General features: G+C 72.3%; 54 protein-coding genes (2 of these 54 running past the window's edge). 26 read left to right on the forward strand and 28 right to left on the reverse strand.

The window, feature by feature from the left end; all coding sequences use genetic code 11:
* Both HD595_RS20130 and HD595_RS20135 read left to right on the forward strand, forming a co-directional pair.
* On the forward strand, positions 1-459 hold the final stretch of the coding sequence (locus HD595_RS20130) for a sensor histidine kinase (RefSeq protein WP_253771232.1). 681 nt of this gene lie to the left of the window's left edge; the window shows 459 of its 1,140 coding nt (coding positions 682-1,140); the start codon falls outside the window, past its left edge; the stop codon is at positions 457-459.
* Positions 456-1,142 carry a response regulator gene (locus HD595_RS20135; RefSeq protein WP_253771234.1) on the forward strand — a complete coding sequence of 229 codons (687 nt, stop codon included), beginning with the start codon at positions 456-458 and terminating at the stop codon, positions 1,140-1,142. The genes HD595_RS20130 and HD595_RS20135 overlap by 4 nt, the downstream gene beginning before the upstream one ends.
* Positions 1,143-1,351: 209 nt before the next feature.
* Here HD595_RS20135 and HD595_RS20140 read toward each other — a convergent pair whose 3' ends face one another.
* The gene (locus HD595_RS20140) at positions 1,352-1,957 is read right to left on the reverse strand and encodes a GNAT family N-acetyltransferase (protein ID WP_253771236.1); all 606 of its coding nucleotides are present in this window, start codon (positions 1,955-1,957) and stop codon (positions 1,352-1,354) included.
* Positions 1,958-1,977: 20 nt separating this feature from the next.
* On the opposite strand from HD595_RS20140, the gene HD595_RS20145 reads away from it, so the two are divergent.
* Entirely contained in the window at positions 1,978-3,888 is a 1,911-nt protein-coding gene (locus HD595_RS20145; protein ID WP_253771238.1) for a serine/threonine-protein kinase, read from the forward strand.
* Positions 3,889-3,935: 47 nt separating this feature from the next.
* The gene (locus HD595_RS20150) at positions 3,936-4,388 is read left to right on the forward strand and encodes an anthrone oxygenase family protein (protein ID WP_253771240.1); all 453 of its coding nucleotides are present in this window, start codon (positions 3,936-3,938) and stop codon (positions 4,386-4,388) included.
* Between the two features lie 56 nt (positions 4,389-4,444).
* Here HD595_RS20150 and lpdA read toward each other — a convergent pair whose 3' ends face one another.
* Positions 4,445-5,824 (reverse strand): dihydrolipoyl dehydrogenase, encoded by a 1,380-nt coding sequence (gene lpdA, locus HD595_RS20155; protein ID WP_253771243.1) that lies wholly within the window; start codon positions 5,822-5,824, stop codon positions 4,445-4,447.
* A gap of 90 nt (positions 5,825-5,914) precedes the next feature.
* Between lpdA and HD595_RS20160 the strand changes: the two genes are divergently transcribed.
* Positions 5,915-6,598 (forward strand): hypothetical protein, encoded by a 684-nt coding sequence (locus HD595_RS20160; protein ID WP_253771245.1) that lies wholly within the window; start codon positions 5,915-5,917, stop codon positions 6,596-6,598.
* 9 nt (positions 6,599-6,607) lie between these two features.
* On the opposite strand, the gene HD595_RS20165 is transcribed toward HD595_RS20160, so the two are convergent.
* Positions 6,608-6,982, reverse strand: coding sequence for a tautomerase family protein (locus HD595_RS20165; protein ID WP_175589785.1), 375 nt, complete (start codon positions 6,980-6,982; stop codon positions 6,608-6,610).
* 18 nt (positions 6,983-7,000) lie between these two features.
* Between HD595_RS20165 and HD595_RS20170 the strand changes: the two genes are divergently transcribed.
* The 3 genes from HD595_RS20170 to HD595_RS20180 are packed head-to-tail and all read left to right on the forward strand — an operon-like array spanning position 7,001 to position 9,342.
* The gene (locus HD595_RS20170) at positions 7,001-7,651 is read left to right on the forward strand and encodes a response regulator (RefSeq protein ID WP_253771247.1); all 651 of its coding nucleotides are present in this window, start codon (positions 7,001-7,003) and stop codon (positions 7,649-7,651) included.
* 6 nt (positions 7,652-7,657) lie between these two features.
* A complete protein-coding gene (locus HD595_RS20175; RefSeq protein ID WP_253771249.1) occupies positions 7,658-8,791 on the forward strand; it encodes a quinone-dependent dihydroorotate dehydrogenase in 1,134 nt (377 codons plus the stop codon).
* Positions 8,791-9,342, forward strand: coding sequence for a GNAT family N-acetyltransferase (locus tag HD595_RS20180; protein WP_253781242.1), 552 nt, complete (start codon positions 8,791-8,793; stop codon positions 9,340-9,342). Before HD595_RS20175 ends, HD595_RS20180 begins: the two co-directional genes overlap by 1 nt.
* 38 nt (positions 9,343-9,380) lie before the next feature.
* Here HD595_RS20180 and HD595_RS20185 read toward each other — a convergent pair whose 3' ends face one another.
* The 4 genes from HD595_RS20185 to HD595_RS20200 form a co-directional block, all read right to left on the reverse strand.
* Positions 9,381-10,991 (reverse strand): beta-N-acetylhexosaminidase, encoded by a 1,611-nt coding sequence (locus tag HD595_RS20185; RefSeq protein ID WP_253771251.1) that lies wholly within the window; start codon positions 10,989-10,991, stop codon positions 9,381-9,383.
* Positions 10,988-11,881 carry an N-acetylmuramoyl-L-alanine amidase gene (locus tag HD595_RS20190; protein ID WP_253771253.1) on the reverse strand — a complete coding sequence of 298 codons (894 nt, stop codon included), beginning with the start codon at positions 11,879-11,881 and terminating at the stop codon, positions 10,988-10,990. Before HD595_RS20190 ends, HD595_RS20185 begins: the two co-directional genes overlap by 4 nt.
* A 64-nt stretch (positions 11,882-11,945) precedes the next feature.
* Positions 11,946-12,194 carry a hypothetical protein gene (locus tag HD595_RS20195; protein ID WP_253771255.1) on the reverse strand — a complete coding sequence of 83 codons (249 nt, stop codon included), beginning with the start codon at positions 12,192-12,194 and terminating at the stop codon, positions 11,946-11,948.
* 120 nt (positions 12,195-12,314) lie between these two features.
* Positions 12,315-13,355: a LacI family DNA-binding transcriptional regulator gene (locus HD595_RS20200; RefSeq protein WP_253771257.1), complete on the reverse strand. Its 1,041-nt coding sequence runs from the start codon at positions 13,353-13,355 to the stop codon at positions 12,315-12,317.
* 161 nt (positions 13,356-13,516) lie between these two features.
* On the opposite strand from HD595_RS20200, the gene HD595_RS20205 reads away from it, so the two are divergent.
* Positions 13,517-14,158 (forward strand): TetR/AcrR family transcriptional regulator, encoded by a 642-nt coding sequence (locus HD595_RS20205; protein WP_253771259.1) that lies wholly within the window; start codon positions 13,517-13,519, stop codon positions 14,156-14,158.
* A 159-nt stretch (positions 14,159-14,317) separates the two neighbouring features.
* On the opposite strand, the gene bldC is transcribed toward HD595_RS20205, so the two are convergent.
* Together bldC and HD595_RS20215 are read right to left on the reverse strand one after the other, a co-directional pair.
* Positions 14,318-14,521 (reverse strand): developmental transcriptional regulator BldC, encoded by a 204-nt coding sequence (gene bldC, locus HD595_RS20210; RefSeq protein WP_013133571.1) that lies wholly within the window; start codon positions 14,519-14,521, stop codon positions 14,318-14,320.
* Between the two features lie 322 nt (positions 14,522-14,843).
* Positions 14,844-15,707, reverse strand: a complete 864-nt coding sequence (locus HD595_RS20215) for a DUF8083 family protein (RefSeq protein ID WP_253771261.1) — start codon at positions 15,705-15,707, stop codon at positions 14,844-14,846.
* Between the two features lie 107 nt (positions 15,708-15,814).
* Here HD595_RS20215 and HD595_RS46805 point away from each other — a divergent pair, with 107 nt between their 5' ends.
* Positions 15,815-16,894: a Leu/Phe/Val dehydrogenase gene (locus tag HD595_RS46805; RefSeq protein WP_253771263.1), complete on the forward strand. Its 1,080-nt coding sequence runs from the start codon at positions 15,815-15,817 to the stop codon at positions 16,892-16,894.
* A gap of 151 nt (positions 16,895-17,045) precedes the next feature.
* Positions 17,046-17,267 carry a DUF3073 domain-containing protein gene (locus tag HD595_RS20225; RefSeq protein WP_253771266.1) on the forward strand — a complete coding sequence of 74 codons (222 nt, stop codon included), beginning with the start codon at positions 17,046-17,048 and terminating at the stop codon, positions 17,265-17,267.
* A gap of 195 nt (positions 17,268-17,462) precedes the next feature.
* Here the strand turns inward: HD595_RS20225 and purM are convergent, their stop codons facing one another.
* Both purM and purF read right to left on the reverse strand, forming a co-directional pair.
* Positions 17,463-18,488, reverse strand: a complete 1,026-nt coding sequence (purM, locus tag HD595_RS20230) for a phosphoribosylformylglycinamidine cyclo-ligase (RefSeq protein WP_308211193.1) — start codon at positions 18,486-18,488, stop codon at positions 17,463-17,465.
* Complete coding sequence (gene purF, locus HD595_RS20235) at positions 18,485-19,921, reverse strand: amidophosphoribosyltransferase (protein WP_253771268.1); 1,437 nt, start codon at positions 19,919-19,921, stop codon at positions 18,485-18,487. The genes purM and purF overlap by 4 nt, the downstream gene beginning before the upstream one ends.
* A 197-nt stretch (positions 19,922-20,118) precedes the next feature.
* Between purF and HD595_RS20240 the strand changes: the two genes are divergently transcribed.
* On the forward strand, positions 20,119-21,180 hold the full coding sequence (locus HD595_RS20240) for a hypothetical protein (RefSeq protein ID WP_253771271.1): 1,062 nt from the start codon (positions 20,119-20,121) through the stop codon (positions 21,178-21,180).
* A 9-nt stretch (positions 21,181-21,189) separates the two neighbouring features.
* On the opposite strand, the gene HD595_RS20245 is transcribed toward HD595_RS20240, so the two are convergent.
* On the reverse strand, positions 21,190-21,630 hold the full coding sequence (locus HD595_RS20245; protein WP_253771273.1) for a sterol carrier family protein: 441 nt from the start codon (positions 21,628-21,630) through the stop codon (positions 21,190-21,192).
* A gap of 214 nt (positions 21,631-21,844) precedes the next feature.
* Here HD595_RS20245 and HD595_RS20250 point away from each other — a divergent pair, with 214 nt between their 5' ends.
* Together HD595_RS20250 and HD595_RS20255 are read left to right on the forward strand one after the other, a co-directional pair.
* Entirely contained in the window at positions 21,845-23,848 is a 2,004-nt protein-coding gene (locus tag HD595_RS20250) for a PhoX family protein (protein WP_253781246.1), read from the forward strand.
* 46 nt (positions 23,849-23,894) lie between these two features.
* Positions 23,895-25,772, forward strand: coding sequence for an ABC transporter ATP-binding protein (locus tag HD595_RS20255; RefSeq protein ID WP_253771275.1), 1,878 nt, complete (start codon positions 23,895-23,897; stop codon positions 25,770-25,772).
* Here the strand turns inward: HD595_RS20255 and HD595_RS20260 are convergent.
* Entirely contained in the window at positions 25,736-27,166 is a 1,431-nt protein-coding gene (locus tag HD595_RS20260; RefSeq protein ID WP_253771277.1) for an MFS transporter, read from the reverse strand. The genes HD595_RS20255 and HD595_RS20260 overlap by 37 nt on opposite strands.
* Positions 27,167-27,234: 68 nt before the next feature.
* Between HD595_RS20260 and HD595_RS20265 the strand changes: the two genes are divergently transcribed.
* Both HD595_RS20265 and HD595_RS20270 read left to right on the forward strand, forming a co-directional pair.
* A complete protein-coding gene (locus tag HD595_RS20265; RefSeq protein ID WP_253781248.1) occupies positions 27,235-27,888 on the forward strand; it encodes a TetR/AcrR family transcriptional regulator in 654 nt (217 codons plus the stop codon).
* 9 nt (positions 27,889-27,897) lie between these two features.
* Positions 27,898-28,647, forward strand: coding sequence for a methylenetetrahydrofolate reductase (locus HD595_RS20270; protein ID WP_253771279.1), 750 nt, complete (start codon positions 27,898-27,900; stop codon positions 28,645-28,647).
* Here the strand turns inward: HD595_RS20270 and HD595_RS20275 are convergent.
* Genes HD595_RS20275 through HD595_RS46810 form a run of 3 tightly spaced genes read right to left on the reverse strand, consistent with a single transcriptional unit; the run spans position 28,630 to position 32,819 of the window.
* The gene (locus tag HD595_RS20275) at positions 28,630-30,114 is read right to left on the reverse strand and encodes an MFS transporter (protein ID WP_253771281.1); all 1,485 of its coding nucleotides are present in this window, start codon (positions 30,112-30,114) and stop codon (positions 28,630-28,632) included. The genes HD595_RS20270 and HD595_RS20275 overlap by 18 nt on opposite strands.
* On the reverse strand, positions 30,104-30,766 hold the full coding sequence (locus HD595_RS20280; RefSeq protein ID WP_253771283.1) for a Crp/Fnr family transcriptional regulator: 663 nt from the start codon (positions 30,764-30,766) through the stop codon (positions 30,104-30,106). The genes HD595_RS20275 and HD595_RS20280 overlap by 11 nt, the downstream gene beginning before the upstream one ends.
* 34 nt (positions 30,767-30,800) lie before the next feature.
* Entirely contained in the window at positions 30,801-32,819 is a 2,019-nt protein-coding gene (locus tag HD595_RS46810; protein WP_253771285.1) for an adenylate/guanylate cyclase domain-containing protein, read from the reverse strand.
* A gap of 232 nt (positions 32,820-33,051) precedes the next feature.
* Between HD595_RS46810 and HD595_RS20290 the strand changes: the two genes are divergently transcribed.
* The gene (locus HD595_RS20290) at positions 33,052-33,963 is read left to right on the forward strand and encodes a collagen-like domain-containing protein (protein ID WP_253771287.1); all 912 of its coding nucleotides are present in this window, start codon (positions 33,052-33,054) and stop codon (positions 33,961-33,963) included.
* A 58-nt stretch (positions 33,964-34,021) separates the two neighbouring features.
* Here the strand turns inward: HD595_RS20290 and purL are convergent, their stop codons facing one another.
* From purL to purS, 4 genes are all read right to left on the reverse strand, one after another.
* Entirely contained in the window at positions 34,022-36,274 is a 2,253-nt protein-coding gene (gene purL, locus HD595_RS20295) for a phosphoribosylformylglycinamidine synthase subunit PurL (RefSeq protein WP_253771289.1), read from the reverse strand.
* 231 nt (positions 36,275-36,505) lie between these two features.
* A complete protein-coding gene (purQ, locus tag HD595_RS20300; protein ID WP_253771291.1) occupies positions 36,506-37,186 on the reverse strand; it encodes a phosphoribosylformylglycinamidine synthase subunit PurQ in 681 nt (226 codons plus the stop codon).
* A gap of 132 nt (positions 37,187-37,318) precedes the next feature.
* Complete coding sequence (locus HD595_RS20305) at positions 37,319-37,705, reverse strand: ATP-binding protein (RefSeq protein WP_175603513.1); 387 nt, start codon at positions 37,703-37,705, stop codon at positions 37,319-37,321.
* 221 nt (positions 37,706-37,926) lie between these two features.
* Positions 37,927-38,172: a phosphoribosylformylglycinamidine synthase subunit PurS gene (gene purS / locus HD595_RS20310; RefSeq protein WP_253771295.1), complete on the reverse strand. Its 246-nt coding sequence runs from the start codon at positions 38,170-38,172 to the stop codon at positions 37,927-37,929.
* Between the two features lie 224 nt (positions 38,173-38,396).
* Between purS and pdhA the strand changes: the two genes are divergently transcribed.
* The 4 genes from pdhA (at position 38,397) to HD595_RS20330 (ending at position 42,317) form a co-directional block, all read left to right on the forward strand.
* The gene (pdhA, locus tag HD595_RS20315; RefSeq protein ID WP_175603452.1) at positions 38,397-39,491 is read left to right on the forward strand and encodes a pyruvate dehydrogenase (acetyl-transferring) E1 component subunit alpha; all 1,095 of its coding nucleotides are present in this window, start codon (positions 38,397-38,399) and stop codon (positions 39,489-39,491) included.
* Positions 39,488-40,468: an alpha-ketoacid dehydrogenase subunit beta gene (locus tag HD595_RS20320; RefSeq protein ID WP_253771297.1), complete on the forward strand. Its 981-nt coding sequence runs from the start codon at positions 39,488-39,490 to the stop codon at positions 40,466-40,468. Before pdhA ends, HD595_RS20320 begins: the two co-directional genes overlap by 4 nt.
* A 16-nt stretch (positions 40,469-40,484) precedes the next feature.
* Positions 40,485-41,915 (forward strand): dihydrolipoamide acetyltransferase family protein, encoded by a 1,431-nt coding sequence (locus HD595_RS20325; protein ID WP_253771299.1) that lies wholly within the window; start codon positions 40,485-40,487, stop codon positions 41,913-41,915.
* A gap of 108 nt (positions 41,916-42,023) precedes the next feature.
* Entirely contained in the window at positions 42,024-42,317 is a 294-nt protein-coding gene (locus HD595_RS20330; RefSeq protein WP_253771301.1) for a Dabb family protein, read from the forward strand.
* On the opposite strand, the gene HD595_RS20335 is transcribed toward HD595_RS20330, so the two are convergent.
* The 5 genes from HD595_RS20335 to HD595_RS20355 form a co-directional block, all read right to left on the reverse strand.
* Complete coding sequence (locus HD595_RS20335; RefSeq protein WP_253771303.1) at positions 42,307-43,296, reverse strand: CU044_5270 family protein; 990 nt, start codon at positions 43,294-43,296, stop codon at positions 42,307-42,309. The two genes, HD595_RS20330 and HD595_RS20335, sit on opposite strands and share 11 nt — an antisense overlap.
* Complete coding sequence (locus HD595_RS20340; RefSeq protein ID WP_253771305.1) at positions 43,296-43,829, reverse strand: RNA polymerase sigma factor; 534 nt, start codon at positions 43,827-43,829, stop codon at positions 43,296-43,298. The genes HD595_RS20335 and HD595_RS20340 overlap by 1 nt, the downstream gene beginning before the upstream one ends.
* Before the next feature lie 73 nt (positions 43,830-43,902).
* Positions 43,903-44,127 (reverse strand): DUF6458 family protein, encoded by a 225-nt coding sequence (locus tag HD595_RS20345; RefSeq protein ID WP_253771307.1) that lies wholly within the window; start codon positions 44,125-44,127, stop codon positions 43,903-43,905.
* A gap of 65 nt (positions 44,128-44,192) precedes the next feature.
* Positions 44,193-45,131 (reverse strand): MBL fold metallo-hydrolase, encoded by a 939-nt coding sequence (locus tag HD595_RS20350; protein WP_253771309.1) that lies wholly within the window; start codon positions 45,129-45,131, stop codon positions 44,193-44,195.
* A 130-nt stretch (positions 45,132-45,261) separates the two neighbouring features.
* On the reverse strand, positions 45,262-47,067 hold the full coding sequence (locus tag HD595_RS20355; RefSeq protein ID WP_253771310.1) for an acyl-CoA dehydrogenase: 1,806 nt from the start codon (positions 47,065-47,067) through the stop codon (positions 45,262-45,264).
* Positions 47,068-47,170: 103 nt separating this feature from the next.
* Between HD595_RS20355 and HD595_RS20360 the strand changes: the two genes are divergently transcribed.
* Positions 47,171-47,968, forward strand: coding sequence for a class I SAM-dependent methyltransferase (locus HD595_RS20360; RefSeq protein WP_253771312.1), 798 nt, complete (start codon positions 47,171-47,173; stop codon positions 47,966-47,968).
* A gap of 82 nt (positions 47,969-48,050) precedes the next feature.
* The gene (locus HD595_RS20365; RefSeq protein ID WP_253771314.1) at positions 48,051-48,491 is read left to right on the forward strand and encodes a hypothetical protein; all 441 of its coding nucleotides are present in this window, start codon (positions 48,051-48,053) and stop codon (positions 48,489-48,491) included.
* Here HD595_RS20365 and HD595_RS20370 read toward each other — a convergent pair.
* The gene (locus HD595_RS20370; RefSeq protein WP_253771316.1) at positions 48,488-48,874 is read right to left on the reverse strand and encodes a VOC family protein; all 387 of its coding nucleotides are present in this window, start codon (positions 48,872-48,874) and stop codon (positions 48,488-48,490) included. The genes HD595_RS20365 and HD595_RS20370 overlap by 4 nt on opposite strands.
* A gap of 61 nt (positions 48,875-48,935) precedes the next feature.
* Here HD595_RS20370 and HD595_RS47250 point away from each other — a divergent pair, with 61 nt between their 5' ends.
* Positions 48,936-49,859 (forward strand): GNAT family N-acetyltransferase, encoded by a 924-nt coding sequence (locus tag HD595_RS47250; protein ID WP_420540713.1) that lies wholly within the window; start codon positions 48,936-48,938, stop codon positions 49,857-49,859.
* On the opposite strand, the gene HD595_RS20385 is transcribed toward HD595_RS47250, so the two are convergent.
* A complete protein-coding gene (locus tag HD595_RS20385; RefSeq protein ID WP_253771318.1) occupies positions 49,838-50,380 on the reverse strand; it encodes a PadR family transcriptional regulator in 543 nt (180 codons plus the stop codon). The two genes, HD595_RS47250 and HD595_RS20385, sit on opposite strands and share 22 nt — an antisense overlap.
* Before the next feature lie 68 nt (positions 50,381-50,448).
* On the opposite strand from HD595_RS20385, the gene HD595_RS20390 reads away from it, so the two are divergent.
* Entirely contained in the window at positions 50,449-51,219 is a 771-nt protein-coding gene (locus HD595_RS20390; protein WP_253771320.1) for an alpha/beta fold hydrolase, read from the forward strand.
* Here the strand turns inward: HD595_RS20390 and HD595_RS20395 are convergent.
* Positions 51,185-53,191, reverse strand: coding sequence for a molybdopterin-containing oxidoreductase family protein (locus HD595_RS20395; protein WP_308211194.1), 2,007 nt, complete (start codon positions 53,189-53,191; stop codon positions 51,185-51,187). The genes HD595_RS20390 and HD595_RS20395 overlap by 35 nt on opposite strands.
* Before the next feature lie 208 nt (positions 53,192-53,399).
* Here HD595_RS20395 and HD595_RS20400 point away from each other — a divergent pair, with 208 nt between their 5' ends.
* On the forward strand, positions 53,400-55,323 hold the 5' portion of the coding sequence (locus HD595_RS20400; protein WP_253771324.1) for a flippase-like domain-containing protein. 512 nt of this gene lie beyond the right edge of the window; the window shows 1,924 of its 2,436 coding nt (coding positions 1-1,924); its start codon is at positions 53,400-53,402; the stop codon falls past the right edge of the window.

Raw genomic sequence — 55,323 nt, forward strand, 5'->3', positions numbered from 1 at the left:
CGCGCGATGGCCGACCTCGCCTCGCTCATCGGCGTCCTGCGCGACGGCCCCGGCGACACCGCTCCCCAGCCGGACCTGGCCGCACTGCACATGCTCGCCGCCGACGCCCGGGCCGCCGGTCTCGACGTGGTCCTCGACGAGCGCGGCGACCCCTCGGCGGTCCCGGCCGCGCCGGCCGTGGCCGTCCATCGCGTCGTCCAGGAGGCGCTGACCAACACGCTGAAGCACGCCGGGGCGTCCAAGGTCGAGGTGATCGTCGAGTACGGGGCCCGGTCCGTCACCGTCGAGATCAAGGACGACGGACGGGCCGGCCATGACGGCTCCGGGATCATGGAGAGGCACGGCCTCATCGGCATGCGGGAGCGGGTGAGCGCGCTCGGGGGCTCGCTCACCGTGGGCCCCGTACCGGACGGTTTCGCGGTGCGGGCGGAGATCCCCGTGGCAGGCTCGAAGGCATGACGATCAAGGTGCTGCTCGCCGACGACCAGGCGCTCGTCCGGGCCGGGTTCCGCAGCCTGCTGTCCCGTTCCCGGGACATCACGGTCGTCGGCGAGGCCGCCACCGGGGAGGAGGTGGTGGCGCTGGCGGCGAGCACCCGGCCCGACGTCGTCCTCATGGACATCCGCATGCCGGGCGGCGACGGCATCACCGCCACCCGGCGCATCCTCACCGGCCCCGCCGGGTCCGCCTGCCGGGTGGTCATCCTCACCACGTTCGACACCGACGAGCACGTCTTCGCCGCGCTGCGCGCCGGAGCCAGCGGCTTCCTCACCAAGGAGGTCGAGCCCGCCGAGCTGCGCCGCGCGGTCGCCGCCGTCGCGGCGGGCGACGCCCTGCTGTCCCCGGGCGTCACCCGCCGCGTGATCGAGCAGTTCGCCCACCGGCAGGACCCGGCTCCCGGCGACGGGCGGCGGCTGGCCGCCCTCACCGCGCGGGAACTGGAGGCGGTCCGGCTCGTGTCTCTCGGGCTGTCCAACGTCCAGATCGCCGAGCGCCTGGTCATCAGCCCGCTCACCGCCAAGACCCACATCACCAGGGCCATCGCCAAGCTCGGCGTGCGCGACCGGGTCCAGCTCGTCATCCTCGCGTACGAGAGCGGCCTGGTCCGGCCCTCGGGACGGGCCGGGCCGCCGCCCGTCTAGTGGTACTTGTAGAGCCGGTACATGCTCATCGCCACGCCGCCGAGGTAGTACTCCGCGCGGGCCGCGTCGAGGTGCACACCTGTGAGAGGGCCCGGGCCGAGGCCGGGGTGAGGCGGGTCGCCCCGCGCACCGGGTACTTCGTGGCGTCGCGGACCGTCTTCCAGTGGCTCGTCCTGACGTGGTGGCCGCCCTGGTGGACCGAGGCCCTCTCAGGAGTCACCGGGCTGTGCCTCGGTGGGACGTTCCGGGCGTTCCGGTGGTTCCGGGGGTGTCGTCCAGCGGATCTCGCCGTCCTGCCACACGTCCGTGGGGGAGAGGCCGGCTGAGGCGGCCACGGCGGCCGACGCCGCGTGGCCGGGGTGGATGTGCGCGACGACCGTACGCACCCCGGCCGCCCGCAGCCAGGCGACCAGCCCGCGCGCGGCCTCGGTGGCGACGCCGCGCCCCTGCCACGGGGTGCCGACCACCCACGCGACCTCGGCCGCGGCCCGCCGGTGCTCGACGGTGGCCTGTACGGTGCCGGCCAGGCGGCCCTCGCCGCGTACCCGGATCACCCAGTTGAGCCACGACACGGCCGGATCGGGCGACCCGGCGGCCAGGCGGGCGTAGCGGGCCCGCAGGGCGTCCTCGTCCAGCGGCGCGCCGCCGATGAACGCGTGCAGGGCCGGATCGGCGAGGACCACGGCCATCTCGGCGGCGTGCCCGACGTTCAGCGGGAGCAGATCGAACCGATCGGTCGCGATGGACGTGATCGTGAGGGGCGGCTCGCCTCCATCTACCTGGAGGCGGATCTTCCTGACTATTGTGATCTCCATCTTCCGGAGGGGGAAAGCGGTTGAAGGCGGACGGGCCCGAGGTTTCGCTGGGCAGCGGGTACGTGCTCCTGGACGAGATCGGCGCCGGCGGCATGGGCACCGTCTGGCGGGCGCGGCACCGGGACTCCGGCGAGATCGTGGCGGTCAAGCTGCTGCGTGACGGCCTCGCCGCCGACCAGGATCTCGTGCTGCGCTTCATCCAGGAACGTCAGGTGATGCGCACCTTAAGCCATCCCCACATTGTCACGGTCCGCGACTTCGTCGTCGAGGGCGAGCGCCTGGCCCTGGTGATGGACCTCGTCGAGGGCGGCGACCTGCGCGCGCTGATCCAGCGGCGCGGCACCCTGCCCCCGGCGGAGGCGGCGGCGCTGCTGGCGCAGATCGCCGGGGCGCTGGCCGCCGCGCACGAGATCGGCGTCGTCCACCGCGACGTCAAGCCGGGCAACGTCCTGCTCGACCGGGCCACCGGCCAGGTGCGGCTCACCGACTTCGGCGTGGCCCGCATCCTGCACGGTCCCGGTATCACCCAGACCAGTGCCGTCATCGGCACGCCCGTGTACCTGGCGCCCGAGGTGGCCGACGGCGACGCCGCGACGCCGGCCGTGGACGTGTACGCCCTCGGGCTGATTCTGTACGAGCTGCTCGCCGGGCGTCCGCCGTTCGTGGGGGAGCACCCGATGGTGCTGATCCGGCAGCACGCGATGGCCACGCCGCGGCGGCTGCCCGGGATGCCGGACCCGCTGTGGGCGATCGTCTCGGCGTGCGCGGCCAAGGACCCGGCCGCGCGTCCCGCCGCGGCGGCGGTCGTGGCGGCGCTGCGCGCGGCCGCGCCCGCGCTGGCGGGACTCGCGGCGCTGCCACCGGTCGCGCGGGGCGAGGCCCCGTCGGTCACGTCCGAGCCGCTGGGCCCGCAGATCCCGCCCGCGCCCCCAGCGCCTCAAGCGCCCGCACCGCCCGCGACCGCACCGTCCGCGACCGCACCGCCCGCGACCGCACGGCCTGCGACCGCACCGCCCGCCCCCGGCCCGTCCGTCCCGCCATCGCTCACGCCCACTCCGACCGGCCCGGCTCCGACCGGCCCGGCTCCGACCGGCCCGGCTCCGACCGGCCCGGCTCCGACCGGCCCGGCTCCGACCGGCCCGGCTCCGACCGGCCCCACCGCACCTTCTCCGAGGCGTTCGCGCAAGCGGGTGGTCGTGCTCTCGGCCGCCGGGGCGGCCCTGGCGGTCAGCGCCGCGGCCGTCGCCTACGTGGCCCCCTGGCGCTCACCCGGCACCGCGGCGGCCCAGAACGTCGCGACCCAGCCGCCGCTCGCCGTCCAGTCCACCCCCACGACGCCCGTCACCACCCCGGGGAAGAGCGCCGAGCGCAAGGGCGGCACGGCCCGGCAGGTGCGCGACAGCACCACCGCCGAGCCCGCCGACCCCCCGTCCACCCAGCCGAGGAAGAAGACCGCCACCCACGAGCCGGCCCCCGGGCCCACCAAGCGCGTCACCTCGCCCGAGCCGCACCCCACCGACGAGACGGACGACGTCAAGCCCGACGACGGCACGAAGACCGACACCACGGGCACGACGCCGGACTGGCGGTGCCGCTCCTGGGTCTCCGCGGGACCCGGCACCAGCGCGCTGATGTCGCCGTGCATCGCCGTGGTGGGCGACACGATCCTGATCAAGGGCAAGCTCAAGAAGGCCGCACCGGGCGAGTGGAACATCCACGTGCAGCTCTACAACACCGAGGCCGAGCACGTCTCCGCTCAGCCGTCCATCTGCAAGGACGTCCGGCCCGCGGCCAACGGCGTCGCCATGTGCGGCCCGTTCAGGCTGCACGTGGCCAAGGTCGGGCAACTTCAGGACGTGCGTCAGCGGTGGAAGGCCGCCGGCACACTCATGTGGGGCGGCGGCAAGGAGAGTCCCACCGTCACCTGGTAGCCGATACCCGGTGGCCACGACAGGGCGCAGGCTGGGATCATCGGGACATGTCCACGGCCTTCGCGATCATCTCCCTGCTGTTCAACGGGCTCATGGCCGGGCTCTTCTACGTCTTCTCGACCACGATCATGCCCGCCTTCGCCGCCATCGAGCCGGCTCAGGCCACGGCGGCCATGCGGAGCATCAACAGGACGATCCTCAACCCGCTGTTCCTGCCGGTCTTCCTGCTGGCGCCCGTGGCGTCGCTGGTGGCCGGGGTGCTCCTGCTCGTCGGCGGCGCATCCGCGGCGGGCGTCCTGTTCCTGGCGGCGGCGGCCGTCTACCTGCTCGGCACGCTGGCGACGACGGCGCTGCTCAACGTGCCGATGAACAACGCGCTGGAGGCGGGCGGCCTGGACTGGCCCGCGTACGCGCCGCGCTGGACGACGTGGAACCACGTGCGCAGCCTGTCGTGCGCCGCCGCCCTCGTGCTGGGGGGCGTGGCTCTCACCCTCGTCTAGGGCACGATCGGTACGGCTTCGAGGCGGCCGTACCGATCTCGTCTGTCGTCCAGGACCTACATGTTGATCATGTGGCCGGCCAGGCCGTGGATCGCCTCCTTGACCGCCTCGCCCAGGGTCGGGTGGGCGTGGACGTTGCGCGCGACCTCGTGCACCGTCAGGTCCCACTGCTGGGCCAGCGTCAGCTCCGGCAGCAGCTCCGTCACCTCGGGGCCGATGAGGTGGGCGCCGAGCAGCTCGCCGTACTTGCCGTCGCTGATGACCTTGACGAAGCCGTTGCTGTCGCCGAGGCCGTGGGCCTTGCCGTTGGCGGTGAAGGGGAACTTGGCCACCTTCACGTCGTAGCCCAGGTCGCGGGCCTGCGTCTCGGTGTAGCCGAAGCTGGCCACCTGCGGCTGGCAGTACGTCGCCCGGGGGATCATCACGTAGTCCAGCTCCATGGTCTCCGCGCCGCCGATGGTCTCGGCCGCGATGATGCCCATGGACTCGGCGGCGTGGGCCAGCATGAGCTTGGCCGTGACGTCGCCGATGGCGAAGATGTGCGGCACGCTCGTCCGGCAGCGGCCGTCGATCGCGATGGCGCCCCGGTCGGTGAGGGCCACGCCGGTCTTCTCCAGGCCGTAGCCGTCGACGCGCGGCTGGAAGCCGATCGCCTGCAGCACCTTGTCGGCCTCCAGCACCTGCTGCTGGCCGTCACGCGTCACGGTGACCTTGACGGAGGAGCCCGTGTCGTCGATGGAGTCCACGCGGGTGGAGGTGAGGACCTCGATGCCGAGCCGCTTGTAGCGCTTGGCCAGCTCCGCCGACACCTCCTCGTCCTCCAGCGGGACCATCCGGTCGAGGAACTCCACGATCGTCACCTTGACGCCGTAGTTGTGCAGCACGTACGCGAACTCCACGCCGATCGCGCCCGCGCCCGCGATGATGATGCTGCCCGGCAGCTCGCCGGTCATGATCTGCTCTTCGTACGTCACCACGCGCTCCGACAGCGACGTGCCGGGGATCAGCCGGGTGGTGGCGCCGGCGGCGATGATGCAGTGGTCGAACGTGATCGTCTCGCCGTTCACCTGGATCGAGTTGGGGTCCAGGAAGGTGCCGCGGCCGTCGTACTCCGTGATGGAGTTCTTCTTCATCAGGTAGTGGACGCCCTTGACCCGGCCGTCCGCCACCTTGCGGCTGCGCGTGAAGGCGGCCCCGTAGTCGAAGGTCACCTCGCCGCTGATGCCGAAGGTCTTGGCCTCCTTGGTGAAGATGTGAGCCAGCTCCGCGTTGCGCAGCAGCGCCTTGGAGGGGATGCAGCCCACGTTCAGGCAGACGCCACCCCAGTACTTCTCCTCGATGACCGCTGTGCGCAGCCCGAGCTGGGCGGCGCGGACCGCGGCCGTGTACCCTCCGGGACCCGCGCCGAGAACGACGACGTCATAGTGAGTGCTCATGAGTCGGACCATACCGTCCACCCAGGTCTACCCCTGACCCTCGCCCCTGCCCCAGTGAAACGCGGCCTGTGGGCGGCTTGGATCGTACCCATGAACGACTTCCCCGGCCGCTGGGCCGAAGGCGTCAGCCTGACCCTCGCGCCCGTCCTCATGCTCGCCGGCGTGCTGCTCCGCGTCGGGTACGACGGGTTCTTCCCCGCCCAGCTCGCCGCCTTCGCCGAGGCGCCCGTCCTGATGTCCGCCTCGTACGGGTGCTTCGCCCTGGGCAGCGCGCTGCTGTGGCCCGGCGTGCTCGGGCTGGTGCGCCGCTCGCCCGCCTCCCGGCTGGTGCTGTGGGGCGGGGTGATGGTGCTGTGCGGGCTGTTCGCCCGGGCCTTCCACGCCGGGGTGAGCCACCTGGCCCTCCAGCTCGTGGACGGCCAGGGCCTGGCCGCCGCGCAGCGGGCCGTGGCCGCCGCCTACGGCGCGTTCCACGTCTTCCAGGCGTTCAACGTGATGCTGTTCGCCGGGTGGGCGGTGCTGGCCGTCGCCCTGTGGCGGGCCGGGACGCTGGGGCCCGTGCGGAGCGTCGCCCTCGGGCTGATGTCGGCGCTGCCGATGGGGGTGCTCAAGGGGACCGGCCCGATGTCGCTCCTGGCCGTCGCCGGGCTGTGCGTGGCGCTGGTGCCGTACGGGGTGAAGGTCCTGCGCGAGGGGCCCGCGCCCCGGTGGTGGGCCGTCCCGCTGGCGCTGGCGGTCGGCGCGGGCGCCGTGGTCCTCGGCACCCTGGGCTGACGTCCGCGGCTAGACGTCCACCTTGTACGTCAGCGCCAGCTCGTCCGCCGGCACCCCGCGGATCCCCCAGTTGACCTTGGGCATCTCCACGATGGTGATCTCCACGTCCTCGGCCGGGTAGGGCAGCCGGTCGTAGAGCGCGCGGATGAGCGCCCGCTTGGCCTCGTCGCTGCGGCCGGTGAAGCAGAGCACCTCGATGATCAGGTAGCCGTCGCCGCGCTGGGGGCAGATCAGGTCGTCGGCGTCGAGCAGCAGGAACCGGTGGAACCTCTTGTCCTCGGGCAGCCCCCACGCCTCCACCAGGCAGGAGTGGACGAGATCCGACACCTCGCGCCGCCGCTCGGCCCACACGTCACGCCGCCCGTAGAGCTTCACCTGTGCCATGTGCGCCACTATAGGGAAATGATCCGGTTGCTGTTGGCCGACGACGAGGCCATGATCCGGGCCGGCGTGCGGGCCATCCTCGCCGCGGACCCGTCGCTCGACGTGGTGGCCGAGGCGGACGACGGCCGCGCGGCGGTCGACCTGGCCATCAGCCACCACCCGGACGTCGCCCTGCTGGACATCCGCATGCCCGTCCTCGACGGCCTGGCCGCCGCGGCCGAGATCCGCCGGGCGGCGCCGGGGACGGCCGTGGTGATGCTCACCACGTTCGGCGAGGACGACTACATCGCCCGGGCCATCGACGTGGGCGCCAGCGGCTTCCTGCTCAAGTCGGGGGACCCGCGCGAGCTGATCGCCGGCATCCACGCCGTCGCGGAGGGCGGCGCGTACCTGTCGCCGAGGGTGGCCCAGCGCGTCATCACGCAGCTCGCCGCCGGGCGGGTGTCGCGCGGCGCCGCGGCCCGCGACCGGGTCGCGGCGCTCACCGAGCGGGAGCGGGAGGTGCTCGCGCTGCTCGGCTCAGGCCTGTCCAACGCGGAGATCGCCAAGCGGCTGCACATCGTGGAGGGCACGGTGAAGGCGTACGTCAGCGCGATCCTCACCCGCCTGGACGTGCGCAATCGCGTACAGGCCGCGATCATCGCCCACGAGGCCGGCTTGGTAGCCTGACCCGTGATGTATCGCCTCGTGTTCACGCAGGTCTTGCGTCGTTTCGACGCCGAGGCCGTGCACCACCTCACTGTTCGCGCGCTCGCCCTGCTGTCGGCGCTGCCGCTGGTCAAGCGGCTGCTCCACAAGGCGCTCGCGCCCCACGACCCGGCACTGCGCGTCAGCGCGTTCGGCGTCCACTTCCCCGGCCCGCTCGGGCTCGCGGCCGGCTTCGACAAGGACGCCGCGTGCGCCGAGGGGGCCGCCGCGCTCGGCTTCGGCCACGTGGAGGTCGGCACGATCACCGCCCACGGCCAGCCCGGCAACCCGCGGCCCCGCCTGTTCCGGCTGGTGGGCGAGCGGGCGGTCGTCAACCGCATGGGCTTCAACAACGCCGGGGCCGCCGCCGCCGCGCGCCGCCTGCGCCGCGTACGCGGGGTGCCGGTGGTGGTCGGCGTCAACATCGGCAAGACCAAGGTGGTGCCGGAGTCCGGGGCGACGGCCGACTACGTCGCCAGTGCCAGGCAGCTCGCGCCGCTGGCCGACTACCTCGTCGTCAACGTCAGCTCGCCCAACACGCCGGGCCTGCGCGACCTGCAGGCCGTCTCGCTGCTGCGCCCGCTGCTCACTGCGGTCAAGGAGGTCGCCGACGGCACGCCCCGGCGTACCCCGCTGCTGGTGAAGATCGCCCCCGACCTCGCCGACGAGGACGTGGACGCGGTCGCCGACCTGGCCCTGGAGCTGGGGCTCGACGGCGTCATCGCGACCAACACCACCATCAGGCACGGCGGCGAGACCGGCGGGCTGTCGGGGCGCCCACTCAAGGCGCGCTCGCTGGAGGTGCTGCGGCGGCTGAGGGCCCGCGTGGGCGACCGCATCACGCTCGTCTCCGTCGGCGGCGTCGAGGACGTGGACGACGTGTGGGAGCGGCTGCTCGCCGGGGCCACGCTGGTGCAGGGCTACACCGGCTGGGTGTACGGCGGGCCGCTGTGGGCCGCCACGATCCACCGGCAGCTCTCGCGCCGGGTCCGCCGCCACGGCTTCACCTCGATCACCCAGGTCATCGGCCGTACCGCGCCGGAGAGCCGCACCGCCCCCGAGGCCCGCACCGCCCCCGAGGTCCGCACCGCTCCGGCGGCCCGCACCACGGGGGCCCCGTGATGAGGATCTCCCTGGCGGGCGGCGTCGTCCTGCGTCCGGTCGCCGAGGGCGACGCCCAGGCGCTCACCGACGCCTTCGTGCGCAACCGCGAGCACCTGCGCCCCTGGGACCCGCGCCGGCCCGAGACGTTCTTCACCCTGACCGGCCAGACCGAGCGGCTGGAGGCGCAGCTCCAGCAGTGCCGGGCCGGCCGGGTCATGCCGTGGGTGCTGGCCGACGGCGAGCGGATCGTCGGCTGCGTCAACCTCAACAGCATCGTGTACGGCGCCTTCGCCAGCGGCGCCCTCGGCTACTGGCTCGACGCCGGATACACCGGCCGCGGCCTGGCCACCGGCGCCGTCATGGAGGTCTGCCGCGACGCCGGCGAGCGGCTCGGCCTGCACCGGGTCGAGGCGGCCACGCTGCTGCACAACGTGGCCTCCCAGCGGGTGCTGGAGAAGGCCGGCTTCGAGGTGTACGGCGTCGCGCCCCGCTACATCCACATCGACGGCGAGTGGCGCGACCACCGCCTCTTCCAGCGCATCCTCAACGACCGCCCGCCCAGGCTCTGAGCCGCCCAAGCTCTGAGCCGCCCGGCTCGGCGGAGGGCCTACAGGCTGGGGCGGGTGGACTCCGCGTCGTGGGTCATGCTCTCCAGCCGGTCCATGACGTCGGCGACCCGCACGGCGCCCGCCCGGTACGGCCGGCGCCGCTGCCACGGCCGCGGCCCGGCCGGCGGCCGGTACTCCACACCGAGCGCGTCCAGCCGCCCGAGGTGCGCCCGGAGCCGGTCGGCGAAGTCCGGCCCCGCCTGGCCGCCCCACGTGACCTCGGCCAGGGCGCACGCCCGCGGCCAGATCCGGTAGTCCAGCGTGCGGGCGTCGGCGATCCGCTCGGTCCAGAGCTGGGCCTGCGCCCCGAGCACCCGCGAGCGCTCCTCGTCGGTCCACTCCGCCGGGGCCGGGACGAACGCCGCGACGTCCGCCACCGTGATCGTGTCGCCGATCGCCGCCGGCTCCTCCGGCGCGGCCGACTCCGCGTAGTCGAAGTAGAGCGGGAACACCGGCGTGGCCACCACGTCGTGGCCGGCCGCGGCGGCCCGGCGGCCGACGCCCATGCCGCGCCACGGCATGACCACGGTGTCGGGCCGCAGCTCGCCGCTGACGAACGCCTCGTCCCACACCACGGCCCGCGCGCCCCGCTCGGCCAGCGCGTCGGCCAGTCGCCGCAGGAACCACGCCTGGAGCGCCGGCATCGACTCCACCCCGAGCGACGCGCGGTAGGCGTCGATCTCGGCCGAGTCCGTCCAGTGGTCGAGCACCACCTCGTCGCCGCCGATGTGGACGAACGGGGTGGGCCCGAGGGCGCCGATCAGCTCGTCGAAGACCGTGGTCAGGAACTCGACCGTGGGCGGCAGGGGCGACAGGATCGCGGGGGAGATGCCCCAGCGGTCGAGCACGTCGTACCGCTCGCCGGTGGCGCCCAGCTCCGGATAGGCGGCCAGGACGGCCGAGGCGTGGCCGGGCACGTCGATCTCCGGCACGACCACCACCTCGCGGGCCCGCGCGTAGCCGGCGATCTCGGCCAGGTCGTCCAGCGTGTAGAAGCCGCCGTGCGGCACGTCCTCGTAGCGCTCCGGCTCGCCCCGCTGGTGGACCGCCGTGCGCGGCCGGTGCGAGGCCACCTCGTGCAGCAGCGGGTACGCCCGGCTCTCCACCCGCCAGCCCTGGTCGTCCACCAGGTGCAGGTGCAGCCGGTTCAGCTTGTGCGCCGCCATGAGGTCGACGAGACGCAGCACCTCGCGCTTGGGGAAGAAGTGCCGGGCCACGTCGAGGTGGAGCCCGCGCCAGCCGAACACCGGCTCGTCCTCGACCCGCACGCCCGGCACGCTCCACGCGCGGCCGTGCCCGGGGCCGGCGGGGGCGCGGTAGGAGGCGTCGGGCAGGAGCTGGTGGAGCGTCTGCGCCGCGTAGAAGGCCCCGGCCCGGCCGCCCGCCGTGATCTCCACCCCGCGCGAGCCGGTGACCAGCCGGTACGCCTCGGGCCCGAGGTCCGGGTCGAGCCGTACGTCGAGGTCACCGGAGTCGCCGGGCCGCAGGTCGAGCCCCGGCAGCGCCACGCGGACGGCGTCGGCCGCCTCGGCGGGGCCGGAGATGACGGACCCGGGGGTCAGCTCGCAGGAGCCGGACAGATGACGGACCAGGCGGGGGCGAGGGATCATGGTGTCAGATAGTGCTGCATGCCGTTCGCCAGCGCCAGGGCGACCCGCTGCCGGAACGCCGGGTCGCGGAACTTGGCCGCCTCGGCCGCGTTGCGCATGTTGCCGCACTCGATGAAGACCTTCGGCACGGTCGAGAGGTTGAGGCCGCCGAGGTCGGAGCGGAAGTCGAGCGCCTTGCTGCCGATGTAGGTGGAGTACGGCAGGCCGGTGCCCTGGTGGTAGGCGTCGCGGACCGCGAGGCCGAGCCGGCGCGAGTCGCCGACGACCGGGTCGACCGGGCCGTTGATCTTCTTCGGCATGATCACGTGGAAGCCGTGGTTGCCGGGCGCGGACCCGTCGCCGTGGATGGAGATGGCGGCGTCGGCCTTGGCGCGGTTGCCGATCGCGGCCCGCTGGGTGATGCAGGGGCCGACGCTGTTGTTGTCGGACCTGGTCAGCTTGACCGTGGCGCCCCGGCTCTTGAGGATCTTGGCCAGCCGGTTGGAGACGTCCCAGCTGAAGGCCGCCTCGGTGTAGCCGTCGTTGGTGGACGTGCCGGTGGTGTCGCACGCCTTCCACTGGGTCAGCACGTTGACCTTGCGGTTGACGGCCTTGGGGTCGCGGTAGTTGCCGCCGTTGTGGCCGGGGTCGATGACCACGACCTTGCCGGCCAGCGACCCGGCCCGGGGCGTGCCGGTGGCCCGGTCGCGCTTCGCCGCCCCGCCGGCACCCCGCCCGGCTCCCGGGTCCGCCGAAGGGGCGGGGGCCTGGGTGGCGACCTGCCCGGCCGGGACGCCGGCCGCGGAGCTCCCGGAGCCGGCGGGGCTCGCGGAGCCGCTCGCGCCGGCCGTGCCGCACGCGGTGACGATCAGGCCGCAGGCGGCGAGAAGGGTGACGGGAAGAGCACGCATGAACTCCAACCTACGTCACGGCGCGCCGTGGCCCCACGCGTTCCCCGAAGGCGGGAGGAAGCTCTCACCAGACGCGCTCGCCGGCCTCCTGGCGTTGCAGGAGGGCGGCCAGCTCCCGCGCGTCCTCGGCGTCGAGGCCGAGGACGACGCGGGGACGTCCCCACGGGTGGTCGAGGGAGTGGGCGACGTAGCTGGCCACGGACTCGGCGCCGGTGTCGCCGGCACGACCCCGGCTCGCCCGCCACTGCGCCCAGGCGCGTTCGAGCTCCGACGCGGCGCGCTGGGCGCAGGAAACCAGTTCTGGATCACGCATGACTGTCCCCCGGATCAGATTCGCGACCGCATCGTGTACGGCCGCGCATCGCATGACCCTGACGAGTAAACCTCCAGGCGGTGGGGTGTCCGTGTGTTGTTGACCGAGGTTTTGCCGCTCTCAGGCGGGGCCCGTGCTGCGCCGTACGACGAGTTCGGGGGTGACCTGGCGCAGCCGCGCGACCTTGGCGGGGTCTCCGATGCGGTCGCTCAGCAGGGCCGCCGCCGAGCGCCCCATGGCGCGGCGCGGCTGGTCGACGGAGGTGAGGGAGATGTGGCGCGAGGCGGACAGGTGGGTGTTGTCGTAGCCCACGACGGACAGGTCGCCCGGCACCCCGAGGCCGAGCTCGGCCGCGGCGGAGAGCGCGCCGAGCGCCACCGCGTCGGTGGCGGCGAAGATCGCCGTGGGCCTGGGGTCGCGGGTCAGCAGCGCGAGCGCGGCCTCGCGCCCGCCCTCCTCGGTCGACTCCGCGGCCTCGACCATGATGTACGGGGCGAGCGCGTGCCGGCGCATCGCCACGAGGTAGCCCTCGCAGCGGGTCGGCCGGGCGCCCTCGATGTGCGCGATCCGCTTGTGGCCGAGCTCGACCAGGTGGTCGATGGCCAGGCGGGCGCCGAGCTGGTCGTCGTCGACCACGATGTCGACGCCGCCGAGCTCGATGTCACGTTCCCCGACGACGACCGTCGGGGTGTAGGAGGTGGCCTCGATCAGCGTCTCGCTGGTCGGCGCGATGCCTAACAGCACCAGCCCGTCGACCCGCAGCTCCAGGAAGGCCTCCACGGCCTCGTCCTCGAACGCGGGATCCCACTGGCTGTTGCCGATGAGCATGCGCAGGCCGTCGCCGTGCAGGCTCTCCTGGAGGCCGTCGAGGACCTCGGCGTAGAACGGGTTGTGCAGGTCGGCGACGAGCGCGCCGACCAGGTGGGTACGGCCTTCGACCAGGCTGCGCGCGACCGCGTTCGGCCGGTAGCCGAGCTCGCGGGCGGCCTGGAGCACGGCCTGCCGCCGGTGCTCGCTGACGTGCGGTGAGCCCCGCAGCACGAGCGAGACCAGCGATTTCGAGACGCCGGCACGCTCGGCGACGTTGCGGATGGTGGGTCTTGGTCGAGGTATGTCCCGGAGGTCGTTGATGGTGGAAGCCTTGACGGGTGGTCCTGACATGTGTCTCCCCCGCGATGCGAAGATGGGCACCTGTCTCACCAAACGATCGAGTTCCCCGCAGGGTACGGCTTGGGGTTAGGGAAGCCTCATATTGACCATGGCGACAGTTGTCCGCTATGGCGCATCCGGTCGGATACCGCGCTGGTTGTACTGTTCTGCCTGTGACAGAGACGACGCGGCCGGCGCGGCGCAGGCTGACCGTCGACCGTCGCCGCGAGGAACTGATCGCGGCCGCCCTGGAGCTGTTCGGCGGGCGTGACGTCGAGCACGTCTCGATCGACGACGTCGCCTCGCGGGCGGGGGCCTCGCGGGCGCTGGTCTACCACTACTTCGGCGGCAAGCAGGAGCTGTACGTGGCCGCGTTGCGGAGCGCGGCGGAGCGCCTGGAGTCGCGGCTGGTGCCGCAGGGGGACGGCCGGCCGCTGGAGGACCTGGCCGCCGGGCTCGCGAGCTACTTCGACTTCGTGGAGCAGCACGCGGCGGGCTACGCGGCGCTGCTGCGCGGCGGCCCGGCCGGCCGCGCCGACGAGGTCGGCGAGATCGTGGACGGGGTGCGCCGGCGGTTGTTCCTGCTGGTCCAGAGGCAGATGCGGGTGACGGAGCCGAGCCCGGTGCTGCGGGCGACGCTGCGGTCGTGGATCGCCTCGGTGGAGACGGCGGGGCTCGACTGGCTCGAACACCGCGACATGGAACGCGCGGAGCTGGAGCGGCTGCTCGTGGAGCACATGACCGCCCTGCTGGGTGTCGCCGCACGCCATGACGGTGAGGCCGCCCGGCTCCTCCACGCGCTGATGGCAGGGTGACCCGTCACGGACCGTGATCCCGCGGGTCGCGGGGCGGGAAGAGTGGCGCCGGGCGGGCGGCGCCAACTTCCAGAAGCGACGTCCGTCGTCACAGTGGTGGACCGGGCCTCCGGCCAGGCCCACCCTTCAACCCCCCTGAGGTCCGTGACGACCTCGGCCTTACTCCGAGCGCTGCTGCGGAATGCCCGCCAGAAGCGCGCGGACCTCGGTCTCCCGGTAACGCCGGTGTCCTCCGAGGGTGCGGATCGACGTCAACTTGCCCGCCTTGGCCCACCGCGTGACGGTCTTGGGGTCGACCCTGAACATGGTCGCGACCTCGGCGGGCGTGAGCAGTGGCTCGGCCTCGGGTGTACGAGCTGACATTTGTGCGGCCTCTCCTCCGTGTGGACCGGCTCAGCGATCCTGTGACTGCCTGTGCGCGTGTCACGGATGTCCCCCTATGGCCCAAAGCGTGCGGCTTTTCTGGCCCATATGCGGCATCACCCGAAGTGACCATACCGCCACGCAGAGCGATTGGCGAGCCCTTCTTTGACCCAACTGCCCGCCCCCATGGCGATGTCACGCTCGGTGATTCTAGCGACACGTTTCGTGGTATCGCAGTGAAAACGGCAAACTGCTCAGTTCGCAGAAGCGAGCAGCCGCTAGTCATGACCTACTCATGCAGGTCAGACGGTTGTATTGGGGCTCAGTTGGCAGATTCCAGGAGTTGCATTGACTTCCAGCGCAGGATGACCCTCTGGTACATGGCGTAGGCAAGCTCTTCTTGACCCGTGTCCAGGCCCGTGAGGGCGGCCGACAGCTCCGCCACCGACTGGTCGGCCTGCAGCGCGTCGTCGTCCATGAGGTGCACCAGCCCGCCGTAGTCGAGCTCCACCAGCGAGTGCGGATGGAACTCCTCCAGCCAGCGCGCCACGTCCTCCACGTCCACGTGCGCCGCCACCTCGCCCAGGTGCCGCCGCAGCACCTGCAGGGCCCGGGCCGCGCGCCTGCGGGCCTGCGCCATCGAGGTGACGTAGATGAGGTTGCGCCCCGTGGCCGTCGTCACGTCCTGTCCGGGGGCCGCGCCGCCGAGCACCAGCCAGCGCTCGTTGCCGTCGAACGGCACGAACCACGACGACGGCACGTGCCACGCCGTGGTGCGGATGTGGGTGCGCAGGGCGGAGGAGCCGGCCGCGCGCTTGTACCGGTCGAAGTCGTCGGCCGTCTGGTCGGAGATCGCCTTGGGGACCAGCCGGTCCATCAGCTTGGCGGGGGTGGCGCCGCGCAGCCGTGAGAACGCCAGCCACGAGCGCAGCCGCGTCTGCCAAGGGCAGACATAGAGACGGTCCTCCACGCGCCGCAGATACGCGTTGGGGCTCTCCTGGGCGGGAACCGGGTGAGGGGGCCGGCCGAGCAGGCGCCTGATCGACTCGCCGTGCTCGGCGTTCAGGGCGTTCGCGCGGCGCGGACGGTCACGTGATTCGGCGTACTCGGCCCATGCCTTCCGCTCGTTCTCGGGGAAGGCGGTCAACGGCTCGTAGACACGGAGATACGCGGCATAGGGCAGCACGGAGGCATCGTGTCATGAAGACAACCTGCTTGCACCGTTGCGGCCACTACCCTGAGAGGTGATCTCCCGCCGCGAAGGAGCGGCGGACCGGACAGGGAGTCACTACCGTGACCGACGTCTTCGACCCGTCTCACAAGGACGCGCACGAGCAGGTCGTCTTCTGCGCCGACCCGCGCAGCGGCCTGCGCGCCATCATCGCCATCCACAGCACGGCCCTCGGCCCGGCCCTCGGCGGCACGAGGTTCTACCCGTACGAGAGCGAGCAGGCCGCGCTCGCCGACGTGCTCAATCTCTCCCGCGGCATGTCCTACAAGAACGCGCTGGCCGGGCTCGACCACGGCGGCGGCAAGGCCGTCATCATCGGCGACCCGTCGCGCGACAAGAGCGAGGCGCTGCTGCGCGCCTACGGCCGCTTCGTCGAGTCGCTCGGCGGGCGCTACATCACCGCCTGCGACGTCGGCACCTACAGCGAGGACATGGACGTCGCATCGAGGGAGTCGCGCTTCGTGACCGGGCGCACCCTCGCGCAGGGCGGCGCCGGCGACTCCTCCATCCTCACCGCCTTCGGCGTCTTCCAGGGCATGCGGGCCTCGGCCGAGCGGGTCTACGGCACGCCGTCGCTGCGCGGCCGGCGGGTCGGTATCGAGGGCGTCGGCAAGGTCGGCCACCGGCTGGTCGAGCTGCTGCGCGAGGACGGCGCCGACGTCGTGATCTGCGACGTGGACGAGCGCGCCGTGGAGCGGGTGCGGCTGCGGCACCCCGAGGTGGCCGTCGTGGCCGACGCCGACGCGCTGACCGGCGCCGACATCGACGTCTTCGCCCCGTGCGCGCTGGGCGGCGCCCTGGACGACGCCACCGTGGCGCGGCTGCGCGCGAAGATCGTCTGCGGGGCGGCCAACAACCAGCTCGCCCACGCCGGCGTCGAGAAGCAACTGGCCGAGCGCGGCATCCTGTACGCCCCCGACTATGTGGTCAACTCCGGCGGGGTGATCCAGGTGGCCGACGAGATCCGCGGTTTCGACATGGAACGGGCCAGGGCCAAGGCCGCCCAGATCTACGACACCACGCTCAAGATTTTCGCGATCGCGGGCGATGAGGGCGTCCCTCCGGCCGTCGCAGCCGATAGGCTAGCGGAGCGCAGAATGTCGGAAGTCGGGCGGATTCGGGCCATTTGGCTGGGCCACTGACGCCCCGCGCCCATACGACGTACCGAGCTGGGCACAAAACAGGTACGGTAATAGGCGAACGATAGGCTGACGCCCATAGTCAGGTGGCGTCAGCGTGTGGTGCGTTAGCGACGAGGGGTCGGGGACGACCCCACATGAGGGGGTCGAGCCAATGGGGCGCGGCCGAGCAAAGGCCAAGCAGGTCAAGGTTGCTCGCCAGCTGAAGTACAACAGCGGTGGCACAGATCTTGACCGTCTTCGCGACGAACTCGGGGTCGGAGACTCCAGCAACGACGACTCCGACGACCTCAACGACGAGCTCGCGGATCGCTATGCCGATTACGCCGACGACTACACGAGCGGTGACGACGACGACCGCTCCGGCCGCCGGTAGCCGCTCTTCTCGTTGACGCGGCCGCTCACCCGGCGAGATCTCTCCGCGCCGGGTGAGATGGCGTGTTCCATCGGCAGAGCCCCACGGACACCCGTCCGTGGGGCTTTCGTCGCGCCTCGGGCGCCCTCGCCACCCTTGTGCGTCCGGGAGCCGGGCCGCTCGGCGAGCGACCCGGCATCACGGGCGGCGGACGGGTCAGCGGTAGCGGGCCTGCCCGGAGCCGGCGACGACCTCGCCGAGCACCCACGCCGGCACCCCGCGACCGGTGAGCACCCGCACCGCCTCGTCGGCGGCCTCCGGGGCCACGATCGCGGCCATCCCGACGCCCAGGTTGAACGTCCGGTCCATGTCCTTCTGCTCGATGCCGCCGTGCCCGGCCAGCACCGAGAAGATCGCCGGGGGCGTCCACGACGACCGGTCGAGCAGCGCGTCGAGGTGACCGGGCAGCGAGCGCGCCAGGTTGCCCTCGACGCCGCCGCCCGTGATGTGCGCGTAGGCGTGCACCTCGACCGTCCGGGCCAGGGCCAGGCAGTCGAGCGAGTAGATCCGGGTCGGCTCCAGCAGCTCCTCGCCGAGCGGCCGGCCCAGCTCGGGCAGCTCCGCCTCCAGCGACAGCCCCGCCTCGCGCACCACGTGACGCACCAGCGAGTAGCCGTTGGAGTGGACACCCGAGGAGGCGAGCCCCAGCACCACGTCGCCCTCGCGCACCCGCTCGGGCCCGAGCATGGCCGACGCCTCCACGACACCCGTGCCGGCGCCCGCCAGGTCGTACTCGTCGGCCCCCATCGCCCCCGGGTGCTCGGCCGTCTCGCCGCCCACCAGCGCGGCGCCGGCCAGCCGGCAGCCCTCGGCGATGCCGCCGACGATCTCGGCGACCCGTTCGGGCACCACCTTGCCGCAGGCGATGTAGTCGGTCATGAACAACGGCTCGGCCCCGCACACCACCAGGTCGTCGAGGACCATGCCGACCAGGTCGATCCCGATCGTGTCGTGCTTGCCGTACCGCTGCGCGATCATGACCTTGGTACCCACGCCGTCGGTGGAGGTCGCCAGCAGCGGCCGCTCGTACTTCAGCAGCGCCGAGGCGTCGAACAGCCCGGCGAAGCCGCTCGCGTCGTCCACGACCTCGGGCCGGCGCGAGCGGGCCACCTTGTCCTTCATCAGCGCGACCGCGCGCTCGCCCGCCTCGATGTCGACGCCGGCGGCCTCGTAGCTCGTCACGCCTTGCTCTCCAGTACGTACTTGCCGACGTTGTCCTGGTCGATCGGGATCGGGTACGAGCCGTCGAAGCAGGCCCGGCAGAGCCGGTCGGCGGGGATCGTGGTGGCCCGGGTGAGCCCCTCCAGCGAGATGTAGCCGAGCGAGTCGGCGCCGAGCGAGGCCCGGATCTCCTCCACCGAGAGCGAGCCGGCGATCAGCTCGGCGCGGGTGGCGAAGTCGATGCCGTAGAAGCACGGCCACGACACCGGCGGCGAGGAGATGCGCACGTGCACCTCCTTGGCCCCGGCCTCGCGCAGCATCTTGACGATCGCGCGCTGGGTGTTGCCGCGCACGATCGAGTCGTCCACGACGACCAGGCGCTTGCCCTGCACCACCTCGCGCAGCGGGTTGAGCTTCAGGCGGATGCCGAGCTGGCGGATCGTCTGCGACGGCTGGATGAAGGTCCGGCCGACGTAGGAGTTCTTCACCAGGCCCTGGCCGTACGGGATGCCGCTGGCCTCGGCGTAGCCCACGGCGGCCGGCGTGCCGGACTCGGGCGTGGGGATGACCAGGTCGGCGTCCACGGGGTGCTCACGGGCCAGCACGCGGCCGATCTCGACCCGCGTCACCTGGACGCCCCGGCCGGCGATCGTGGTGTCGGGGCGGGCGAGGTAGACGTACTCGAACAGGCACCCCTTGGGCTCGGCCAGCGCGAAGCGGCGCGACCTGACGCCCTGCTCGTCGATCGTGAGCAGCTCGCCGGGCTCGATCTCCCGCACGAACGTGGCGCCCACGATGTCGAGGGCGGCCGTCTCGGAGGCGACCACCCAGCCACGCTCCAGGCGGCCGAGCACCAGCGGGCGGATGCCCTGCGGGTCGCGCGCCGCGTAGAGGGTGGCCTCGTCCATGAACACGAGTGAGTACGCGCCCTTGACCTGCGGCAGGAGCTCCGCGGCCGCGTCCTCGACGGACCTGCTGCGGTCCTGCGCGAGCAGCGCGGCCAGCACCTCGGTGTCGGTGGTGGCCCTGGTCACGCCCGGGTTGAGGCGCTGGGCCAGCTCCGGGGTGTTGATGAGGTTGCCGTTGTGGGCCAGCGCCAGCCCGCCGACCTCGGTGGAGCTCAGTGTCGGCTGCGCGTTCTCCCACACGCTGGAGCCGGTGGTGGAGTAGCGGCAGTGGCCGATCGCCAGGTGACCGCGCAGGGTGCCCAGCACGGACTCGTCGAAGACCTGGGCCACGAGGCCCATGTCCTTGTAGACGAGAATGCGGCTGCCCTCGCTGACCGCGATGCCCGCGGACTCCTGGCCGCGGTGCTGCAACGCGTACAGCCCGTAGTAGGTGAGTTTGGACACTTCCTCGCCTGGCGCCCACACGCCGAAGACGCCGCAGGCGTCCTTGGGAGCTCGATCGTCGGGGTCCAGGTCATGGCCGAGCCGGCCGTCGCCTTTCAGCACGTAGTTCAGTTTAGGTCGGTCGCTTCGCTGCTCGCACACCCGGGTGCGCATCGCGGCCACGGGAGGGGACACAGGGGGCGCTTGGCCGCATGGTGTCCCAAGGATGGACGGGGTTTTACCGTGTCACACCCTTTCTGGGCTGCTGCGCGCGTAAGGGTGAAGTGTTCGGCATGCAATACCCGTCGGGAGACGCAGACGTGACCACACCTGGGGATCCGAACCAGCCCCGTCCGGGGCGGGAGCCGCGCGAGGACCGTGAGGACGGCGACGACTACCTCGGCTCCGGCGGCCCTTCCGCGCCCGACGAGTCCGGCGGCGGGGCGCCGGCCGGTCCGGGGACCCCGGAGCCGCCGCTCGGTCCGGTGCCTCCGGTCGTGCCGCAGCCCGAGGGGCCGCGTCCGGGCGGTGAGCCGCGTCCCGCGCCGGCGCCGGAGCCCGGTGGTGAGCCGCCGGTGCATCCGCCGGGGCCCGACCAGCCCACCACGCCGGAGGTCCCCGACCCGACGCGGGTCCGGGGCGCAGGGGCGGGCGAGGAGGAGCCGGACGCGGAGAAGACGCAGGCGTACCCGGTGCCGGGCGGCACCCCGGCCTATCCCGGCTGGGAGGGCACGGCCGAGCCGCCTCCCACGCCGCCGGGCACCTCGGCCCCGTCCCGTTTCGAATCGCCGTCCGGCGGCCCCGAGGCCGCGCCCGGCGCCGAGGGGGGCGCGCCGTCGGGTCCGTACGCGGCCGGAGCCCCGTCGTCCGGTCCGTACGCGCCCGGCGCGCCCGGTGCGGCCGGGCCGGCCGGCGCGTACGGCGAGCCGGCCCCGCCCGGCACCTCGCCCTCCAGCCCGTACGGCGGGCCACCCGGAGGAGGCCCCTACGGCCCCATGCCGGGCCCGGGCGGGTACGCGCCTCCACCTGCCGGCGGCTACCCGCCCTCCTACCAGCCCTCCTACCAGAAGGCCCCGCCGGGCAGCGGCCTCGCCACGGCGTCGCTGGTGCTGGGCGTGGCCAGCCCGTTCCTCGTGTTCGTCTGCTTCGCCGGCGTGCTGACCGCGATCCTGTCGATCGTGTTCGGCGGGGTGGCGCTCAGCAGGGGCGTGGGCAAGGGCCGCGCCCTGGCCGGGATCGTGATCAGCGTCCTCGCGCTGATCCTGTTCACGATCGTGGCCATGTGGTTCTGGAGCGTGGTGCAGGACTGCGGCCGGTTGCCCGGGCAGCTCGCCGACCAGTGCTTCCGCAGCAGGTTCCCCTGGATCGACCGCCCCCGCTGAGAACCCGGCTCAGGCGAGGGGCAGGTGCGCGGACAGGTCCGCCCGTGAGCCGCTCGCCGCGATGACGCCCTCGGCCACGGCCTCGCTCCAGCTCCGGCGGCCGACGGCCAGCTCGATCCAGGTGCGGGGGCTCATCTCCACGACGTTCGGCGGGGTGCCGCGGGTGTGCCGGGGTCCCTCGATGACCTGCGCCGCCGCGTACGGCGGGATCCGCACCTCGACCGTGCGGCCGGGCGCGGTCGTGGCGAGCCGGTCGAGCAGGTGGCGCACGGCCTGCCGGGCGGCGTCGCGCTCGGGCTCCAGGCCCCGGTCGTAGGCGGTCAGCACGGCCTCGACCAGCGCGGCGGGCAGCGCGGCGGCGGGGCCGTCGTACGCGGGCTGGTCGAGGGCGACGAGCTGGGCGTCGAGCGCGGCCCTCAGCTTCGCGGGGTCCGGTCTGCGTGGTGGCACCCGCCCATTCTGCTCCGTCCGGCGAGGGGAGGAGCCCGGACAGGTGCCCGTTTCCTCCCTGGGAGCGTTCATCGTGCCGGAGGTTCCCGTTCACCTCTGGTTTCGACACCGGCCGTAGCGTCCTGGCCGAACTACCGTGCACACCTTTGGAGTCCCCGTGGCGAACCGGCACCTTCCGCTGCTTCCCAGCCCGCACAAGTCCGGCCGTTCGGCGATGACCTGCCAGTTCCGCTGCGGCAACGCGTGCGCGCACGAGGTGGGCAACGCGAGCGGCAACGCCTACTTCGGCGACGTCGTCGCCGAGGCGCTGACCCGGCGGGGCGTGCTGCGCGCCGGCGCCCTCGGCGCGCTGGTCGTCGGCGCCGGTGTGGCGGGCGCCGTGCCGGCGCTGGCCGAGCCGACCCCCGAGGCCGCCCCCGAGGACGCGGCCCGGTTCGGCGGTGGCGGCGACCTGCGCTTCAGCCCCGTGCCCCCGAACAAGGACGACGCGCTGCGCGTCCCCGACGGCTACGCCTCGGCCGTCGTGGTGCGCTGGGGCGACCCGGTGCTGCCCGACGCCCCTGCGTTCGACTTCGACCACCAGAGCGCCGAGGCGCAGGCCAAGCAGTTCGGCTACAACTGCGACTACGTGACGATGTTCCCGATGGGACGCGAGCGGGCCCTGCTGTGGGTGAACCACGAGTACACCAACGAGGCCCTGATGTTCCGCGGCTACAAGGACGGCACGGCCGCCCCCGAGGAGCAGATCCGGATCGCGCTGGCCGCCCACGGCGGCTCGGTGGTCGAGGTGGAGCGGGTGCGCGGCACCGGCCAGTGGAAGCTGGTGACGCGGGGCCGCAGGCGCTACAACCGCCGGATCACGGCGCTCACGCCGATGCGCTTCACCGGCCCGGCGGCGGGCAGCGACCTGCTGAAGACGGCCGCCGACCCGGCCGGGGCCAGGCCGGTCGGCATGCTCAACAACTGCTCCGGCGGCACCACCCCCTGGGGCACGGTGCTGACCGCCGAGGAGAACTTCGACCAGTACTTCGTCAACGGCGACAAGGTGCCCGCCGCGCAGAAGCCGTACATCGCCCGCTACACGATCCCGTCGGGCATCGCCTCCGGCAACCGGCGCTTCGACCGCGTGGAGGAGCGCTTCGACCTGGCCAAGCACCCGAACGAGGTCAACAGGTTCGGCTGGGTCGTGGAGATCGACCCGTTCGACCCGGACGCGGAGCCGGTCAAGCGGACCGCGCTCGGCCGCTTCAAGCACGAGGCCGCCAACACGACGCTGGCCCGCGACGGCCGGGTGGTCGTCTACATGGGCGACGACTCGCGCTTCGAGTACGTCTACAAGTTCGTCTCCAAGGACCGCTACATCCAGGGCTTCGACCGGCACAACCGCAAGCTGCTGGACGAGGGCACGCTGTACGTGGCGAAGTTCACCGGCGACAGCCCGGCGGCCGAGATCGACGGCTCCGGCAAGCTGCCGTCGGACGGCGCGTTCGACGGGTCGGGCGAGTGGATCCCGCTGGTCTCGGGCGACAGGTCGTTCGTGGACGGCATGACCGCCGCCGAGGTGCTGGTCTACACCCGCGCCGCCGCCGACAAGGTGGGCGCCACGAAGATGGACCGGCCCGAGGACATGGAGCGCAACCCGGTCAACGGCGCCGTCTACATCGCGCTGACCAACAACTCCAACCGCGCCCCGGCGCAGGTGGACGAGGCCAACCCGCGCCCGTCGAACAAGCACGGCCACGTCCTGGAGCTGGTGGAGCGGCGCGACGACGCCGCCTCGACCACGTTCGCCTGGTCGCTGGTGCTGGTCTGCGGCGACCCGAACGACGCCTCCACCTACTTCGCCGGCTACGACAAGACCAAGGTCTCGCCGATCTCCTGCCCCGACAACGTGGCCTTCGACCGCGACGGCAACCTGTGGATCGCCACCGACGGCAACGCGCTCGGCACGAACGACGGCCTGTTCGTGACGCCGGTGCGGGGCAGGGAGCGCGGGCACGTGCGCCAGTTCCTGACGGTGCCGATCGGCGCCGAGACCTGCGGCCCCATGGTCACCTCGGATCAGCGCAGCGTCTTCGTGGCGGTGCAGCACCCGGGCGAGGTGGACGGCGCGACCCCCGACAGCCCGGTCAGCCACTGGCCCGACGGGGAGGGCGGCCAGCCCCGGCCGTCGGTCGCGGTCGCCTGGCACGCCGAGGGCAAGAAGATCGGTTCCTGAAAAACAGATTGACCTGAACATAACTTGAGGTCCTACGCTTCCATGCATGAGCATGGAAGTGATCGCATGGCAGCAGCTCTACTCGATGGGCAACCAGAAGGAGCGTCGCCCGATCTCCCGGGCGACGCTCCGCCGTGTCTGGGGCTTCGCCCGGCCCCACCGCCGCAGGATCACGCTGTTCCTCGGGCTCAGCATCGTGATGGCGGCACTGGCGGTCGCGCCTCCCGTGCTCGCCGGCCGGGTGCTGGACGCGATCGGCAAGGGTGAGCCGCTCGGCGTCGTGGTCGGCCTGGCCGCGCTGATCGGCGGCCTGGCCGTCGCCGAGGCGGGCCTCGGGCTGGTGAACCGGTGGCTGTCGGCCGGCCTGGGCGAGGGGCTGATCCTCGACCTGCGCACGGCCGTCTTCGACCACGTGCAGCGCATGCCGATCGCGTTCTTCACCAGGACCCGTACTGGTGCGCTGGTCAGCCGCCTCAACAACGACGTGATCGGCGCGCAGCGGGCGTTCACCGACACGCTGTCCAGCGTCGCGGGCAACGTCGTGACGCTCGTGCTGTCGCTCACCGTGATGGTCGGCATCTCGTGGCAGATCACGCTGCTGGCCCTGCTGCTGCTCCCGGCGTTCGTGCTGCCGGCGCGGCGGGTCGGCGTCCGGCTGGCCCGGATGCGGCGCGAGGCGGCCGACCACAACGCGGCGATGGGCACGCAGATGACCGAGCGGTTCTCCGCGCCGGGCGCGACCCTGGTCAAGCTGTTCGGGCGCCCGGTCCGCGAGTCGGAGGAGTTCGCCGCGCGGGCCCGGCGGGTGCGCGACATCGGCGTCCGCACCGCGATGGCGCAGTCGGTGTTCGTGACCGCGCTGACCCTGGTCTCCGCGCTCGCCCTGGCCCTCGTGTACGGCCTGGGCGGCTTCTACGCGCTGCGCCACCAGCTCGACGCGGGCTCGGTCGTGGCGCTGGCGCTGCTGCTCACCCGCCTGTACGCCCCGCTGACGGCGCTGGCCAGCGCCCGCGTGGACGTCATGAGCGCGCTGGTGAGCTTCGAGCGGGTCTTCGAGGTGCTGGACCTGGAGCCGCTGATCAAGGAGCGGCCCGGCGCGGTGGCCGTGCCGGAGGGGCCGGTCTCGGTGGAGTTCGACGACGTGCGCTTCGCCTACCCCTCGGCCGACAAGGTGTCGCTCGCCTCGCTGGAGGAGGTCGCCGCCCTCGACAACCGCGGCGGGGTCGAGGTGCTGCACGGCGTCTCGTTCCGGGCCGAGCCCGGCCAGATGGTCGCCCTGGTCGGCTCGTCCGGCGCGGGCAAGTCCACGATCGCCCAGCTCCTGCCCCGCCTGTACGACGTGGACGAGGGCGCCGTCCGGCTGGCCGGGGTGGACGTGCGCGACCTGACGGCCGCCTCGATCCGCGAGACGCTCGGCATGGTCACCCAGGACGGCCACCTGTTCCACGACACGATCCGGGCCAACCTGCTGTTCGCCCGGCCGGAGGCGTCGGAGGAGGAGGTCTGGGACGCGCTGCGCCGCGCCAGGCTCGGGGCGCTGGTCGAGTCGCTGCCCGACGGGCTGGACACCGTCGTGGGCGAGCGCGGGTACCGGCTGTCGGGCGGCGAGCGGCAGCGGCTGACCATCGCCCGCCTGCTGCTCGCCCGGCCCCGGGTGGTGATCCTCGACGAGGCCACGGCCGCGCTCGACTCCACCTCCGAGGCGGCCGTCCAGGAGGCGCTGGGCGAGGCGCTGGCCGGCCGCACCGCGGTGGTGATCGCGCACCGGTTGTCCACGGTCCGCGCGGCCGACCAGATTCTGGTGATCGAGGACGGGCAGGTCGTCGAGCGGGGCACCCACGCCGAGCTCCTCGCCGCGGGGGGCCGCTACGAGGAGCTGTACCGCACTCAGTTCGCCGAGCCGGCGGTGGCCGGGGCCGTCTGAGCCGCCGGGGCGCCCTCCGGGGCGCCGGACGCCCGCCGGGAGCGCAGCGCGTACAGGCTGACCGGGAGGCCCACCAGCACGATGGTCGCGGCGACGACCAGCGTGAAGCGGTAGGCGTCGATGAAGGAGGCCGGGTCCGTGCTGCCGCCCCGGTGGGCGTTCAGGAGCGCGCCGAGGACCGTGATGCCGAGCAGCCCGAACACCTGGCGGGAGACGTTCAGCACGCCGGAGGCGACGCCCGAGCGGCCCGCGGGCATCGCGCCGACCACGGCGGCGGTCAGCGGGACCAGCAGGCCGGCGCCGACGCCGTACAGCAGGAACCAGGGCAGGACGTCGGTGTAGCCGCCGTCGGCGCCGATACCGGACATCAGGAAGAGCGCGACACCCATGAGCGCGATGCCGGCGGCCACGGTGCGGGCGATGCCGATCGCCGCGCTGATCCGCTGCGACAGCATCGCGACGACCGCCATGACCAGGGCCATCGGCACGAACGCGGCGCCCGCCTCGATGGGGGAGAAGCCCAGCGTGTTCTGCAGCCACAGGGCGCTGAAGAAGTAGACGCCGAAGACTCCGAACGACCACAGGCCGCTGGTCAGCGCGCCGCCGGAGAACACCCGCGACCGGAAGACCGACAGGTCGATCATCGGCTCCGCGCTCCGCGTCTCCACCAGCACGAACGCCACGGCGGCGGCCATCGCGACGCCGATCGCGCCGAGGATCTCGGGGGAGGTCCAGCCGGCGCCCTCGCCCTCGATGAGGGCGTACGTCACGGCGACCAGGGTGATGGCGGAGGTGGCCAGGCCGGGGACGTCCATGCTGCGCCGGACCCGGGTGAAGGAGGGGTGCACCGCCCACAGTCCGAGCCCGAGCGTCACCACGCCGATCGGCACGTTGATGAGGTAGATCCAGCCCCAGTGCAGCCGCTCGCTGATGAAGCCGCCGGCCAGCGGGCCGAGCGCCATCGACAGGGAGCCGGTCGCGCTCCAGATGCCGATGGCCCTGCCGCGCTCACCGGGGTCGGGGAAGATCTGGCCGATCAGCGAGAGCGCGGTCGGGGTCAGCAGCGCCGCGCCGACGCCCTGGACCGCGCGGGCCGCGATGAGCGCCGCCTGCCCGGTGGCCAGGCCCGCGGCCAGCGACGCCAGCGTGAAGACGGCGAGGCCGGCGAGGAACGTCCGCCGCGCGCCGATCACGTCGGCGAGCCGGCCGCCGACCAGCATCAACCCGGCGAAGACCAGGATGTAGCCGCTCACGATCCACTCCAGCCCGGAGATCGTCAGCCCCAGCTCCCGCTGGATGGTCGGCAGCGCGACGTTGCCGATGTTGTTGTCGAGGTACGTCATGAAGGTGCCGAGCGTCACCGCTCCGAGCGCCCACCACTTCTTCCGGTCCACGGGGTCTCCTATACGCCGTACTTGTACGTCGTATAGCTAACTTGTACGTCGTATAGTTGTCAACCGTGATGGGAAAACTGAGCGCGACCGCGATCGTCGAACGGGCCCTGGAGATCGGTGACACCGAGGGGCTCGACGCCGTGACGATCCGCCGTCTGGCCACCGACCTCGGCGTCACCCCGATGGCCCTGTACTGGCACTTCAAGAACAAAGAACAGCTCGTCGCCGGCCTGGCCGACCACCTGATCGCCGGGTTCGCGCCCGAGTCCGACGACGACCGGCCGTGGCAGGAGCGCATGCGCGGCCTCATCCAGGGGCTGATCGCCATGCTGCGCGCCCACGCGTGCGCCAAGAGCGTCCTGGAACAGGTCGACCAGATGGCCGTGCCGAACTTCCTCACCGTCTGGGACCTGGCGCTCCGCCTGTCCCGGCAGGCCGGGTTCGGCGTGGAGGAGAGCTGCGTGATCTCCAAGTACATCCTGCAGAGCGCCATCGCGATCGCCGACGCGCCCGTCCACTACTCCGCGCGTCACACGCCGGAGGAGGCCGCCGAGATCGTCCGCCGCAAGCGGGCCGGCCTCCAGTCGCTGCCCGCCGACCGCTACCCGTACCTGGTGGAGATGGCCGCGCCCATGGTCGGCGGCATCTCCCGCGAGACCTACGACACCTTCGGCGTGGACCTCATCCTCAGCGGCATCGAGTCCCTGGCCGCCCGCCGTTAGAGTTCGACCATGACCTTCCAGCTCGTGTGCGAGATCGAGCCGCCGACCAAGCCCGACCTGAAGCGCGTGCGCCACCAGATCGGCACGCTGAGCACCATCGCCGACACCTTCCTCATCCCCGACAACCACATCGGCCGGGCGACCGTGTCCAGCGTGGCCGTGGCGCACGAGGTGCAGGCGATGGGCGGGCGCAGCATCGCCTGCCTCAACTCCCGCGACCGCAACCTGCTCGGGTTCCGGCGCGACCTGCTGACGGCCGCCGCCTACGGCGTCGACCGCTTCCTGTTCGTCTACGGCGACAAGCCGGCCAGCGGCAACCGCACCAGCGACCTGACCGTGCGCTCGATGATCGAGGAGGCCAGGCAGTTCTCGCCGGGCGTCCAGGTCGGCGCGGCGGCCGGCCTGCGCCCGCTGCCCGCCTGGAAGCGGGCGGCCGACTTCCTGTTCGTCCAGGCCGGGTTCTCGATGGAGACGCTGCTGCGCTGGCGCGAGGCCAACCAGGTGGAGGCGCCGGTGTACGCGGGCGTCATCGTGATCGCCAGCGAGCGCCACGCGCACGCCCTCTCGGCGGCCATCCCCGACATCGCGATCCCGGACGACCTGGTGCGCCGGGTGGCGGCCGACCGTTCGGCGGGCGTGGAGGCGGCCTGCGAGCGCGTGCTGGCCATCCGCGACTCGGGCGCGTTCGACGGCGTCCACCTGATCCCGGTCAGCCGCTACCGCGACGTGGAGGCGCGCCTGTCAGCCACCCTCGGCTGAGCGGGCGAGGGAAGGCGAGCGGGCGAGGGCGGACAGGGCGGCGCCGAGGAGGGCGACGCCGCACAGCACCGTGTACGCCCGCGCGAACCCGTCCATCAGCCGCTCCACCCCCACCGGCGACAGCTCCGACAGCGTCCCCGCGTACACCTGGGCGCCCAGCGACGGCCCCACCGACGCGGCCAGCACGCTCAGTGACACGCCCACGCTGAGCACGACGCCCACGTTCATGACCATGAGCCGGAAGCCGTTGACCACCCCCAGGCTCCCGCCGGGCAGCGCCCGCATCACGTGCGTGGTGTTGCCGGTCAGGAACGCGCCGCTGCCGCACCCGGCCACGAACAGCCCAACGCCGATCACCCAGTACGGCGTGCCGGCCCCCGCCGTCAGCGCGAGCGCCGCCAGCCCCGCCGCGCTCATCAGCGCCCCGCCCACGGCCAGCGCGTACGGCGAGACCCGCCGCCCGAGCGCGCCCGTGACCGGCGAGGCCACCGCCATGCCCACCGGCACCGGCAGCACGCCGAGCCCGGCCGTGAAGGCGTCCACGCCCCGGGCCGCCTGGAAGTACAGCGCCACCAGCAGGATCAGCGACGCCCGCGCCATGGCGTTGCAGAACGACGCGAGGTTGGCGCAGGCCAGCAGCCGACCGCCGAACAGCCGCGGGTCCAGCACCGGATGCGCGGCCCGCCGCTCCACCAGCACGATCACCGGCGCCAGCACCGCGAACACCGCCGCGCCGCCGAGCACGACCGGGGCGGTCAGGCCGGCCGAGCCCGCCTCCGACAGGGCCAGCAGCAGGGCCGACAGCGCGGCGAACACCAGCGCGTTGCCGAGCGCGTCCACCGGCTGCCTCGGCCCGCGGGGCATCCGGCGCAGCGTCACGGCGCCCCAGGCCACGGCCACGATCCCGGCCGGCACGTTCACCCAGAAGATCCACTGCCAGCCGGCCGTCTCGGCGATCAGCCCGCCCAGCGTGGGCCCGGCGAGCTGGGCCACCGACAGGGTGCCGATGTAGACGCCCATGCCCTGGCTGAGGCGGTCCGGCGGGAACGCGTCGGTGATGATGACGGTGCCGTTGGCCAGGATCATCGCCGCCCCGACGGCCTGCACCACCCGCATCGCGACCAGGAACCACACCCCGGGGGCGAACCCGGCCAGCAGCGAGGCCACCGTGAACAGGGCGAAGCCCGCCAGGTACACCTCGCGCCGTCCCACCAGGTCGGCGACCCGGCCGAAGAACACCAGGCTGGCCGTGCTGACCAGCAGGAACGACAGCAGGATCCAGCCCGACTCGAACGGCCCGGCCCGGAAGTGCCGCACCACCGAGGGCAGCGCCACGTTGAGCGTGCTCCCGGCGATCCCGATCAGCACCAGCCCGAGGCTGGTGACCGAGCACACCCGCCAGGCGTAGCGCATCCGGGAGGCGTAATCGGCCGCCGAGCCGCGGGAGGCGAGCTCCTCAGCGCGCACGCTTGCGCAGCCCCTCCAGGTCGTGGATCACCACCCGCCGCCGGCCGGTCTCGATCAGGCCCCGGTCGCGCAGGGTGCGTAACGCCTTGCTCACCGCCTCGCGGGAGGCGCCGGTCCAGCCGGCCAGCTCGTCCTGGGAGAGCGGCAGCGCCACCCGCACCCCGCCGTTGGTCTTCTCGCCGTAGCGGTCGGCCAGCTCCAGCAGGCGCGTCGCCACCCGTCCGGTGGTGTCGAACGCGCCGTACTCGACGCGCTTGCGGTCGGCGTCGCGCAGCCGTCCGGTGATCAGCCGCATGAGCAGCACCGCCACGCGCCCGTGGGTCTGCAGGAACGCGGGGAAGTCGCGGATCACGACGCCGGCGATCGGCTCCAGGCTCGTCACGGTCGCCGAACGGGGCGAGCCGTCGATGGCGCACATCTCGCCGAGCAGGGCCCCCGGCCCGCGCACGGCCAGCACCACCTCGGTGCCGCTGCTGGTGTGCGAGGACACCTTGACCCGGCCCTCGGTCAGCACGAGCACCCAGTCGGACGTGTCGCCCTCGGACATCACGGTGGACCCGCGCTCCCACCGGCGCGGCCGGCCGGCGGCGCGCAGGGCCGCGACCTCGTCCGGGGTGAGCATGGAGAGGAACTCGCCGGGCTCAGGGTTCATGGGCCCGATTATGTCCGCGAAGTGGCCGCCCCTTCTACGGCAAGGAGGTCAGAACGTACGCCGCGACGGGCTCCTCCTTGCCCTTGAGGCTCAGCCTGCCCAGCGGCGTGACGTCGGCGCCGTACCCGAGCTGCCGCAGCGTGGTGTCGCCGATGACGACCGTGCCCGGTTCGGCGAGCGACTGGAGGCGGGCGGCCACGTTCACGCAGTCGCCCATGGCGTTGAAGCCGCGCAGCTGCGGGCTGCCGATGTTGCCCACGAGAGCCGGCCCGGTGTTGACCCCGACCCGGAACGTCGGCCACTCCACGTCGTCCACCCGCTCCCAGGACACCTCCTCGGCGATCTCGGCCGCGGCCCGCTGCATGGCCAGCGCCGCCCGGCAGGCGGCCGCGGCGTGGTCCTGCTGCGCGGCGGGGGCGTTGAACAGCGCGAGCAGCGCGTCGCCGACGAACTGCACGATCGTGCCGCCGTTGTCGAGGATGCACGGCACGGCCGCCGAGTGGTAGCGGTTGAGCATCTCGACGATCTCGCCGGGCGTGACCCGCTCGGAGAACGTGGTGAAGCCCTTGAGGTCGGCGAACAGCGCGGTCAGCTCCTTGAGCTGCCCGCCGAGCTCCGCCTGCGACGGGTCGGCGAGCAGCGCCTGCGCCACGTCGGGCGACATGTACTGCCGGAACAGGGTGTCGAGCTCCTGGTAGAGGCGGGCGTTCTCCAGCGAGATCGACAGCTGCCCGGCCAGCGTGGCGGCCAGCGCCTCGTCCTGCGGGGTGCGGCCGACGGGCACCTCCAGCGCCCCGGCCAGCCGGCCCTTGACCGTCAGCGGGAAGGCGAGCAGGTGGTCGCGCCGCTCGGGCTGGTGGCCCGGGAAGTCGTACGCGCGGGAGCCGATGTGGGCGCGGCCCTCCGAGACCAGGCCGATCCGCACCTCGCCGAACGCCTGGCGGACGCGTTCGAGCGCGTCGGTCAGCAGTTCGGTCTCGGGCAGGCCGACGCGGGTGCGCGTGCTCACGTCCACGAGCGCGGCCAGCCGCTCCGACATCTCCCGCTCGTTGGCCAGCGCCTGGCCCGCCCGGTCGAGCACGGCGGCCTGGCCCTCGTTGAGCCGGAACTTGCCGGACAGCCGGGTCGCGGCCAGCGGCTCGCCCCGCCGTACGTGCTCGACCAGCTCCTCCAGCGCCTCGTCGTACTGCGCCTGGATGCGCGCCACGGTCGCCGACAGCGCCACCGAGTCGAACAGGCCCGCGCTCGACCCCTCGCGCCGGAACTGCAGGTAGGCGCTGTAGGCGACGAACACGAACGCGAAGGTCAGCAGGAGGTGCCATTCCCACCAGGTCAGGTGCCAGTTGTGCTGGGACATCCCGGCCGCCATCGACTCGGCCAGCAGCGCGTACGCGGTGATGAGGCTGACCAGCATCGCCGAGGGCCGCCGCCGGTGCAGCCGGAACATCATCACGGCCGCCGCCACGTACAGCGCGATGCCGGGCAGCGAGGCCCACGCCACCCAGGAGGAGTACGCGGTCAGCGGCGGCTCGCTGAGCGGCGTCAGCCCGTCGACCAGCGACGCCAGCCCCCACAGGATCATGAAGCCGACCAGTGCGCCCCGGATCAGGTGCCGGGCGGCGAGCACGGCCGCCGCCGCCCGCTCGCCCAGCGGCAGCGCCGAGGCGAACGCGAACCCCGCGGCGACGGTGAGCCCGGTCTGCTGTCCGAGGTCGAACCCGGCCGACCCGGTCGGCAGGATGACCCGCGGCGTCGCGAGGCCGTGCAGGAAGAAGAACCCGGCGCTGGTCAGGAAGACCATCGACACCAGGAACAGCCGGGCGTCGGCGCGCCGGGACGACGCCTGGCTGATCAGCCCGCCGAGCACCACGTTGACGCCGGCCACCATGATGATCATCCAGAAGTGGCTGGGGTTGTGCTGCCACATGACGTTCAGGTGCGGCTCGCTGAGCAGGAGCCAGAGGCCGAGCAGCGGGAGCGCCAGGTGAAGGGCCCAGACGACCCCCCGCACGGGCTGTGTGGCGGGCGGGAGGTAGGGGCTCTCCGTCGGCACGGTCGTCCTCCGTCGCGTGGGCTGACCCGATTATCCATCGGGGGCGCCGCCGCCGAACGCGTCCTTTTACGCAGAGCCGATCATCTTGACCCGTCAAGTGGCGTCAATGATCGTAGTCACTATTTGTGTCGTGATGAACACGTTATGTAGTAACTGTCATCCTCTGCAACGGTTGAAACGTGAACCTCATGCTCAACACGAGCACCAGTTCTTTGGAAGGAAAGCCGTGGCTATGAAGGTTCGCGGTGGGCGCACGCTCACGCTCGCCACTGTCGGAGCGCTCGCGCTGTCGCTCCTCGCCGTCGGTGGCGTCGCCACCGCCTCGTCCGGCGGCGAGGTGTACGCGTGCGTCAACAAGAAGTCGCGGTACGCGCGCATCGTCAACCCCTCCACCCCGTGCCGGAAGACCGAGATCCGGATGGTGATCGGCGGCGGCACCTCCACCACCACGGTCACGGAGGGCACGAAGGGCGACACCGGCGCTCAGGGCCCGAAGGGCGACACCGGCCCCCAGGGTCCCCGCGGTCCGCAGGGCCTGCCCGGCAAGAACGGCAAGGACGGCCTCAACGGCAAGGATGGGCTCAACGGCAAGAACGGTGTGGATGGCAAGGACGGCAAGGACGGCCTTCCCGGTAAGCCGGGCAAGGACGGCGAGGATGGCAAGCCGGGCCTGCCCGGCAAGGACGGCAAGGACGGCCTCAACGGCAAGAACGGCGTGGACGGCAAGGACGGGAAGAACGGCGTCGACGGCAAGGACGGCAAGGACGGCCTTCCCGGTAAGCCGGGCAAGGACGGCGAGGACGGCAAGCCGGGCCTGCCCGGCAAGGACGGCAAGGACGGCCTCAACGGCAAGAACGGCGTGGACGGCAAGGACGGCAAGGACGGCCTGCCGGGCAAGGACGGCAAGGACGGCGCCACCTACACGAGCTACACCAAGAGCGCCTCGCTCAGCGGCGGCTCCGGCTCCGTCTCCTGCAACCCCGGCGACCTGGTGACCGGCGGCGGCTTCAACGTGAACGCCTCCTCCACGGTGACCTCCAGCATGCCGAACGGCAACGGCTGGTCCGTGACCGCGACCAAGAACGGCAACGACTTCGCCGGCAACTCCGGCACCGTCTACGTCGTCTGCCTCAAGAAGTCCTGAGGACCCGAGAACGGCGAAGGGCCGGTACGGCGCACCGTACCGGCCCTCGACGCGTCACTCAGCCGAACAGCGCCGGCAGCGTCGCCGTGTGGGTCTCGCGCAGCTCGGCGACCGGCACCTCCAGCACGCCCTCGACGACCAGCGCGTCACCCCCGGTGAGGCCCAGCCCGTAGCAGGGCACCTCGTGCTCGGCGCAGAGCGCGGCGAACTCCTCGAACGCCTCCGGCCGGACCGCCACCAGCGCCCGCGCCGCCGACTCGCTGAACAGCCCGGTGAACGGGTCGTCGTTCAGCGTCACGGTGGCGCCGACGCCCCGGGCGAGGCACGCCTCGGCCAGCGCGATCGCCAGGCCGCCGTCGGACAGGTCGTGCGAGCCCTCCAGGAGCCCGCGCCGGGCGGCCTCGACCAGCACGGTGGCCAGCGCCTGCTCGGCCTCCAGGTCGGCCTGCGGCGGCAGCCCGCCGAGGTGGCCGTGGACGACGTTCGCCCACTCCGACCCGCCGAACTCCTCGCGGGTCTCGCCGAGCAGCGCCACCCGCAGCCCCTCGCCGGTGAACCCGGACGGCACGCGCCGGGCCACGTCGTCGATCACGCCGAGCACGCCGACGACCGGCGTCGGGTGGATGGCGGCGGAGCCGGTCTGGTTGTAGAAGGAGACGTTGCCGCCGGTCACCGGCACGCCCAGGGTGCGGCAGGCGTCGGCCAGGCCGCGCACGGCCTCGGCGAACTGCCACATGACCTCCGGGTCCTCGGGGGAGCCGAAGTTGAGGCAGTTGGTGACGGCCAGCGGCTTGGCGCCGGTCACGGCGACGTTGCGGTACGCCTCGGCCAGCGCGAGCTGCGCCCCCGCGTACGGGTCGAGCTTGGCGTAGCGGCCGTTGCCGTCGGTGGCGAGCGCGATGCCGCGCGTCGTCGGCTCGGCCCCGTCCATCACCTCGGAGACGCGCAGCACACCGGCGTCGGCCGGCTGGGCCAGCACGGTGTTGGAGCGGACGTAACGGTCGTACTGGGAGGTCACCCACTCCTTGTCGGCCAGGTTGGGCGAGCCGAGCAGCCGCAGCAGCGTCGCGCGCAGGTCGGTGGGCCGTTCCAGCCGGTCGGGGGTGTCGGCGTTGAGCGCGGCCTGACCGGCGGGCTCCTGGTAGGGGCGCTCGTAGACGGGGCCCTCGTCGGCGGCGGTGCCCGGCGGGATGTCCACGATGACCTCGCCGTCCCACGTCATCACGAGGCGGCCGGTGTCGGTGACCTCGCCGATGACGGTGGCCGGCACGTCCCACTTCTCGCAGATCGCCATGAACGCGGAGATGTCCTCGGGGCGCACGACGGCCATCATGCGCTCCTGGGACTCGCTCATCAGGATCTCCTCGGGCCGCAGCGACGGGTCGCGCAGCGGGACGAGGTTGAGGTCGACGGTCATGCCGCCGGTGCCCTTGGCGGCCAGCTCGGTGGTGGCGCAGGAGACGCCGGCCGCGCCGAGGTCCTGGATGCCCACGACCACGTCGGCCGCGTACAGCTCCAGGCAGCACTCGATGAGCAGCTTCTCCATGAACGGGTCGCCCACCTGCACGGCGGGCCGCTTGGCGTGCGACTCGTCCTCGAAGGTGGCGCTGGCGAGCACCGAGGCGCCACCGATGCCGTCGGGGCCGGTCGAGGCGCCGAACAGCACGACCTTGTTGCCGGGGCCGGGCGCGGTGGCCAGCTTGATCTGGTCCTTGCGCAGCAGGCCGACGCAGAGCGCGTTGACCAGCGGGTTGCCGATGTAGCAGGGGTCGAAGACGACCTCGCCGCCGATGTTGGGCAGGCCCAGGCAGTTGCCGTAGTGGCTGATGCCCTCGACGACGCCGGGCAGCACCCGCCGCGTGTCGGGGGCGTCGGCGGCGCCGAAGCGCAGCGCGTCCATGACCGCGATCGGGCGGGCGCCCATCGACATGATGTCGCGCACGATCCCGCCGACGCCGGTGGCCGCGCCCTGGTGCGGCTCGACGTACGACGGGTGGTTGTGCGACTCGATCTTGAACGTGGCGGCCCAGCCGTCGCCGATGTCCACCACGCCGGCGTTCTCGCCCATGCCGACGAGCAGCGCCTCGGACTTCGGCGCCTTGGTGGCGAACTGCCGCAGGTGCACCTTGGACGACTTGTACGAGCAGTGCTCGGACCACATGACGCTGTAGATGGCCAGCTCGGAGCCGGTGGGACGGCGGCCCAGGATCTCCTTGACCCGGTCGTACTCGTCCTGCTTCATGCCCAGCTCGGCGAAGGGCATCGGCTCGTCCGGGGTGCCCTCGGCGCGCTTGACGGAGTCGGCGCTCATCGAATCCCCTTGAAACGCGGCCCGCTGATGGTGTTTCCGGTAACGTGTTCGACGATGGCGATAACCAAGCCGTCAATGGCAAGAGTGACCTGGCCGCCGGGCTGGCGGACAGGTGAAACGCCTGTGGAGCTGATGTAAGACCTCAACGGGAGTTCCTTCCGGTCGGGCGGTCGGCGATGAAGCAGGAAACCTTCACTCGCGAGGGTGGAGAACCCTCTGCGGAGGGGGAGGTCAAGCGTTCACCAGCTTCTTGAGGATGGAACTGAAGAAGAGGCGTCCGTCGGTCGAGGGTGCTCCAACGAGCTCCTCGACCGCGTGCTCGGGGTGCGGCATGAGGCCGACCACGTTGCCCGCCTCGTTGGTGATGCCGGCGATGTCGTTCGTCGAGCCGTTCGGGTTGCCGACGTAGCGCACGACCACCCGGCCGGCGGCCTCCAGCTCGGCGATCGTGTCGGCGGAGGCGACGTAGCGGCCCTCGCCGTGCTTGATCGGCAGCACGATCTCCTGACCCTCGCCGAAGGACGACGTCCACGCGGTGGTGTTCCGCTCGACGCGCAGCGGCTGGTCGCGGCAGACGTAGTGCAGCGAGGCGTTGCGGGTCAGCGCGCCCGGCAGCAGGTGGGCCTCGCAGAGGATCTGGAAGCCGTTGCAGGTGCCGAGCACGGGCAGCCCGGCGCGGGCGGCCGGGATGAGCTCGTCCATGAGCGGCGCGAACCGGGAGATCGCGCCGCAGCGGAGGTAGTCGCCGTAGGAGAAGCCGCCGGGCAGGAAGACCGCGTCGACTCCCTTCAGGTCGTGGTCGGCGTGCCACAGCGGAACCGCCTGCGCGCCCACGAGGTGCACGGCCTTGGCGGCGTCCTGGTCGTCGAGAGTTCCTGGAAACGTGACTACGCCCACGCGGGCAGCGCTCATGACAGTCGTCCCCTTCTGAGGAATGCGCACGCGCGCCACCGTCTCTCAGGGTGTACGGGGGCGGCACACCCCAGGTTATCGGGTGCGACCGGATGTTCCTCGCCGGGCATGCGCGCCGGAGGGTCGCGCAGGTCAGACGGCGGCGAGCTCGCGGGGACGGGCCTCGGCCTCGTCGTCCCAGGACAGCAGCTTGCGCAGGTGGACCGTGGTGCCCCGGCCGGGCGTGACGCCGAAGGAGATCTCGTCGACCACGGAGCGCATGATGAGCAGCCCCCGGCCGTTCTCGGTGTCGGAGGGCGGGAAGTGCAGCGGCATGGAGGGGAGGCCGCCGCCGTTGTCGGCCACGCGCACGTCGCAGCGGCCGTAACCGATCGCCGCCGTCACCTCGTAGCGGTTGCCCGGACCGCCGTGCCGGACGGCGTTGGAGCACGCCTCGGAGACGGCGAGCAGCATGTCGGAGATGCAGGTCTCGCTCACGCTGAGCGAGCGCATCGCGTCTCCGAGCACTCGCCTCACCATCGGTATGCCGATCGCATCCCGGGGCAGTGCCAACGAGAACTCAATATCCACCGGACTCCTCCGGGCTCCGGAATGTCACCTGGAGTAGGTTTCCCCGTGAAAACGGGGCTAACCGCAAAATCACGCTGTTGTTATTCACTGTTGGCACGCCCGTGGCATTGTGGCACGCCCGAACCCGGCTTTAACCCCCCAAGGGGAAATCCGGCCGCCAAATGTGATGTCTAGCCCTCAACCCGGACGCTGTAGTCCTCGATCACCGTGTTGGCGAGCAGGGTCTCGGCCATCTTACGGACCTCGGCCAGGGCGGTCTCGTCGGCCGGGCCGTCCAGCTCGATCTCGAAGCGCTTGCCCTGCCGCACCTCCGAGACTCCGCCGAAGCCCAGGCGGGGCAGCGCGCGGGCGATGGCCTGGCCCTGGGGGTCGAGAATCTCCGGCTTCAGCATGACGTCTACGATGACGCGCGCCACTGCGTTCCTCCTGGTACGGCGGGTTGGGAAAGCCAGCCTACCGGCGCGTGTGGCAGACGGTACAACGGGAACGGGGAAGTGCATGGGGCTTGCGCGGAGGGCTGTGACGTCTGCCACGATGTCCCCACATGCGTACGAACCACCACCACATGGTCCGACGCTCACAAGGCCGGCATGAGGTGGCAATCCCGCCCGAATCGGCCCCGACCGCACAGGAGTGGCACGTGACCGCCGACGCCTCTCGTGGTGCCGCAGCACCTCCGGAGCTCGTCCAGCTCCTCACCCCGGAGGGTGAGCGCGTTGAGCACCCCGACTACGACATCGACCTCAAGCCCGAGGAAGTCAGGTCGCTCTACCGCGACCTGGTGCTCGTCCGGCGCATCGACCTGGAGGCCGTCGCCCTGCAACGCCAGGGCGAGCTCGGCATCTGGGCCTCGCTGCTCGGCCAGGAGGCGGCCCAGATCGGTTCCGGCCGCGCCCTGACCGACGCCGACATGGCCTTCCCCACCTACCGCGAGCACGGCGTCGCCTGGTGCCGAGACGTCGACCCGGTCAAGCTGCTCGGCCTGTTCCGGGGCGTCAACCACGGTGGCTGGGACCCCAAGGAGCACAACTTCCACCTCTACACGATCGTCATCGGCAGCCAGACCCTGCACGCGGTCGGCTACGCCATGGGCGTCCAGCGCGACGACGCGCCCTCGGCCACCATCGCCTACTTCGGCGACGGCGCCACCTCCCAGGGCGACGTCAACGAGTCGTTCATCTGGGCCAGCGTCTTCAACGCGCCGATCGTGTTCTTCTGCCAGAACAACCAGTGGGCGATCTCCGAGCCGCTGGAGAAGCAGACCCGCATCCCCCTCTACCGGCGGGCCTCCGGCTTCGGCTTCCCCGGCATCCGCGTCGACGGCAACGACGTCTTCGCGTGCCTCGCGGTCACCCGGCAGGCGCTCAAGAACGCCCGCGAGGGCCAGGGCCCCACCCTGATCGAGGCGTACACGTACCGGATGGGCGCCCACACCACGACCGACGACCCCACCCGCTACCGGGTCGCCAGCGAGCTGGAGGCGTGGAAGCTCAAGGACCCCATCGAGCGGGTCAAGTCGTACCTGTTCAAGAACGAGCTGGCCGACCAGGCGTTCTTCGACTCCGTCGAGGCCGAGGCCGACCAGCTCGGCGCCGACCTGCGCCGGCGCTGCCTGGCCATGCCCGACCCCGGGCCGCTCGACATCTTCGACCACGTCTACGCGGAGCCCCACCCGCTGATCGACGAGGAGCGCGCCCAGTTCGCCGCCTACCTGGAGGGCTTCGAGCAGCGATGACGATCCTGAGCCTGTCCAAGGCGCTCAACGAGGGCATGCGCAAGGCCATGGAGGACGACCCCAAGGTCCTCATCATGGGCGAGGACGTCGGCAAGCTCGGCGGCGTCTTCCGCGTCACCGACGGCCTGCAGAAGGACTTCGGCGAGGACCGGGTCATCGACACCCCGCTCGCCGAGTCGGGCATCATCGGCACCGCCATCGGCCTCGCGCTGCGCGGCTACCGACCGGTGTGCGAGATCCAGTTCGACGGGTTCGTCTTCCCCGCCGCCGACCAGATCATCACCCAGCTCGCCAAGATGCCGATGCGCTCGCTCGGCGCGATCAAGCTGCCCGTGGTCGTCCGCATCCCCTGCGGCGGCGGCATCGGCGCGGTCGAGCACCACAGCGAGTCGCCCGAGGCGTACTTCACCCACACCGCCGGCCTGCGCGTCGTCGCCTGCTCCAACCCGGCCGACGCGTACACGATGATCCAGCAGGCCATCCGCTGCGACGACCCGGTCATCTTCTTCGAGCCCAAGCGCCGCTACTGGGAGAAGGCCGACATCGACACCGCCGACACCGGCTGGTGGACCCCGCTGGACAAGGGCAAGGTCGTCCGGCCGGGCACCGACGCCACGCTCATCGCGTACGGGCCGATGGTCAAGACCTGCCTGGAGGCCGCGAAGGCGGCCGAGGACGACGGCAGGTCCCTGGAGGTCATCGACCTGCGCTCGCTCAACCCGCTCGACACCCCGCTCGTCATGGACTCCGTCCGCCGCACGGGCCGGGCCGTGGTCGTGCACGAGGCGCCGGTCAACAGCGGCTTCGGCGCCGAGCTGGCGGCCCGCATCACCGAGCAGTGCTTCTACCACCTGGAGGCCCCGGTGCTGCGCGTCGGCGGCTTCTCCACCCCGTACCCCCCGTCCAAGCTGGAGGAGCACTACCTGCCCGACCTGGACAGGGTGCTCGACGGCGTCGACCGCTCCTTCGGCTTCTGAGAGGGGACTCGTTTTCATGCGACGTGAGTTCAAGCTCCCCGACGTCGGCGAAGGGCTGACCGAGGCGGAGATCGTCCGCTGGCACGTCAAGGAAGGCGACGCGGTCAAGGTCAACCAGATCGTCGTCGAGATCGAGACGGCCAAGTCGATCGTCGAGCTGCCGATCCCGTGGGACGGGGTGGTCGCCGGCCTGATGGCCGAGGCGGGGCAGACGGTGGACGTGGGCGTGGCCATCATCGCCGTCGACACGGCCGAGGAGGGCGGGGCTCCCGCGCAGGGCCCGGCCGGGCAGGCCGCGTCCGGCGCGGACGAGGCGCCCGGCCGCGGCGAGGCGCTGGCCGACGACATGGTGCCGCGGCCGCCCGCCGAGGGCGCGGTCGAGCCGGGCGTCCACGGCAGCCCGGCGCCCAAGGAGGAGCGTCAGGCGGTCCTGGTCGGCTACGGGGTGAAGACCGGCGCCACCAAGCGCCGCCCCCGCAAGTCCTCCCCGGCCACCACCCCCGCCGCCCAGGCGGCGCCGACGCGGCCCCCGGTCGTGCTGCCCGCCCCCGCCGCGACTCCGGGACGGGTGGCGGTGCTCGCCAAGCCGCCGGTGCGCAAGCTGGCCCGCGACCTCGGCGTGGACCTGACCACGCTGACCGGCTCGGGCCCGCAGGGCACCATCACCCGCGACGACGTCCACGCCGCCGCCCGATCCTCCCAGCCCGCCGCGCCGGCTGGGGAACGCGCGACGACCCGGACGGCCGGGCGCGAGGAGCGCATCCCGATCAAGGGCGTGCGGAAGATGACGGCCCAGGCCATGGTGGCCAGCGCCTTCACCGCGCCGCACGTCACCGAGTTCCTCCAGGTGGACGTCACCGAGACGATGGCGGCGGTCCGCCGGCTGCGCGAGCTGCCCGACTTCGCCGAGGTCAAGGTCTCGCCGCTGCTCCTCGTGGCCAAGGCCGTGCTCGTCGCCGCCCGCCGCCACCCGATGATCAACTCGGCCTGGGACGAGCAGGCCCAGGAGATCGTGGTCAAGCACTACGTGAACCTGGGCATCGCCGCCGCCACCCCGCGCGGCCTCGTGGTCCCCAACGTCAAGGACGCCCACGAGCTGCCCCTGCCCGAGCTGGCCAGGCGGCTCACCGAGCTCGCCGAGACGGCCAGGGCCGGCCGCGCCCAGCCCGCCGACATGGCGGGCGGCACGTTCACGATCACGAACGTGGGCGTGTTCGGCGTGGACGCGGGCACCCCGATCCTCAACCCGGGCGAGGCCGCGATCCTCGCCTTCGGCCAGGTCAGGGACATGCCCTGGGTGGTGGACGGCGAGCTGGCCGTGCGCAAGGTCACCACGCTGGCGCTGTCGTTCGACCACCGGATCGTGGACGGCGAGCAGGGCTCGCTGTTCCTCCGCGACGTCGGCGCCATGCTGGAGGACCCGCTGCGCATGCTCGCCTGGAACTAAGCTGCGCGTGCTCGCCCGGGACTGACGGGTGAGGCCCGGGGCGGACGGCCCCCGCGAGTCGTCCGCCCCGGGCCGGACCGGCGTGCCGCGCCTCGGTAGGGTGATCGCATGATTCGCCATGTCGCGCTGTTCACCTGGACCGATGACGCCACCGACGAGCAGAAGGCGGCGGTGGCGACCGCGCTGGCGACGCTGCCGGCCGCCATCCCCCAGATCCGCGCGTACACCTTCGGTCCCGACGCGGGCATCAACCCGGGCAGCCACGACTTCGCGGTGGTCGCCGACTTCGACGACCTCGACGACTACCTGGCCTACCGCGACGACGCGGGGCACCAGGCGGTGATCGCGGAGTACATCAAGCCCATCCTGGCGAGCCGCGCCGCCGTCCAGCTCAGTCTGTAATCCTGGGCGGCCGCTCGTCCGTCCAGCCGAGCCGCCGCACGGCGTACGCGTCGAGCACCGCGCCGCCCTTCGCCATCACCGTCTGAAGGGCCAGCAGGTCGCCGCTCCCGGGATCGATGACCATCTGCTGCCGGATGCCGACCGTGCCGTGCTCCAGCGCGATCCCGGCACGCCCCTCGGTGTCCGAGGCCCGTCCGACGACGTCCGTGCCGGGCAGGTCGGCCAGCATCCGGTAGGCGGCCGCCCTCGTGCGGGGCGTCGCCGCGGTGTCGAGGAGGATCCAGCGCGCCGCGTTCCACAGCCATCCCTCATCGTCGGTCGAGCCGTCCGTCGGACGGTGCTTCAACAGCAGCGCCTTGAGCGCCCCGGCCTCCTCGGGCAGCATGGTGGGCTTGAGCGCCAGCGGGAAGAAGGAGACCCTGCCGATCCGGCAGTCCTCGTGGTCGCCACAGAGCTTCGGCGAACCGGCCCTCTTCCAAGCTCTCCTGTCGGCGGCGGTCGGCAGGCTGGAGGACACGCGCCCCTGCACGGTCCGCTGATTGCCGTGGCGGTCGATCCACAGGACCTCCGTGTACCGGTTCTCGACGGTGAACGAGGAGTTCGCTCTGGTCTGCTCGGTCCGGATCGCCTCCCGCCGCCACCACGCCCCCGTGCCCGGCGGCTGCGCGGCGAGCCGGTCGGCCGCCTTCTCCAGGGCGTCCCTCGGCGAGGAGATCGTCGCCACGGCGGTGGCCGTGCCGGACGCCGTGGCCGCGGGCGACGCCGTCCCGGCCTGCTCACCGCCCAGGCGCGGCACCACCACGAACCCGGCCGCCAGCACGCCCGTGACGGCCGCCGCCGCGAGGGTCACGCGCGGCCAGACGGCCGGTCGGCGCCGCCGGGTCCCTTCCAGTACGCGGGCTCGTGCGGCCAGCACCCGCGCGTGATCGGTGGGCGGGACGTCCGGCATGACGTCGTCGATGACCTGGAACTCCTTCATCAGACCTCCACCCCCAGGGAGTCGCGCAGCTTGGTACGGGCCCGGCTGAGCCGGGAGGCGACGGTGCCGTTGGCGACGCCGAGCGCCGCGGCCACCTCGTCGTAGGTCAGCTCGCCGTACGCGACGAGCAGCACCACGTCGCGCTCGCCGCGCGACAGGCCGGCCAGCGCGGCCGAGAGCTTCTGCACGGTCACGCCCGCGGAGACGCGCTCCACGATCCGCTGGTCATGGCCGTCGTCGTCCTGCGGCGGCCCGGAGCGGGCCAGCGCCCGGTAACGCCGTACCTCGGCGCGCCGGTGCCGGCCGGCGAGCTTGGTGGCGATGCCGTACAGCCAGGGCCTGACCCCGCCCCGGTCGGCGTCGAAGCTGTGCCGGCGGCGGAAGGCGACGAGGAAGGTCTCCGCCGCCAGGTCCTCCGCGACGTCGAGGTCGAGCCGGCGTCCCAGGTACCGGCGGATCTCCTCGTAGTGGGCGTCGAAGACGGTCGCGAACCTCTCGGGGTCGGCGACCGCTCCGTCGAGCGATGCGGTCATGCAAGGGTCTCCTTGCCGGGGAACGTGGACACCCGTGATTGCCCGTTCCCCGGCGACCCTTCCGGGAAATCCGTCAGATCTCCGGCGGGTGGTTCTCGCGGTGCATCAGCCGGTCGTCGGAGGTGCGGCCGCGCCGGGGCGCCAGCACGACGCTGAGCACGATGCCGATGCCGCCGACGATCATGAAGATGAGGCCGATCACGTCCATGTGGACGGCGTCGCCGAACACGTCCGGCTCGATGGCGAACTTCAGGATGGCGCCGAGCGTGAGGATGAAGATGCTGACCCCGACACCCATGACGACCTCCGGAGGCGAACGGCGAGTACGCCCACGGTCATACCCGAGTAAAGGCGATCACACCCTCAGGCGAGGCAGGAGAGTGGGCGGCCGCCGTTGTAGGCGATCATGTCGCCGACGGCCGTGACGAGGTCGATGTCGCCGCCCCTGGGCAGGCCGTCCAGCTCGGCGTGGGCCCGGTGCAGGTTGCCGACGATCCGCTCGGGGTCGAGCAGGGCCGCCCACTCGCCGAGGTCGATCTCGCGGGCCGTCTCCAGCGGCGTGAGCCCGGCCGCCCGCCCGCGCTCGGCCGTCTCGCGGACGAAGCGCAGGTAGCCGCGCACCCGCCCGATCACCTCGGGGCCGCACACGTCGCCGTGGCCGGGCACGATCGTCTCGGCGCCCAGCTCCTCCAGCCGGTCCAGCGCCTCCAGCGCGCCGTCCACCGAGCCCATGAGCACGAACGGCGTGCCGCCGTTGAACAGCAGGTCGCCGGAGAACAGCAGGCGGCGCTCCGGGATCCACACGTACGAGTCGTTGGTGGTGTGCGCGGCGGTGCCGATGTGGCGCACCTCGCAGCGCAGCTCGTCGGAGTGGAGCGTCACGCCGTCGGTGTAGGTGAGGAACGGCGCCACGGCCTCCAGCTCGCCCCACTCGACCTCGGGCGACCAGGCGGCCCGGTAGGCCGGGATGCCCTCGGCCAGGACCTGCTCGCGGGTGCGCTCGTGGGCGACGATCGTGGCCTCGGGGAACAGGTGGTTGCCGAAGGTGTGGTCGCCGTGGTGGTGGGTGTTGACCAGCGTCGTGAAGGGCCGGTCGGTCACCCGGGCGACGGCCTCCCGGTAGGCCCGGGTGCGGCGTTCGGTCGAGCAGGCGTCGATGCCGATGACGCCGCGCCGCCCGGCCAGGAAGCCGGTGTTGTTGATCCACCAGCTTCCGTCGGGCTGGACGTAGGCGTACACGCCGTCGGAGACCTCTTCGACGCGCGGAGGGGGGAGCGGGTGGTCGTGGGGAGTGGCGCTCATGGCCCCGACCGTACCGCCGGGACACCCCGCCGGACCGCCAGGACGCGGCCCCGCCGAGCTCTCGGCCAGGACGCGCGGACGCCCGCTCCGAGGGCCGGAGCGGGCGTCGGGAAGGCGCGGGAGGGGGCCGTCAGAAGGCCTCCTCCGGCAGCTCCATGAGCTCCTGGCCGGTGCCGGCGAGCACGCGCCGCTCGGCCGCCAGGCGCGGCAGCACGGTCTTGGCGAAGAACGACGCGGCGGCCACCTTGCCCTGGTAGAACGGGTCCTCGCCGTCCGCGAGGCGGGCCAGCGCCACCTCGGCCTGGCGCAGCAGCAGCCAGCCGATCACGAGGTCGCCGAGCGCGAGCAGGAGCCGGGTGGTGTTGAGGCCGACCTTGTAGACCTCCTGCGGCTGCTCCAGCGAGCTGAGCGCCCAGCCGGCCAGGGTGTCGCCCATGACCTTGACGTCGGCGGCGGCCTCGGCGAGCAGCGCGCGCTCCTCCTTGAGCCGGCCGTTGCCCGCCTCGGAGCCGGCGAAGGCGTTGATCTCGGCGAGCAGCGCGCCGACGGCGGCGCCCTGGTTGCGCAGGATCTTGCGGAAGAACAGGTCGAGACCCTGGATCGCGGTGGTGCCCTCGTACAGGGAGTCGATCTTGGCGTCGCGGATGTACTGCTCGATCGGGTAGTCCTGCAGGTAGCCGGAGCCGCCCAGGGTCTGCAGGGAGCGGGCCAGCAGCTCGTACGACCGCTCCGAGCCGACGCCCTTGACCAGCGGCAGCAGCAGGTCGTTCATGGCGTGGGCGTCGCGGTCGTCCGGGTTCATCTGGATGGCGTCCTGGAACGTCGCGGTGTAGAGCACCAGCGCCCGCATGCCCTCGGCGTACGCCTTCTGCAGCATCAGCTCGCGGCGTACGTCGGGGTGGTGGGTGATGGTCACGCGCGGCGCGGCCTTGTCGGCCATCCGGGTCAGGTCGGCGCCCTGCACCCGCGACTTGGCGTACTCCAGGGCGTTGAGGTAACCGGTGGAGAGCGTGGCGATGGCCTTGGTGCCGACCATCATGCGGGCGTGCTCGATGACCATGAACATCTGCTTGATGCCCTCGTGGACCTCGCCCACGAGCCAGCCGACCGCCGGGTGCCGGTCGCCGAAGGTCAGCTCACAGGTGGTGGAGACCTTCAGGCCCATCTTCTTCTCGACGTTGGTGACGTAGACGCCGTTGCGCTCGCCGAGCTCGCCGTTGGCCAGGTTCACGTGGTACTTGGGCACCAGGAACATGGACAGGCCCTTGGTGCCGGGGCCGTGGCCCTCGGGGCGGGCCAGCACGAGGTGGAAGATGTTCTCGGTCATGTCGTGCTCGGCGCTGGTGATGAAGCGCTTGACGCCCTCGATGTGCCAGCTCCCGTCGGGCTGGCGCACGGCCCTGGCCCGGCCGGCGCCGACGTCGGAGCCCGCGTCGGGCTCGGTGAGGACCATGGTGGCGCCCCAGTTGCGCTCGATGGCGAGCTGGGCGAAGCGCTTCTGGTCGGGGGTGCCGAGCTTCCACAGGGTGTAGGCGAAGTTGGGGCCCGCGGCGTACATGTAGAGGGCGGGGTTGGCGCCGAGGATCATCTCCGCGGTGGCCCAGGCGAGGCTGCGGGGGATCCCGGGGCCGCCGAGGTCCTCGGGCAGGTCAAGGTTGGCCCAGCCGCCGTCGAGCAGCGCCTGGTACGACTTCTTGAAGCCCGCGGGGACGGTCACGGTGCGCGTCTCGGGGTCGAAGACCGGGGGGTTGCGGTCGCCCTCCTCGAACGAGTCGGCGAGCACCCCTGTGGCCAGCCTGTTGACCTCGTCGAGGATGCTGCGCGCGACGTCCTCGTCCATGTCCGCGTACGGGCCCGTGCCGAGGATCTCGCCTCGCCCGAACACCTCGAAGAGGTTGAACTCCAGGTCACGCAGGTTGCTCTTGTAGTGGCCCATGGGTGCTGATCTCCTTGACCCGAGGTCTTTATCTACTGGCTAGTAACCTTACTCCCAATGCTACCCGCGGGTAACAGCGGATATGCGTGGCATGCTCATCTCCATGGACGCCGAAGAACTCGCCGCGCGCTGGCGAGAACGCCTGGAATCGTGGGCCATCCCGCCCCGGATCCTGGCGAACGCCCCCGCCGACCCGTGGGGCCACTCGCCGGTCCGCTTCGCCGCGCGTACCGACAGGGCGCTGGCCGAGCCCGACGACGGGCCCACGATGACCCGGCTCGCGCAGGCCCTGCCCGAGGGTGGCACGCTGCTCGACGTCGGCGCCGGCACGGGCGCCGCCTCGCTGCCGCTGCACGAGCGGATCGGTCACCTGCACGCGGTCGACACCTCCGCCGCGATGCTGGCCGAGCTGGCCGTGCGCGCCGACAAGCTGGGCGTCGCGCACACCACGGTCGAGGGCACCTGGCCCGAGGTGGCCGAGCGGGTGCCGGTGGCGGACGCGACGGTGGCCGCGCACGTCGTCTACAACGTGCCCGACCTGGCCGGCTTCCTGCGCGCGCTCGACGAGCGCACGAGCGGGCGGGTGGTGATCGAGCTCACCCACCGCCACCCCATGAGCTGGCTGACCCCGCTGTGGGAGCACTTCCACGGCGTCAACCGGCCGGTGCGCCCCATCGCCGAGGACTGCGTCGCGCTGGCCGCCGCCCTCGGGTACCGGGTCAACGTCGAGGAGCGCGAGGCGCCGCTGGAACGATTCAGCAGCCTGGAGGAGCTGGCGGCCGGCGCCTGCCGCCGGATCTGCCTCGATCCGTCCCGCGCGGAGGAGGTCGCCGAGACCGCGCTCGAACTCGGCATGTGGCCGCTCCCGCGCGAGCGCTGGGTGACGATCTGGTGGGAGTGACCCCGGCCGCGGATCCCGGTAGGGGACTTATCAGGGACGAACCCCGATGTGGCCAGGGTGACCGGCGAGGCACCCTGGCCCTATGAACGAAATCACTCGACGCGACGAAGTCTCGCTGTCCGGCGCCGCGCTGCGCGGCGCGCCCTGGAAGGCCGCGGCCGTCGGCGGCGGTGTGGTGGCCGGTGCGAGCTTCGGCCTGGGGGCCCTGCTCGGCGACGGCGACCTGGTGTGGGCGCTGGGCCTCGGCATCAACCTGTTCGCGCTGATCGCCGCGATCGGCGCGGTCTCCAAGCCGGACGAGGGCGACCGGGTGACCCGGCAGGCCCGCCGGTGGGCGCTGAACCACCCGTGGAAGTTCGCGCTGCTGCCGGCAGGCATCGCCACGGTCCTGGACTACCCGGTGCAGCTCGTGCTCGACGGCGAGGGCGTGTTCGGCTCGGCCTTCCAGTCGATCTGGCACGGCGCCCTGGTCTACCTGATCGCCGGCATCCTGGCCATGACCATGAAGGGCCGCGCGCGCTAGCCCAGCAGCCCGTCCTTCTCGGCCTGGCTGCGGCACACGCAGAACTCGTTGCCCTCGGGGTCGCGCATGGTCACCCAGCCGGTCCCGTCCGCCTTGCGGTGGTCCTCGAAGACGGTGGCGCCGAGCCCCAGCAGGCGCTCGACCTCCTCGTCGCGGGTGCGGCCCTCGGTGCCGTTGACGTCGAGGTGGACGCGGTTCTTGACGGTCTTGCCCTCGGGGACGCGGATGAACAGCAGGAAGGGGTCCTGCTTGGTGCGGAGCATGACCTCGTCGTCGCCCGGCACGTTCTCCTCGTGGAGCGGCAGCCCGGTGACGTTGCTCCACCAGCTCCCCAGCTCGTACGGGTCGGCGGCGTCGATGGTCACGGCGTGGATCTCAATCATGCGATCACCCAATCGTGACACCGGCAAAGCCGTCAAGCCGGTTACTGGCATGATGCCCGGTATGTCGGACATCGTGCTTGTGGAGCTGGGCGTGGGCGACGTGGACCGCCTGCGGGAGATCAGGTTGAGGGCGCTGCTCGACGCGCCGGAGGCGTTCGCCTCGACGTACGCCAGGGAGAAGGACTTCACGCCCGCGCAGTGGGCGGAGCGGCTGGCCGCTCCGGAGTCGCGGTGGCTGGTGGCCACCGACGGGACGGCCGACCTCGGGCTGGTGTGCGCCCGGGAGGAGGACGGCGGGGTCCACCTGCTGGCGATGTGGGTGGCGCCGGAGGCCCGGGGCCGCCGGGTCGGCTCGCTCCTGGTGGACGAGGTGGTCGCCGGGGCCCGCGCGGCGGGCGCCGAGGAGGTGCGGCTGTGGTGCGTGGACTCCAACGAGGCCGCCCTGGCCCTCTACCGGCGCAAGGGATTCACCCCCACCGGACAGACCATGAGGCTGCCGTCCAACCCGGCCGAGGGGGAGACGCAGTACGCGCTGTCGCTGCTGTTCCGTGAGGCCAGGGCCGAGGACGTGCCCGCGATCGTGGCCATGCTGGCCGACGACCCGCTGGGCGCCCGCCGTGAGGGCGACCCGGCCGACGAGCGCTATCTGAAGGCGTTCGCCCGCATCGACGCGAACCCCTACGACGAGCTGATCGTGGCCGAGGTCGGCGGCAAGGTCGTGGGCACCATGCAGCTCACCTACCTGGCCGGCCTGTCGCGCCTGGGCGCCGAGCGCTGCCAGATCGAGGCCGTCCGGGTCGCCGCCTCCACCCGGGGTCAGGGCCTGGGCCGCCGGATGATCCAGTGGGGGGTGGACCGGGCGCGGGCCCGGGGCTGCGCGGTGGTGCAGCTCACCTCCGACAAGACGCGCACCGACGCGCACCGCTTCTACGACTCGCTCGGCTTCGCCGCCTCCCACGAGGGCTACAAGCTCGCGCTGAGCTGAGTCACCATCCATCTGCACCATTCGGCGCGGTGCCGCTCGTAGCCGAGGCCGCACCGCAGCGTCGCGTAGTTGCCGAAGCGGGGGTCTCCCGGGTCGGGAGGCCCTCCGAACAGCTCCTCCTCGCGCTCGTACTCGGCCAGCCGTTCCTCGTGCACCCGGAGCTGCTCGGCGAACAGGCGCCTGACCAGCCCCGGGTCGGCCAGCCACGACGCGTACGTCTTGAGCACCAGCTCGTCGCGCTCGGGCCGCTCGCGCGGCGGCTCGGTCACCCACGCCCGCAGCGCGTCGCCGCCCTCGGGCGTCAGCCGGTAGACCTTCTTGTCCTGCGGCCCGGGTCCGTGCCGGGCGTCGAACGCGACGAGCCCGCCGGCCGCCAGCTTCTGCAGCTCGGCGTGGATCTGGCTGTGCCGGGCCGTCCAGAAGTACGACACCGGCCGGCGCATGGCGGCGGCGATGTCGTAACCCGTGCGCTCGCCGCGCGCCAGCACGGCCAGAATCGCGTACCCAAGCGTTGAGGTCATCGTGCGCCCAAGGATATTGTGTCGCCACACTATGTCACTTCTGACATAGTGTGGCGAGAGGGGACGGCATGCGCGCGACCATCGGCCTGGCGGGACTCCTGGTGGTGCTGACCGCCTGCGGGGGCACGGTCGGCACCGCCGCCCCGCCTCCGGCGGCGACGGCCACCACCGCCCCGACCCCGACCCCGACCCCGACCCCGTCGCCCGTGGTCACCGGCCCGAACGTCAGCGGCTGCTTCACCGAGGACGACGGCCGGATCTTCACCCACGGCGACGACCTGCCCGGCGTCGTCACGGGCAAGGGCGAGACCGGCGTGGTGATCACGTACGAGCGCAACGGCAACGTCTGCACCTGGCGCCCGCTCTCCGACCGCCTCGTGGCGGCCGGCTACCGCGTCCTGCTGTACGCCAGGGACAGCCGGACCCCGCCGGAGGACGTCGCCGTGGCCATGGGCAGGCGGCTGGCCAAGGAGAAGGGCGTCAAGCGGCTGTTCTTCGTCGGCGGCTCCATCGGCGCCACCACCGCGCCGCTCGCCGCGGCCCGGCTGGGCGGCAGGACCGCCGGGATCGTGGCCCTGTCAGGCGCGATCGACCCCGGCGACGCCGCGAAGATCACCGCACCGCTGCTCCAGATCGGCACCGAGAACGACGGCTACGGCGGCGCCGCCGACCTCCAGGCCGCCCACGACGCCGCCACGAAGGCCGCCGCCAACGAGCTCCTCGTCGTCAAGGGCGAGAGCGCGCACGCCTCCGCGATGTTCCGCGCCCCCTACGGCCCTCAGGTGCTCGACCGGGTCCTCACGTTCATGAACCGGCACCGTCAGCCGGGCAGGCGGTGACCTCGACCAGGTTGTCGTGGTAGACCGCGCCCCGGCCGTGGTCCGCGTCGGCCTCGCGGACGACCTCGTTCGGGTTGGCGCCGCCCGGCACGTGCTTCGGCCAGTGTCCCTTCGGCGCGGCCACCACGCCCCGCGCCACCCGGTCGCTCACCTCCACCACGGCCAGGAACTCCCCGCCGCCGTTGTGCACCCGCGCCGGCCGCCCGCTCTCCAGCCCCCGCGCGGCCGCGTCGGCCGGGTTGACCAGCACCACCGGGTCCTTGGCGCGCCGCCGCAGCTCCGGGTTGTTAGCGAACGTCGTGTTGAGGAACGTGTGCGCCGCCGGCGTGATCAGGGTCAGCGGGTACGGCCCGCGGCCCCCCTCCCTCGCCGACAGCGACGGCACGTACGCCTTGCCCCGCGACGGGAAGCGCGTCCGGCCCGCCCTCGTCGGGAAGCCCTCGGCGAACGGCGTGAACGGCTTGGGGTAGTTCATCCGCACCCAGCCCTCCTTGCGCAGCCGGTCCAGCGTGACGCCCTCCAGCGACGGGTGATCGCTCGCGAGCAACTGCTCGGCCAGCTCCAGGTCCGAGTCGTACAGCGACGGCTCGGTCATCCCCATGTGCCGGGCCAGGCGGCGGAACGTCTCCGTCGTGGACAGGCACTCGCCGGGCGGCTCCACCGCGGGCTCGTTCCAGTGCAGGTACATGTGCCCGTAGCCGGCGTGCAGGTCGGCGTGCTCGATCTGCATGGTCGCGGGCAGCACGATGTCGGCGTAGTCCACCGTGTCGGTCGGGAAGTGCTCCATGACCACCGTGAACAGGTCCTCGCGGGCCAGCCCGCGCCTGATCGCGCCGGAGTCGGAGGTGGAGCCGAGCGGGTTCGCGCCGTACACCCACAGGCACTTGACGGACTCCAGCTCGGAGGCCAGGCGCGTCATCGTCCGGGTGCGGACCGGCCGGGCGAGCAGGTCGTCGCGCGGGTCGATGTTCAGGTGCACGTGGCCGCTGGTGGAGTAGGCCACGCCGCCGCCCGGGTGACGCCAGTCGCCGGTGACGGCGGCGATCGCGTTGATCGTCCGCATCGCCGTGCCGCCGCCCTCGTGACGCTGGATGCCCATCGTGGCGCGGATGGCGGTCGGCCTCGTGCGCGCGAGCCTCGTCCCCAGGCTGTGGACGGCCTCGGCCGGGATGCCGGTGATCTCGGCCACCCGCTCGACGGGGTAGGCCAGGATCTCCTCGCGGAACGCCTCCCAGCCCTCCGTGTGCGCGGCCAGGTACTCCTCGTCCTGCGCGCCCTCGGCCAGCACCACGTTGAGCAGCCCGAGCGCGAGCGCCGCGTCCGTGCCCGGCCGGATCGCCAGATGCTCGTCCGCCTGGTCGGCCGTCCGCGTGCGGATCGGGTCGATCGCGACCACGTACGCGCCGTTCGCCCGCGCCTCCTGCACGAACTTCCACAGGTGGTGGCCGCTGGTCAGCGGGTTCGTCCCCCACAGCAGGATCAGCCGGGACAGCGCGAAGTCCTCGGTGTCCATGCCGCCCGCGGTGCCGTTGGACAGCGTCAGGCCGGTGGTGCCGGCGCTGGAGCAGATGTTCAGCCAGTGCTTGGAGGCGCCCAGCACGTTCCAGAACCGCCGCCCGGCCGCGCCCTCGCACCCCTGGAGGTAACCGAGCGAGCCGGTGCCCTGGTACGGCCAGATCGCCTCGCCGCCGTGCTCCTCGACGATCCCGCGCAGCCGGGCCGAGATCTCGTCCAGGGCCTCGTCCCACGAGATCCGCTCGAACCGCCCCGACCCCTTGGGGCCGGTGCGGCGCATCGGATACAGGATGCGGTCGTCCGCCCGGGTGTGCTCCAGGTAGCGGTTCACCTTCACGCACAGGGCGCCCCTGGTGTAGGGATGGTCCGGGTTGCCGCGCAGCTTCACGGCTTCGCCGTCCTCGACGGTGACGACCCAGGAGCAGCCGTCCGGGCAGTCCAGCGGACACGCCCCCAAAACTCGCAATTCACCCGACATGTGGTCAGCTTATGCGGGCAGCATCCCTTCCTCCGAGAGCGCCGCGGGGACCCCCGTGACGCGTCACGGTGCTCGCGGCGGTAGAAATCGAAGAGAGACCACCCGGTTCGCTGACCGAGGTGACGATTGGGGACACTAACGGCCAAAGATCGTACGGTCCGGCCGGGAAGGTGCAGAATCGCTGTCGGTGGCCGACATCAGGGAACGTGACGACACGGGGGACCTCACGGAAGGGGATCCCACCGTGGCTCAGGCGCGCCCGGACCACGACGTCTACGTGGTCGAGCCGCTCCTCCCGCAACGCCTGCGCAGGCCCTCCGACCTGCTGCGCTTCGGCGCCACGCTCGCCGCCATGGTGGCCGTGCTGCTGATCGCGCTCGTCGCCAAGCAGACCCTGAACGGGCTGGAGAAGGACGTCACCGAGGGCGCCACCCGGCTGCCCGAGCTGCTCAGCCGCGTCGCGACGTTCCTGGGCGGCGCCGCGCTGCTCGTCGTGCCCGTCGCCTTCGCCGTCGAGCGCGTCTTCCACCGTGACGGCCTGCGGGTCGCCGAGGGCCTGGTCGCCGCCATCCTCGGCATGGTCATCTCGTTCCTGCTCGGGAGCTGGATCGTCACCGCCGGGCCCGTCGACCTGCGCCTGCTGCTGACCGGCAACCGCGACATCGAGCCGCTCAACACGCTGCTCACCTCGGTCATCGCCTACTCCACCGCGGTCAGGATCTCCCGCCGCCCCACCTGGCGCGCCCTCATGTGGACCGTCATCGGGCTGTACGCCCTCGCCTTCTTCACCGGCTACCAGATCACGCTCGTCGGCGGCATCGTCACCGTCCTGCTCGGCATGGCCATCGGCTACGGCACCCTGTACGGCGTCGGCAGCCCCGACACCCGGCCCCCCGGCAACGCCGTCGTCGCCGCCCTGCGCAAACTGTCCTTCACACCCGTCTCGGCCCGCCGCATCGACGACGACCACCAGGGCAGCCGCCGCTACGCCATCGGCCTCAAGGACGGCACCAGCCTCGACGTCACCGTCCTCGACCGCGACCGCCAGGTGGCCGGCCTGCCGTACCGGCTGTGGCGGCGCATCCGGCTCAACTCCGAGACCCGCCGCCGCGCGATCCGCTCGCTCCGCGCCGAGCTGGAACGCGAGGCGCTCATGGCCTACGCCGCCCAGGCGGCCGGCGCCAGCACGCCCCGCCTCCTCGGCACCAGCGAGATCGGCACCGAGGCCGCGCTGCTCGCCTACGAGCACCTCGACACCCGGCCCCTCGACGAGGTGCCCGACTCCGAGATCGACGACAACGTGCTCGCCCAGATCTGGGAGCAGATCGAGCTGCTGCAGATCCAGCGGCTCGCCCACCGGCGGCTCACCGGCGACGGCATCCACCTCGACCCCGCCGGCCGCGTCGTGCTGACCGACGCGCGCAGCGGCGAGATCGCGGCCGGCGACCTGCTGCTCCGGCTCGACGTCGCCCAGCTCCTGACCTACCTGGCGCTGCGCGTCGGCCCCGAGCGCTCCGTCCGCGCCGCCGCCGCCGTCATGGGGCCCGACGCGCTCGCCGCCGCCCTGCCGCTGCTCCAGCGCATCGCGCTCACCCGCGAGACCCGCGCGGCCCTGGCCAAGGACAAGGCCCTGCTCGGCAACCTGCGCGAGCAGATCGTCGCGCTCAAGCCGCAGAGCAAGGTCGAGGAGATCCGGCTGGAGCGCTTCCGGCCGCGCACCCTCGTCACCATCATCGCCAGCGCCCTGGCCGCCTACTTCCTGCTGTCGCAGCTCAGCCGGGTCAACCTCGTCCAGGTCGTCACCACGGCCAACTGGGCGTGGTCCGGCATCGCGCTCGTCGCCTCGTTCGTCAGCTTCGTGGCCGCCGCGCTCATGCTGCGCGGATTCGTGCCCGAGCACCTGCCGCTCTGGCGCACCGTGCTCGTGCAGTTCGCGTCGTCGTTCGTCAAGCTGGTCGCGCCCGCCGCCGTGGGCGGCATCGCCATCAACACCCGCTATCTGCAGAAGCGCGGCATCTCACCCGCCTCGGCCGTGGCCAGCGTGGGCGCCTCGCAGCTCGTCATGCTGATCTTCCACATCGGGCTGCTGCTGCTGTTCGCCTACATCACCG

This window comes from Nonomuraea roseoviolacea subsp. carminata (assembly GCF_024172185.1).
Taxonomy (GTDB): domain Bacteria; phylum Actinomycetota; class Actinomycetes; order Streptosporangiales; family Streptosporangiaceae; genus Nonomuraea; species Nonomuraea roseoviolacea.

Bases quoted from the DNA above. Each gene is read 5' to 3' on its own strand.
- HD595_RS20365 (WP_253771314.1), top strand. From the start codon at position 48,051: ATGAACGAAATCACTCGACGCGACGAAGTCTCGCTGTCCGGCGCCGCG.
- HD595_RS20170 (WP_253771247.1), top strand. From the start codon at position 7,001: ATGATCCGGTTGCTGTTGGCCGACGACGAGGCCATGATCCGGGCCGGC.
- HD595_RS20255 (WP_253771275.1), top strand. From the start codon at position 23,895: ATGAGCATGGAAGTGATCGCATGGCAGCAGCTCTACTCGATGGGCAAC.
- HD595_RS20360 (WP_253771312.1), top strand. From the start codon at position 47,171: ATGGACGCCGAAGAACTCGCCGCGCGCTGGCGAGAACGCCTGGAATCG.
- HD595_RS20385 (WP_253771318.1), bottom strand. From the start codon at position 50,380: ATGACCTCAACGCTTGGGTACGCGATTCTGGCCGTGCTGGCGCGCGGC.
- HD595_RS20150 (WP_253771240.1), top strand. From the start codon at position 3,936: ATGTCCACGGCCTTCGCGATCATCTCCCTGCTGTTCAACGGGCTCATG.
- bldC (WP_013133571.1), bottom strand. From the start codon at position 14,521: ATGTCAGCTCGTACACCCGAGGCCGAGCCACTGCTCACGCCCGCCGAG.
- HD595_RS20160 (WP_253771245.1), top strand. From the start codon at position 5,915: ATGAACGACTTCCCCGGCCGCTGGGCCGAAGGCGTCAGCCTGACCCTC.
- HD595_RS20185 (WP_253771251.1), bottom strand. From the start codon at position 10,991: ATGATCCCTCGCCCCCGCCTGGTCCGTCATCTGTCCGGCTCCTGCGAG.
- HD595_RS20355 (WP_253771310.1), bottom strand. From the start codon at position 47,067: ATGGGCCACTACAAGAGCAACCTGCGTGACCTGGAGTTCAACCTCTTC.
- HD595_RS20350 (WP_253771309.1), bottom strand. From the start codon at position 45,131: ATGAGCGCCACTCCCCACGACCACCCGCTCCCCCCTCCGCGCGTCGAA.
- HD595_RS20250 (WP_253781246.1), top strand. From the start codon at position 21,845: ATGACCTGCCAGTTCCGCTGCGGCAACGCGTGCGCGCACGAGGTGGGC.
- HD595_RS20340 (WP_253771305.1), bottom strand. From the start codon at position 43,829: ATGACCGCATCGCTCGACGGAGCGGTCGCCGACCCCGAGAGGTTCGCG.
- HD595_RS20280 (WP_253771283.1), bottom strand. From the start codon at position 30,766: ATGAACCCTGAGCCCGGCGAGTTCCTCTCCATGCTCACCCCGGACGAG.
- HD595_RS20290 (WP_253771287.1), top strand. From the start codon at position 33,052: ATGAAGGTTCGCGGTGGGCGCACGCTCACGCTCGCCACTGTCGGAGCG.
- HD595_RS20325 (WP_253771299.1), top strand. From the start codon at position 40,485: ATGCGACGTGAGTTCAAGCTCCCCGACGTCGGCGAAGGGCTGACCGAG.
- HD595_RS20165 (WP_175589785.1), bottom strand. From the start codon at position 6,982: ATGGCACAGGTGAAGCTCTACGGGCGGCGTGACGTGTGGGCCGAGCGG.
- HD595_RS20175 (WP_253771249.1), top strand. From the start codon at position 7,658: ATGTATCGCCTCGTGTTCACGCAGGTCTTGCGTCGTTTCGACGCCGAG.
- HD595_RS20180 (WP_253781242.1), top strand. From the start codon at position 8,791: ATGAGGATCTCCCTGGCGGGCGGCGTCGTCCTGCGTCCGGTCGCCGAG.
- HD595_RS20135 (WP_253771234.1), top strand. From the start codon at position 456: ATGACGATCAAGGTGCTGCTCGCCGACGACCAGGCGCTCGTCCGGGCC.
- HD595_RS20140 (WP_253771236.1), bottom strand. From the start codon at position 1,957: ATGGAGATCACAATAGTCAGGAAGATCCGCCTCCAGGTAGATGGAGGC.
- lpdA (WP_253771243.1), bottom strand. From the start codon at position 5,824: ATGAGCACTCACTATGACGTCGTCGTTCTCGGCGCGGGTCCCGGAGGG.
- purL (WP_253771289.1), bottom strand. From the start codon at position 36,274: ATGAGCGCCGACTCCGTCAAGCGCGCCGAGGGCACCCCGGACGAGCCG.
- HD595_RS20335 (WP_253771303.1), bottom strand. From the start codon at position 43,296: ATGAAGGAGTTCCAGGTCATCGACGACGTCATGCCGGACGTCCCGCCC.
- HD595_RS20265 (WP_253781248.1), top strand. From the start codon at position 27,235: ATGGGAAAACTGAGCGCGACCGCGATCGTCGAACGGGCCCTGGAGATC.
- HD595_RS20225 (WP_253771266.1), top strand. From the start codon at position 17,046: ATGGGGCGCGGCCGAGCAAAGGCCAAGCAGGTCAAGGTTGCTCGCCAG.
- purQ (WP_253771291.1), bottom strand. From the start codon at position 37,186: ATGAGCGCTGCCCGCGTGGGCGTAGTCACGTTTCCAGGAACTCTCGAC.
- HD595_RS20320 (WP_253771297.1), top strand. From the start codon at position 39,488: ATGACGATCCTGAGCCTGTCCAAGGCGCTCAACGAGGGCATGCGCAAG.
- HD595_RS20370 (WP_253771316.1), bottom strand. From the start codon at position 48,874: ATGATTGAGATCCACGCCGTGACCATCGACGCCGCCGACCCGTACGAG.
- HD595_RS20200 (WP_253771257.1), bottom strand. From the start codon at position 13,355: ATGTCAGGACCACCCGTCAAGGCTTCCACCATCAACGACCTCCGGGAC.
- HD595_RS20330 (WP_253771301.1), top strand. From the start codon at position 42,024: ATGATTCGCCATGTCGCGCTGTTCACCTGGACCGATGACGCCACCGAC.
- HD595_RS20390 (WP_253771320.1), top strand. From the start codon at position 50,449: ATGCGCGCGACCATCGGCCTGGCGGGACTCCTGGTGGTGCTGACCGCC.
- HD595_RS20305 (WP_175603513.1), bottom strand. From the start codon at position 37,705: ATGGTGAGGCGAGTGCTCGGAGACGCGATGCGCTCGCTCAGCGTGAGC.
- HD595_RS20195 (WP_253771255.1), bottom strand. From the start codon at position 12,194: ATGCGTGATCCAGAACTGGTTTCCTGCGCCCAGCGCGCCGCGTCGGAG.
- HD595_RS20190 (WP_253771253.1), bottom strand. From the start codon at position 11,881: ATGCGTGCTCTTCCCGTCACCCTTCTCGCCGCCTGCGGCCTGATCGTC.
- HD595_RS47250 (WP_420540713.1), top strand. From the start codon at position 48,936: ATGTCGGACATCGTGCTTGTGGAGCTGGGCGTGGGCGACGTGGACCGC.
- HD595_RS20345 (WP_253771307.1), bottom strand. From the start codon at position 44,127: ATGGGTGTCGGGGTCAGCATCTTCATCCTCACGCTCGGCGCCATCCTG.
- HD595_RS20270 (WP_253771279.1), top strand. From the start codon at position 27,898: ATGACCTTCCAGCTCGTGTGCGAGATCGAGCCGCCGACCAAGCCCGAC.